The 45617-nt window shown below is 63.6% G+C and carries 43 protein-coding genes; 24 read left to right on the forward strand and 19 right to left on the reverse strand.

Features of this window, described 5'->3' with window-relative positions:
• Positions 1-392: hypothetical protein (locus tag GWP04_05555; GenBank protein ID NIA25017.1), on the reverse strand; the 392-nt coding region annotated here is incomplete at its 3' end.
• Between the two features lie 150 nt (positions 393-542).
• On the opposite strand from GWP04_05555, the gene GWP04_05560 reads away from it, so the two are divergent.
• The 3 genes from GWP04_05560 to GWP04_05570 all read left to right on the forward strand — a co-directional run bounded on the left by GWP04_05560 (position 543) and on the right by GWP04_05570 (position 3694).
• A complete protein-coding gene (locus GWP04_05560) occupies positions 543-2261 on the forward strand; it encodes an NAD+ synthase (protein ID NIA25018.1) in 1719 nt (572 codons plus the stop codon).
• Positions 2262-2344: 83 nt separating this feature from the next.
• On the forward strand, positions 2345-3172 hold the full coding sequence (locus tag GWP04_05565; GenBank protein NIA25019.1) for a hypothetical protein: 828 nt from the start codon (positions 2345-2347) through the stop codon (positions 3170-3172).
• Positions 3173-3214: 42 nt separating this feature from the next.
• A complete protein-coding gene (locus tag GWP04_05570; protein ID NIA25020.1) occupies positions 3215-3694 on the forward strand; it encodes a hypothetical protein in 480 nt (159 codons plus the stop codon).
• Between the two features lie 440 nt (positions 3695-4134).
• Here the strand turns inward: GWP04_05570 and GWP04_05575 are convergent, their stop codons facing one another.
• Positions 4135-5268: a PQQ-binding-like beta-propeller repeat protein gene (locus GWP04_05575; GenBank protein NIA25021.1), complete on the reverse strand. Its 1134-nt coding sequence runs from the start codon at positions 5266-5268 to the stop codon at positions 4135-4137.
• A gap of 492 nt (positions 5269-5760) precedes the next feature.
• Between GWP04_05575 and GWP04_05580 the strand changes: the two genes are divergently transcribed.
• Positions 5761-7341, forward strand: coding sequence for a diguanylate cyclase (locus GWP04_05580; protein ID NIA25022.1), 1581 nt, complete (start codon positions 5761-5763; stop codon positions 7339-7341).
• 256 nt (positions 7342-7597) lie between these two features.
• On the opposite strand, the gene mgtE is transcribed toward GWP04_05580, so the two are convergent.
• Positions 7598-8977, reverse strand: a complete 1380-nt coding sequence (gene mgtE / locus GWP04_05585; GenBank protein ID NIA25023.1) for a magnesium transporter — start codon at positions 8975-8977, stop codon at positions 7598-7600.
• A 41-nt stretch (positions 8978-9018) separates the two neighbouring features.
• A complete protein-coding gene (locus GWP04_05590; GenBank protein NIA25024.1) occupies positions 9019-9498 on the reverse strand; it encodes a transcription elongation factor GreA in 480 nt (159 codons plus the stop codon).
• 34 nt (positions 9499-9532) lie between these two features.
• On the opposite strand from GWP04_05590, the gene GWP04_05595 reads away from it, so the two are divergent.
• From GWP04_05595 to GWP04_05615, 5 genes are all read left to right on the forward strand, one after another.
• Positions 9533-10414 carry an EamA family transporter gene (locus GWP04_05595; protein NIA25025.1) on the forward strand — a complete coding sequence of 294 codons (882 nt, stop codon included), beginning with the start codon at positions 9533-9535 and terminating at the stop codon, positions 10412-10414.
• 240 nt (positions 10415-10654) lie between these two features.
• Positions 10655-11638 (forward strand): selenide, water dikinase SelD, encoded by a 984-nt coding sequence (selD, locus tag GWP04_05600; GenBank protein NIA25026.1) that lies wholly within the window; start codon positions 10655-10657, stop codon positions 11636-11638.
• Entirely contained in the window at positions 11635-12786 is a 1152-nt protein-coding gene (locus GWP04_05605) for an MFS transporter (protein NIA25027.1), read from the forward strand. Before selD ends, GWP04_05605 begins: the two co-directional genes overlap by 4 nt.
• A gap of 30 nt (positions 12787-12816) precedes the next feature.
• Entirely contained in the window at positions 12817-13230 is a 414-nt protein-coding gene (locus GWP04_05610; GenBank protein ID NIA25028.1) for a ferredoxin, read from the forward strand.
• Between the two features lies 1 nt (position 13231).
• Positions 13232-14143 carry an alpha/beta fold hydrolase gene (locus GWP04_05615; protein ID NIA25029.1) on the forward strand — a complete coding sequence of 304 codons (912 nt, stop codon included), beginning with the start codon at positions 13232-13234 and terminating at the stop codon, positions 14141-14143.
• A gap of 81 nt (positions 14144-14224) precedes the next feature.
• Here GWP04_05615 and GWP04_05620 read toward each other — a convergent pair whose 3' ends face one another.
• The 6 genes from GWP04_05620 to GWP04_05645 all read right to left on the reverse strand — a co-directional run bounded on the left by GWP04_05620 (position 14225) and on the right by GWP04_05645 (position 22243).
• Positions 14225-15373 carry an acyl-CoA dehydrogenase gene (locus tag GWP04_05620; GenBank protein NIA25030.1) on the reverse strand — a complete coding sequence of 383 codons (1149 nt, stop codon included), beginning with the start codon at positions 15371-15373 and terminating at the stop codon, positions 14225-14227.
• Positions 15374-15602: 229 nt separating this feature from the next.
• On the reverse strand, positions 15603-18110 hold the full coding sequence (locus tag GWP04_05625; protein ID NIA25031.1) for a penicillin acylase family protein: 2508 nt from the start codon (positions 18108-18110) through the stop codon (positions 15603-15605).
• Between the two features lie 422 nt (positions 18111-18532).
• The gene (locus GWP04_05630) at positions 18533-19252 is read right to left on the reverse strand and encodes an ABC transporter permease (GenBank protein ID NIA25032.1); all 720 of its coding nucleotides are present in this window, start codon (positions 19250-19252) and stop codon (positions 18533-18535) included.
• Positions 19253-19255: 3 nt separating this feature from the next.
• On the reverse strand, positions 19256-20134 hold the full coding sequence (locus GWP04_05635) for an ATP-binding cassette domain-containing protein (protein ID NIA25033.1): 879 nt from the start codon (positions 20132-20134) through the stop codon (positions 19256-19258).
• Positions 20135-20377: 243 nt separating this feature from the next.
• The gene (locus tag GWP04_05640) at positions 20378-21472 is read right to left on the reverse strand and encodes a DUF222 domain-containing protein (GenBank protein NIA25034.1); all 1095 of its coding nucleotides are present in this window, start codon (positions 21470-21472) and stop codon (positions 20378-20380) included.
• 69 nt (positions 21473-21541) lie between these two features.
• Positions 21542-22243 (reverse strand): methyltransferase domain-containing protein, encoded by a 702-nt coding sequence (locus GWP04_05645; protein ID NIA25035.1) that lies wholly within the window; start codon positions 22241-22243, stop codon positions 21542-21544.
• 158 nt (positions 22244-22401) lie between these two features.
• On the opposite strand from GWP04_05645, the gene GWP04_05650 reads away from it, so the two are divergent.
• The 6 genes from GWP04_05650 to GWP04_05675 all read left to right on the forward strand — a co-directional run bounded on the left by GWP04_05650 (position 22402) and on the right by GWP04_05675 (position 26552).
• Complete coding sequence (locus GWP04_05650) at positions 22402-22917, forward strand: GNAT family N-acetyltransferase (protein ID NIA25036.1); 516 nt, start codon at positions 22402-22404, stop codon at positions 22915-22917.
• 83 nt (positions 22918-23000) lie between these two features.
• A complete protein-coding gene (locus GWP04_05655) occupies positions 23001-23204 on the forward strand; it encodes a hypothetical protein (GenBank protein ID NIA25037.1) in 204 nt (67 codons plus the stop codon).
• A 71-nt stretch (positions 23205-23275) separates the two neighbouring features.
• Positions 23276-23980 carry a hypothetical protein gene (locus GWP04_05660; GenBank protein ID NIA25038.1) on the forward strand — a complete coding sequence of 235 codons (705 nt, stop codon included), beginning with the start codon at positions 23276-23278 and terminating at the stop codon, positions 23978-23980.
• Positions 23981-24061: 81 nt separating this feature from the next.
• The gene (locus GWP04_05665; GenBank protein ID NIA25039.1) at positions 24062-25006 is read left to right on the forward strand and encodes an ATP-binding cassette domain-containing protein; all 945 of its coding nucleotides are present in this window, start codon (positions 24062-24064) and stop codon (positions 25004-25006) included.
• On the forward strand, positions 25003-25770 hold the full coding sequence (locus GWP04_05670) for an ABC transporter permease (protein ID NIA25040.1): 768 nt from the start codon (positions 25003-25005) through the stop codon (positions 25768-25770). The genes GWP04_05665 and GWP04_05670 overlap by 4 nt, the downstream gene beginning before the upstream one ends.
• Complete coding sequence (locus tag GWP04_05675; GenBank protein NIA25041.1) at positions 25767-26552, forward strand: ABC transporter permease; 786 nt, start codon at positions 25767-25769, stop codon at positions 26550-26552. The genes GWP04_05670 and GWP04_05675 overlap by 4 nt, the downstream gene beginning before the upstream one ends.
• A 336-nt stretch (positions 26553-26888) precedes the next feature.
• Here the strand turns inward: GWP04_05675 and GWP04_05680 are convergent, their stop codons facing one another.
• Together GWP04_05680 and GWP04_05685 are read right to left on the reverse strand one after the other, a co-directional pair.
• On the reverse strand, positions 26889-27845 hold the full coding sequence (locus tag GWP04_05680; protein ID NIA25042.1) for a sodium:calcium antiporter: 957 nt from the start codon (positions 27843-27845) through the stop codon (positions 26889-26891).
• Positions 27827-28597: an LLM class F420-dependent oxidoreductase gene (locus tag GWP04_05685; GenBank protein ID NIA25043.1), complete on the reverse strand. Its 771-nt coding sequence runs from the start codon at positions 28595-28597 to the stop codon at positions 27827-27829. Before GWP04_05685 ends, GWP04_05680 begins: the two co-directional genes overlap by 19 nt.
• A gap of 346 nt (positions 28598-28943) precedes the next feature.
• Here GWP04_05685 and GWP04_05690 point away from each other — a divergent pair, with 346 nt between their 5' ends.
• Positions 28944-30533, forward strand: coding sequence for an acyl-CoA dehydrogenase (locus GWP04_05690; GenBank protein ID NIA25044.1), 1590 nt, complete (start codon positions 28944-28946; stop codon positions 30531-30533).
• A 23-nt stretch (positions 30534-30556) separates the two neighbouring features.
• On the opposite strand, the gene GWP04_05695 is transcribed toward GWP04_05690, so the two are convergent.
• From GWP04_05695 to GWP04_05710, 4 genes are read right to left on the reverse strand one after another with little or no spacing between them, the layout of a single operon-like run.
• Positions 30557-31207, reverse strand: coding sequence for a redoxin family protein (locus GWP04_05695; protein ID NIA25045.1), 651 nt, complete (start codon positions 31205-31207; stop codon positions 30557-30559).
• Positions 31200-31757 (reverse strand): disulfide bond formation protein B, encoded by a 558-nt coding sequence (locus GWP04_05700; GenBank protein ID NIA25046.1) that lies wholly within the window; start codon positions 31755-31757, stop codon positions 31200-31202. Before GWP04_05700 ends, GWP04_05695 begins: the two co-directional genes overlap by 8 nt.
• 30 nt (positions 31758-31787) lie before the next feature.
• Complete coding sequence (locus tag GWP04_05705) at positions 31788-32429, reverse strand: thioredoxin fold domain-containing protein (GenBank protein ID NIA25047.1); 642 nt, start codon at positions 32427-32429, stop codon at positions 31788-31790.
• A gap of 57 nt (positions 32430-32486) precedes the next feature.
• Entirely contained in the window at positions 32487-34988 is a 2502-nt protein-coding gene (locus GWP04_05710; protein ID NIA25048.1) for a M1 family peptidase, read from the reverse strand.
• Positions 34989-35073: 85 nt separating this feature from the next.
• On the opposite strand from GWP04_05710, the gene GWP04_05715 reads away from it, so the two are divergent.
• Entirely contained in the window at positions 35074-35967 is an 894-nt protein-coding gene (locus tag GWP04_05715) for a phosphatase PAP2 family protein (GenBank protein NIA25049.1), read from the forward strand.
• Here the strand turns inward: GWP04_05715 and GWP04_05720 are convergent.
• Positions 35946-37127 (reverse strand): peptidase U34, encoded by a 1182-nt coding sequence (locus GWP04_05720; GenBank protein NIA25050.1) that lies wholly within the window; start codon positions 37125-37127, stop codon positions 35946-35948. The genes GWP04_05715 and GWP04_05720 overlap by 22 nt on opposite strands.
• Before the next feature lie 144 nt (positions 37128-37271).
• On the opposite strand from GWP04_05720, the gene GWP04_05725 reads away from it, so the two are divergent.
• A complete protein-coding gene (locus GWP04_05725) occupies positions 37272-38006 on the forward strand; it encodes an ROK family protein (protein NIA25051.1) in 735 nt (244 codons plus the stop codon).
• Positions 38007-38084: 78 nt separating this feature from the next.
• Entirely contained in the window at positions 38085-38636 is a 552-nt protein-coding gene (locus GWP04_05730; GenBank protein NIA25052.1) for a hypothetical protein, read from the forward strand.
• A gap of 106 nt (positions 38637-38742) precedes the next feature.
• On the opposite strand, the gene hflX is transcribed toward GWP04_05730, so the two are convergent.
• Together hflX and GWP04_05740 are read right to left on the reverse strand one after the other, a co-directional pair.
• The gene (gene hflX, locus GWP04_05735; GenBank protein NIA25053.1) at positions 38743-40029 is read right to left on the reverse strand and encodes a GTPase HflX; all 1287 of its coding nucleotides are present in this window, start codon (positions 40027-40029) and stop codon (positions 38743-38745) included.
• Positions 40026-40337 carry a hypothetical protein gene (locus tag GWP04_05740; protein NIA25054.1) on the reverse strand — a complete coding sequence of 104 codons (312 nt, stop codon included), beginning with the start codon at positions 40335-40337 and terminating at the stop codon, positions 40026-40028. Before GWP04_05740 ends, hflX begins: the two co-directional genes overlap by 4 nt.
• Before the next feature lie 81 nt (positions 40338-40418).
• Here GWP04_05740 and GWP04_05745 point away from each other — a divergent pair, with 81 nt between their 5' ends.
• Genes GWP04_05745 through GWP04_05765 form a run of 5 tightly spaced genes read left to right on the forward strand, consistent with a single transcriptional unit; the run spans position 40419 to position 45408 of the window.
• The gene (locus GWP04_05745) at positions 40419-41726 is read left to right on the forward strand and encodes an insulinase family protein (GenBank protein NIA25055.1); all 1308 of its coding nucleotides are present in this window, start codon (positions 40419-40421) and stop codon (positions 41724-41726) included.
• The gene (locus tag GWP04_05750) at positions 41723-43036 is read left to right on the forward strand and encodes an insulinase family protein (GenBank protein ID NIA25056.1); all 1314 of its coding nucleotides are present in this window, start codon (positions 41723-41725) and stop codon (positions 43034-43036) included. Before GWP04_05745 ends, GWP04_05750 begins: the two co-directional genes overlap by 4 nt.
• Before the next feature lie 27 nt (positions 43037-43063).
• Positions 43064-43642: a hypothetical protein gene (locus tag GWP04_05755; GenBank protein ID NIA25057.1), complete on the forward strand. Its 579-nt coding sequence runs from the start codon at positions 43064-43066 to the stop codon at positions 43640-43642.
• Positions 43633-44118 (forward strand): CYTH domain-containing protein, encoded by a 486-nt coding sequence (locus GWP04_05760; GenBank protein ID NIA25058.1) that lies wholly within the window; start codon positions 43633-43635, stop codon positions 44116-44118. Before GWP04_05755 ends, GWP04_05760 begins: the two co-directional genes overlap by 10 nt.
• Before the next feature lie 12 nt (positions 44119-44130).
• Entirely contained in the window at positions 44131-45408 is a 1278-nt protein-coding gene (locus tag GWP04_05765; GenBank protein NIA25059.1) for an MFS transporter, read from the forward strand.
• Positions 45409-45617 lie beyond the last annotated feature (209 nt).

A 45617-nucleotide genomic window follows, 5' to 3' on the forward strand; every position in this document is an offset into this window, starting at 1 on the left:
AGCTCGCGACCGACCGTAGGCATGTCCGCCAGACCGAGCAGGTCCCGCACCGCAGTCCGCACCAACCGACCCTGCACAAACCGACGCAACGCACCTTTGTCGAGCGCTTCGGGCGATTCGGCTGGATCGTCACGAAAAGATATCAGCCAGTCGGGGTGAGCGCTCAGCATGGTTGGGATCGCCCTGCTCGCAGCGAAGACGCTGACGAAAGCGGTGCCGAGCTCGGGGTCACTGCCGGCGAGCTCGGCCAAGTCGGCGTTTGCCTCGAGGAAGTTCAGGAGACGTTCGAGTGCTGCATCCGGTTCGTAGGCGCGCCGCAACGGCAGGAGCGGCGTCTCGACATCCGTCCAGCCGACGCCGGCAAGACGCTCCAGTGCGCGTCTGGTGATCATGAACCCGACGATAGAGCGTCGGCTCGCTTCACGGGCCGTATCGGGTATTCGGCCCTTGGTCCCGCCGTCAGTGTTCTGTTCTCGTCTCTGGCAGCCTGACCAGGTACGGCCGGCATTGATGAGAGTGGGGAATCTCCTAGGCTTGCGACCATGACCGACACCCTCCGTGTTGCAGGGGCTCAACTCGACCTCGTCGTGGGGGATCTCGAAGGTAACAGCAGCCGGATCGTCGACGCCATGCGGTGGGCGGAAGGTCAGGATGCAGACATCCTGCTTCTCCCTGAACTGGCTGTTACGGGCTACCCGCCCGAGGATCTGCTGCTCCGACCCGACTTCGTCGATGAGAACCTGCGCACCGTCCGCTCTCTGGCGCATGAAGCAGGCCGGACGGTCACGATCGTCGGTTTCGCCGACCCCGTCGATCCGCCCTCCGACGTCCTCGACGATGCCGTTGTGCGCGTCGTGGCCAACGCGGCGGCAGTGCTGTGCGAAGGGAAGGTCAAGGGTGTCTATCACAAGGTGCTGCTGCCCAACTACGCGGTCTTCGACGAAGACCGCTACTTCCTGAGAGGGCTCGAACCCGACCTGGTTTGGGCGGTATCCGGCGTCGCCGTCGGGGTGTCGATCTGTGAGGACATCTGGGTGCCGGAAGGACCGCCCACGCATCAGGCGGAGGCGGGCGCGCAGATCCTGTTGAACATCAACGCATCGCCCTACCACAAGGACAAGGCGGAAGAACGTTCCTCGCTGCTGTCGGCGCAGGCGGTCCGTTCGGGCGTCCCGGTGGCGTATGTGAACATGGTCGGAGGCCAGGACGAGTTGGTGTTCGAAGGCGACAGCATGATCTTTACCGCCGACGGTGATCTGCTCTATCGCGCTGTGGAGTTCGAGGAAGAGAGGTTTGTCGTCGACGTGCCCCTGCCGGCGCCGAAGACCGTCAACGGTCGCGTCGTGGAGGTCCGCGGTGGGGCGCTGCCCACACGAACACCGCAGCGGCTGCCGGTGAGCCCTGCACGTATCGAACCCGAAGAGGCGGAGATCTACACGGCGCTCACGACGGGGCTGCGGGACTACGTACACAAGAACGGGTTTGAGGATGTCGTATTCGGGTTGTCAGGTGGCATCGACTCGGCACTCGTCGCGGCCATCGCTGCGGACGCGCTTGGTTCCGAACACGTGCGTGGGGTTGCGATGCCCACACGGTTCAGTTCCGAAGGGTCGGTCGCCGACGCAAGCGACCTGGCGGAGCGCCTCGGCATCCGCCTCGACCTGATCGCGATCGACGACATCTTCTCTGCATACCTCGACGCCCTCGGTCCCGTCTTCGAAGGAACCGAGTTCGGCGTTGCCGAGGAGAACCTGCAGGCTCGGATTCGCGGGGCCATCGTGATGGGGATCTCGAACAAGTTCGGGGAGATGGTCGTGGCGACCGGCAACAAATCCGAGATGGCCGTCGGCTACGCCACCCTCTACGGCGACATGGCGGGCGGGTTCGCCGTTCTCAAAGATGTCTTCAAGACGCTCGTGTACCGCCTCGCCGAATGGCGCAATCGAGATCGAGAAGTGATTCCGCGTTCGATCATCACGAAGGCACCATCGGCCGAGCTGCGGCCCGACCAGAAGGACACCGACTCGCTGCCGCCATATGAGATCCTCGATCCGATCTTGGAGCGCTACATCGAACAGGACCTGTCGATTGATGAGATAGCAGGCGACGGGTTCGATCGCGACGTCGTCGTTCGGATCGCCCGCATGGTCGACCGGAACGAGTACAAGCGCCGCCAGGCTGCGCCCGGTGTGCGGATTACGCGAAAGGCGTTCGGCAAGGATCGAAGGCTCCCGATCACGAACCGTTACCGACGCACCTGAGTCGATCTACGTTGCACCCGGTGTTTCTCACCTGGCACCAGGATCCGACCTGATCACAGGCCGCGGTACCTATCCTTGTGGACATGCGCGTACTCATCGACGGACGAGCGGTCGACGCAGCCGACGCTGCGATCTCGGTGTTCGATCATGGCCTGCTGCGGGGTGACGGATGCTTCGAGGCCCTGCGCTCCTACGAAGGATCGCCGTATGCCCTCGGTCCTCACCTGGACCGGCTGGCGGCTAGCGCGGCTCTGCTGAGCATGGATCTGCCGCCGCGCAAGGAATTGGAGAGATGGGTCCGGGCGGTCGCTCGCGACGGAGGGGATTGCACGGTTCGGGTCGTCGCGACGAGAGGAGGCTTCGATCCCGACGCAAACGCGGCCCCACGCGTTGTCGTCCTCTGGGAACCCATCCCGGAGCTTCCCGAGCATCTTTGCGTGCTGCCGCTCCCGGCACCGTGGCATTCCGACGGGGTGACGTCGGAGCTCACGGGAGCGAAGACGCTCTCCTACGCGCCCAACATGGCGGCGAACCGTGCCGCCAGGCTCGCAGGGTTCGACGACGCCCTGCTTCACGGACGTTCGGGTCGGATTCTGGAAGGCCCGACGTTTTCTGTTGCCTGGGTGGTCGACGGTGTGCTGGAGACGCCGTCCCTGGATCTCGGGATCCTCGCCTCGATCACCCGTGGCACGGCCCTTCAAGAGGCTGAGAGCGCCGGCATCGGAGTTCGACAGGGACACTTCGATCTGGATCGTCTCGACGATGCAGACGAGGTGATGGCGCTTTCGACCGTGAAAGAGGTGAAGGCGATCGTACGAGTGGGGGAACGGCGATTCGAGCCGGGTCCGGTCACCGAGCTTCTCGCACGACGCTACCGACACCGCGTGGAAACTGTGCTGACAAACGGCTGACATGCGGTACCGTGGGGTCGAACCGAAGGAAGGAGTGAGCCAGTGCGACGCCTCATCCCCCTTCTCGCGCTTGCGATGATCCTTGCGGCTTGCAGCAAGGGGACAGAACCGGAGCTGACGACGACGACGAGGGCGGCCTCCCCGACGACGGCCGCTACGACCGTCGGCTCCACCACGACCACGACGCAATCGTCCGACGCGACCAGCACCACGTCAGGCAGCCTGCCCGGCTACACGGTCGTGGCGGGAAGTGCAGGCGGCACCCTCGTGGTTCTCCTGGATCCCGGTAACTACAGCGACATCGACATCCGCAACGTCGTCGACGACGCGCTCGAGCGATTCTCCCCGGTCGAACTCCATGTGGTCGACTCTCGAGAGGCAGCCGATCTCGTTCTCGTCGAAGATCCGACGGCGGATCAGCAGAAGGTCCTCGATGCCCATCAGTTTGCCCGGGTCATCGGTGATCAGCTCGAGTTCCTCGGCCCCTACGCATCCTCGGGCTCAGTAACGATCGGATCCTGACTTTCCGGAGACCATCAGGTCGTTGGGGAAGACGCCGTTCCGCGATGTCCGTGTTGGGGATCGAATCGTGTCTGTGTATCTGCATCGGCCTCGGATTGGCATGTGCGCGAGCGAGTTGTCTGCGTGCGAAGAGAAACCCACCATCGAGGATGCCTGTGGGTGGATGCTTGGCCGGATCCTCCGCGTCCGTCATCTGTCCCGACCTTGCCTGCATCCCCCGCCGGTCCCGGCACCCGAGAAAGGTCCGGCGGCGCAGTCATCTTGTGTCTGGGCGATCTTGGGCATTCGGTCCGGGACGAGCAGGTGCCGTCCCTGCCGTGGTCACATCGCCGGAGCCGTCGGCTTGGATGGCGAGGGTGGAGCCTCTCGAGGTGGGGTGTCACGGAACGTGGCACGGTGCTTTCCACCTGAGCCCGTACAACCACCCGCCGAAGACGAATTCAGGCGCAGCCGCGCGGCGGGTCGGTCGAAAGGACAAGGAGTGTGTCGCCAAAACCGACCGGTGAAGTCCAGACGGGATCCCGGGTGACGATGGTCCAGAGCGTTTCTCCGGTCGATGGGTCGACGCGGCGGAGGACGCCCTGATCCGGATCTGCCTCGTTCCCGCCACCAGACCTGTTCTCACCGACGTACAAGGCGCCACCGAGGACCACGGGAATGTCCGCGACTGTCGAATAGCGATCGGCGACGGTGAGGGTCCTCTCCCAGAGGACTGTGCCGTCGGAAGCGAGCACGGCAGAGAGAGTGGTTGAGCGAGTGCCGTGAGTTGTGATGAAAACGTGTCCTTCACTGGATGTTGCTGCCAATCTCATGCCTTGATCGGGTTCGACTTCGAGGTCCCAGGCGACCTTCCCGGTGGCTATCGAGATGGATTCAACGACCCCGGTCTGCGGCCAATGCAGCAGTACCAGCGGGCCGCCAGTAGAGATGGTCTCGGCCGGCATGTGCGGAGCATCTTCACCAACCGCAGGATTCACCAGTTGTACGGCCCAGAGCTGCGCTCCGGTCTCTGCATTCAGACCGACCAGCCGATCTCCGTCCTGGGGCGCGGGGTGCTCCTTGCCTTCAAGGAGGATGTTCAAGCGATCGGCACGGACCGCCACCACGTCTTTCCACAGATCGATCCCGCGGACTGTTACCCCGGATCGGGCATCCCACTCCCAGAGGGCCTCTCCAGTCTCCGGGTCGAGTCGAGAGACGCGACCCTGGAACGCCGGATGGAAGAGTAATCCATCGAGTACGACCGGGTTACTGCCGAAGTCGCCGACCGTGACGTAGTTCCAGAGTTCTTCGCCCGTGTTCACATCGATGGCCCGGACGGTGCCACCGACGTTGACGAAGAGCCGCTCACCATCGAAGGCAGGATCGGCACTCAACTCCCCGTCTGCCTTGTACTTCCAGACTTCTTCTCCTGACGCCGGGTCGAACCGTATCAGCAGGCCGGAATCCCAATCTGCCACCACAACGGAGTTATCGGCCAGGATCCATCGGTCGTTCCCGTGTCGCAATGCCTGCCACAACGGGGCACCGGTGAGCGCGTCAAGCACAACGGCCCCTGTATCGGTCTCGATCATCGCGATTCCATCACTTGCCTGCAATCGACCTGACGACGAGTGCGGCACGTCCACCTGCCAAACGACCTTGCCGGTCTTGATAGACACGGCACTCAGCTGTGCTTGCAGGCGAACGAGCAGTTCCCACGGCCAGACGACCGATGGATCCTGAAACCCTCACCGTCCCCGAGCGTGAACGACCGATCAACGAGGACACACGACACCAACAACACGGCAATCGTAAGAGCGACAGAAGCCCTGGCAAACCTCATCGACTTCATTGTGCCACCTAATCGACCATCGACGCGCACGCGGTCGAATCCGGTCCACCCTCATCCCCACTGTCACCGGTTCTCAACGGCGCAACCGGCGCTCTTTCGAGACCGGCCACGCCGGAACATGGATGTATCTGCCTCAGATCTCCACGCGACCCCGAACGGTAACGGCAGCGGGGGTTTTGGAGGGGCCCCTCAACTTTCGCGCACAGAGTGACGATAAAGGCGTTAGGAGGTAGTGCTGGAACCGAGAGTCCTGCTCGTTGACAGCGACCTGGTGAGCAGAACTGCTTCATCTCGGATACTCGCCGAAGCGGGTATCGAGGTCGTTGGTCATGCCGGGAGTGCCGAAGAGGCACTCCAAGTGGCGCGCATGACCCAGCCCACCGTGGTGGTCGTGGATGCCGGCCTACCGGGTTCGCAGGAACTCGTCGGAAAGCTGCGATCGTCCCTGGAGACCCGGCTGGAAGTCATTGCCGCGAGCGACTTCGGGAATGTCGACGGAATCGGGAAGATGGTCCTTTCGGGTGCTTCCGCCTTCGTCGTCAAGGGGAAGACCTCCGATCTCGTCGCCGCCGTTCGATCCGTCTCTGCTGGATCCGGACTTCTCTCTGCCGAGGCCAGCGCCCCGGTGCTTCGAGAGGTTCGGAAACTGTACGAGAGCGAACGAACCCGCAACGAGCGCCTCGAGAAGGCAGTCCACAGGCTGCAGACACTCTCGGTCACCGATCCACTCACCGGGCTCAAGAACCATGGATTCTTCTTTGATCGTCTCGGAGAGGAACTCGAGCGGGCGCGACGCTACGAACGCCCACTCTCCGTGATCATCGCCGATATCGACGATTTCAAGGCGGTCAACGACATGTACGGGCATGCGGTCGGAGATCGGGTTCTTCGCCTGCTCGGCGAGACATTTGGCCGTCAGCTCCGTGAGGTCGACATTGCCTGTCGAATCGGAGGTGAGGAGTTCGGGTTCGCCTTGCCGGAGACCGACGAGCCGGGAGCAATGCAGGTTGCCGAACGACTGCTCACGTCCGTCGAGCATCTCGACGTTCCAGAGGCGGGCCTCGTCACGCTCAGCATCGGCATCTCCGTGTTTCCAGCCCATGCGGACAATCAGGAGGAGCTGGTCGAATCCGCGGACATGGCTCTCTATCAGGCGAAACACGAAGGCAAGAATTGTGTGCGCGTGGCAGGGCACAGCCTGCTCACGACGGAAGTGACACGCGCGCGCCCTGTGATGGCACCGGTCGTTGACGCACTGATCGGAGTCCTCCGTCTTCGCTCACCCAAGATCTTCGATCAGTCGATGAAGGTCGCCGAAGTCGTCACTTCAATCGGCGGCGAACTCGAACTGAGCGTCGCCCGGACTGGACGTGTGCACTTGGCGGCGATGCTTCACGACGTCGGGATGATCGGCGTCCCGGATTCCATCTTGCTGAAACCCGGTCCGCTCGAGCCTTCGGAGTGGGAGGTCATTCGGCGGCATCCGAACAGCAGCGTCGAATTGATCGCCGGTTCGGTGCACCCCGAGGTGACTCAGGCCGTGCTGACACACCACGAGCGGATGGACGGCTCGGGATACCCGAACGGCGTGGAAGGAGCTTCGATTCCGCTGCTCGGTCGTGTGCTGCACGCCGCCGACGCGTTCGTGGCGATGATCTCGTCTCGTCATCAGAAGGCCGCTGTCACTCCGAAAGAGGCCATCGCGATGATGCACGCCCAGACAGGTACCGATTTCGATCCCAACGTCGTCGATGCCCTCGAGCGGGCGCTCATCGGCTCCGACTACGCTCCGCTGCGCCTCGTGGTGGGATAGAACTCCCAGCGGCCGTGCCCGCCCTACGGTCTTGCACCGCCGCCGGCCGCGGTACGAAATACGAAGTACGAGATACGTGACCGAAGCGAGCCTCCGAGCCCGCTGGGCAATGCATGGCACGCATCTCGACGACTGTGCATCGCCGCTCGCGGCGTTCTCCGCCTTGACGCACCCCGGAGGGTGCGCCTTCGTTGTGCGGCCTTGCGAGCGACGCGCACAGCCGCCGATCCACGCACCGGCATCACTCAGCAGACTCCTACAGCAACAGGCTGGCGACCAAGAGAAAGCCTCCGAAGCCGGTCAGGTCGGTGATCGTCGTCACGAAGAGGTTCGATCCCAGGGCAGGGTCGAATCCGAGTCTGCGAAGGACGAGGGGGAGAGCCGACCCCGCAAGGCCTGCGACGATGAGGTTGGCCAGGACACTGATAAAGATGACGAGACCGATGTGCGGGTCCTGCAGGAGGGCTGCGGCAATCAGCCCCGAGAGCGTTGCAGTCAGGAACCCATTGGAGAACCCGAGGGCGAGTTCTCTGGTGATGACGCGGACGGTTCTGTTGGGGGAGATATCGCGCGTCGCGAGGCCGCGAATCACGACCGCGAGGCTCATCGCACCGCTGTCGCCGCCGATCCGGGCGACGAGCGGCATCAACGAGGCCAGCAGTGGAGCAGCGGCGATCTGAGTCTGGAAAGTGGCGACGACCAGCGACACCGTGCCCGAGAGGGCCAAATCGAAGAACAACCAGGGCATCCGCATGCGGATCGAACGCCGGACGGGCGTGAAGACAGTCTCTTCTCCACCGGCACCCATCGCAACCGCGAAGTCCTCGCCGGCTTCCTGCTCGACGGCGTCGATGACCTCGTCGACCGTGACTATCCCGAGGAGCCGGTCGTCGAAGTCGACGACCGGGACGCTGAAGAGGTTGTATCGCCGGGTGAGCTCGGCCACTTGCTCACGGTCTGTCAGTGGGGTCACTTTGACAGGGTTGTGGACCATCACCTCGTCGAGGCCGTCACCAGGCCGGGCGAACACGAGTTCGCGAAATGACAGGACACCGACGAGGCGACCGAGGTCGTCGACCACATATACATACGAGAGATCCTCGATTTCCTCATGCAGTTGGCGGATGCGTTCGATCGCTTCTCCTGCGGTGAGCCCGACGGGCAGCGTCGCAACGCGCAGTGTCATCAGACCGCCGGCAGAGTCGGGCGGATAGGAGAGGAGGTGACGGATCGCCTCGGAGGATTTCTCGGAGACGGCCGACAGGATGCGCTCCTTGTGTTCCGGCTCGAGTGCACCGATCAGGTCTGCCGCTTCAGCCGGTGGCATGGCCTCGATGAGCGAGGCTGCTCTGATCGCGGTGACCTCTTCGAGAACGTCGGCAGCCAGGTCATCCTGCATCTCTTCGAGAATGTCCGCAGCTTCGGGCGGAAGGAGATTGCGAATCAGATCGGCGGCTGCTTCGTCGCCGAGTTCCTCGAGGATGTCCGCTGCGTCGTGAGGGTCGGCTTGAGCGAGTTCGGCCCACTCGTCGGTGTGCGAGTCGAGATAGGCCTCAACTTCCTCAGGCTTCTTTCGGGCGCGCGTAGCGAGCCGTTGCGCGAGTTCGCGTGGGCGCGGCAATCGCTTCTTCTCCATGGGTCCTCCGGGCCGCCGCTCAGGCTACCTGGTGGTGCCGCTCAGTCGCCATCGAACGGACGGATTCCTGCGACGACGACCGTGAAGACGCCGCCGGGCGCCTCATAGGAGATATCATCACCGACGGCAGCGCCCAGGAGCGCTGTACCGAGAGGGCCACCGGGAGAGGCGAGGAATACTCCGGGAATCTTGTTCTCCGGCGTTGCGATGAAGTACTCGGTTTGGTCGCCGTCTTCGTCGACGACGGTGACCAGCGAGCCGATCTCCACCTTGTCGGTGGCTCCGACTTCATGAACCTCGGCGTGGTCGAGGATCTGGCGGATTTTTCGGATCCGGGCCTCCATCATCCCCTGCTCGTTCTTGGCGGCGTCATAGTCTGCGTTCTCTCTGATGTCCCCGTGAGAGCGCGCTTCCGCGATGCGTTCCGAAGCGTCGAGGCGGCCTTCACCTTCGAGGTGGTGCAGTTCGTCGAGGAGCTTGCGGTGAGCCGCCGGCGTGAGCCAGATTGTTTCGCCCGTCATGGCCGGGCAGCATAGCGAGATGCAAACGGTACCGATGAGGCGCTCTGCGCTTTGGTTTGCGCTCTCCGCCGCCCTGCTGTGGGGTGTGAGCGGCACCGTTGCGGCAGATGTGTTCGACAAGGTGCCGCCTCCTCGTGTCGCGGAGGTGCGGGCTCTTGTGGCGGCACTGTTCCTCGTTCCGTATGCGGGCTTACGAGGACGGCTCCGGACCGACGGCAACGGATGGTGGCTGATCCTGTTCGGGCTCACTCTCGCAGCGGTGCATGTCACGTACTACTGGGCCATCGACGGTCTGGGCGTCGGCCCGGGCGTGACCGTGCAGTTCTTGGCTCCGATCGTCGTGCTCATCTGGATGCGCTTCGCGAAGCGTCACCACGTTGCTTTCGGTGTCTGGGTCGCGGCCGTTGGAGCCGTCGGTGGCCTGGTGATGGTGACACGTGCCTGGGAGGCCATCTCGGTGAACGGGTGGGCGCTTGGAGCCGGACTTGCATCCGCGCTCACGTTCGCGACGTACCTGCTGATGGGGGAATGGCTTGGGCACCGCATCGGTGCGGTCACGACGCTCACCTACGGATTTGTCGTCGCGGCCGTGTTCTGGCTTGTGGTCCAGCCGCTGTGGACGTTCCCTCGGGGCCTGGAGGCAAAGGATATCTCCGAGCTCGTCTGGGTTGGCCTTGGAGGCACCATGGTCCCGTTTCTGCTGGAGATGGCGGCGCTCCGAAGAGCTGCCGCAGCCGTGGTGGGCCTGGTTGCGACGGTTGAGCCGGTCATCGCCGCCGTGACGGCGTGGATTCTCCTGAGTCAGGCCTTGACGTTGGTGCAGATCGTTGGTGGGGCCGCCGTGCTCGGCGCGGTCCTGCTGGTTCAGCGCCAGGGGGTTGCCGAGATCGAGGCTCCGATGCAGCCGGGACGATGAATGCCGGCGACGAGTTTTCAGTTGTCAGTCATCGGTCATCAGTCATCGGTAAGACACGCGACCACCCGTAGTTCGTAACTGTCGACCGGCTGTTGACTGACGACCGACTGTTGACTGACGACCGGCTGACGGCTGCCGGCTGTCTGCCAGACTGACGGCCTAGGGAGGTGACACGTGACGGAGAAACTGACTGCCTTCTCGCACGGCAGCGGCTGAGCATGCAAGCTCGGTCCTGACGAGCTGGCGCAGGTCCTGCGCCGATTGCACAACCACCCGGTGACCTTCCATCCGGACCTGGTCGTCGGGTTGCATCTGGCCGATGACGCCGGCGTGTTTCGCATGTCCGACGGCACGCTGTTGCTGCAGACCGTCGACTATTTCACGCCCGTCGTCGACGACGCCTTCGACTGGGGGCGCATCGCCGCGTCCAACGCGCTGTCCGACATCTACGCCATGGGCGGGACTCCGCTCACCGCCATGCAGATCATCGGCTGGCCTCGGAAGGGGCTGTCCTTCGACGTCCTCGACGAGGTGATCGCCGGCGGGGCCGAGATTCTGCAGCAGGCGGGGTGCGTCCTCATTGGGGGGCATTCGGTCGATGATCCCGAGCCCAAGTATGGGTTCGCGGTGAGTGGTACCGTCGAAGAGAAGAACCTCGTGATGAATCGAGGGGCGCAGCCCGGCGATGCGCTCCTGCTGACCAAGCCGTTGGGCACCGGTGTGATCGCTACCGCGCTCAAGGCTGGCCGTGCTCCGGAGGATGTCGTATCCCGGGCCGTTGCCACGATGGTGACGCTCAACGACGGCGCGGCGAAGGCGATGAACCGTGTTGGCGTCCATGCAGGCACCGATGTGACCGGCTTCGGACTACTGGGACACCTTTCCGAGATGCTCATGGCATCGAAGGTGGGGGCAAGGATCCGCGTCGCCGACGTTCCATTGATGGACGGACTTTGGCCGTTGGCCGAGGCGGGCTTGTTCTCCGCCGGGAGTGCCAGGAATCTGCGTGCCGTTCGTCCGACGGTGGTGGCCGAAGGGGTCGACGACACGAGTATCCGGATTCTCGCCGACGCCCAAACGAGCGGCGGGCTGCTCGTGGCAGTTCCGCCCGAGCATCTCGACGCGATGCTCGACGCTCTTGTCGAGGAGCGCACGCCGGTCGCGGCCGTGGTCGGGGAGATCATCGAGGACGACTGCGCATCGATCGTGGTGACCGGGTCTTGAACCGAGAATCGCTGCAGGGTCATCAGGAATGGGTGCTGGCGATTGCAGTAGGGCTGGTGATGACGGGTGCGAGTCTCGTCGCGCCGATCCTGCCCCTTTACGCCCTCGAGTTCGGTGTCAGCTACACGGCGGCCGGGGCCCTCATCACCGGATTCGCCGTGGCAAGGCTGTCGTTCGACATGATCGGTGGTGTGGCCGGCGATCGGTTCGGCGCCCGTCGCGTCACGATGAGTGGTGCGTTGCTCATCGCGGTCGCCGGTGTCACTGCAGCGCTGGCACCCACGTATTGGGTGCTGCTCCTGTCCCGATTCATCGAAGGCGTTGGATCGGCGCTGTTCGCCACATCGGCGTTCCAGTTCCTCGTGCAGATCACCGAGCGGTCCCGGCTCGGTCGCGCAACGGCGCTCTACCAGACCGGAATGCTGGTGGGCTTTGCCATCGGTCCGTTCGCCGGCGGCTACCTCGCCGAACTCGGCGACTTCAGGACGCCGTTCTGGGCGTACGCGGCGTTCGGAGTGCTGGTTGCCGCCATCTCCAGGATCTTCATCACCGATATCCCCTCTTCTGGGAGGACGATCGGGGAGGTGTTTCGTGCCGCAGGCAGTCTTCTGCGCAAGCGTGAGATTCGTGTCCTGGCGTTGGTTGCGTTCTCGCTGTTCATCATGCGGTCCGGAGCACGGATCACCCTGTTCCCTCTCTACGGCAACAAGGTCGTTGGCCTGGACCTCGATCGGCATGATTCTCAGTGTGTCGGCCATCACCAACCTGTTCGTCGTCAACTTCGCAGGGCGGATGGTCGACAGGATCGGGAGGAAGCCCGTTGCGATTCTGGGGTTGGTCCTGTCGGCGCTCGCGACGGCGGCCTACGGGCTGTTCGGCACGTTTGTCTCTTTGATGATCGTTTCGGCGTTTTTCGGGATCGCCTCGGGGATCGCTTCGATTCCGCCGCCGACGATGGTCGGCGACCTCGCTCCCGAAGGGCTCGAGGGATCCGCAGTCGGCTTGTACAGAATGGCGGGCGACCTGGGGTTTGTCGTCGGCCCCCTCTTGGTGGGGGCGATCGCCGACACCGGAGCGTTCTCCGTTGGTTTCGCGGTCAGTGGCGCGATACTGCTGGTGGCCGCCGGTGCGATGCTCACCATCGGTGAGACCGGTAGGAAGCTCGGAAAGGTTTCGTCGTGACGAGACTCGACAAGATCGCAGGGGCGCTCTCGATCGGAGGATTGCAGCGGCACATCTTTCTCTGTGCGCAGCAGGCCATGCCTCGCTGCTCGACCTTCAAAGAGAGCGCCGACGTATGGCGCTCTCTGAAGAAACGACTCAAGGAACTCGACCTTGCCGGCGCTCCCGCTTCGTGGCGTGGTGACCTCAGTGTCGAACCCGATACTCCTCGGGGCCCCGGCACGGTATTGCGCTCGAAGGTTGACTGCTTTCGCATCTGTGAGCAGGGGCCGATCGCCGTCGTCTACCCGGAGGGAACCTGGTATCGGTCCGTCACGGTCGAGGTGATGGAGCGCATCGTCACCGAGCATCTAATCGGCGGCGTTCCAGTGGAGGAGTTCGTATTCGCGACCGATCGACTGGAAGGGTGACGTGAAGCTGTTGAGAAACCTTGGTCTTGGATGGCTGGCCTGGCGTCTACTCGGTCCCGACACGCCCCCGCGCTACACCGGGACACAGCGACACCCGTTGCCCCTGCCGGGCCGGACGGTGTTCGTGGGTGATCGGGAGGTGTTCGTTCGGGAGACCGGACCGGGCGATGCTCCGGCGCTGGTGTTGTTGCACGGCCTCGGACTCGATTCGATGCTGGCGTGGTACCGGCTCATTCCGTTGCTCGCCGAGCGGTTTCGGATCGTGTCCATCGATCTGCACGGTGCCGGCAAGACCGACAGGGGACGTGACGCGTTCGAGATCGCCGATATGGCGGACCAGGTGGCAGGTGCTCTGGGCGCTCTCGGCATCGGCCAGGCAACGGTGGCCGGCTATTCGATGGGCGGCGCCGTCGCCCAGGAACTCGCCCACCGGCATCCGCACCTCGTCGAGCGGTTGGTACTCATCGCTACGCTCGCCCATCACCCGCCGGCGTGGCGCTGGGGACGCACGGTCATAGGGGTGATCGGCCGGGCACTCGAGCGGGTCAGCAGGGTCGAGGTGTCGTGGGTCTGGTACCGGTACCTGCTGTGGGTCGGTGCGGCCGACCAGAGCAGCGAGCGCTGGCTGTGGGAGACCCGCATGAACCGTGATCCGGAGGTGCAGTACCGATCGATGTTCGCGCTGTTGCGTTTCGACAGTCGGCGGTGGCTGGGACGGCTGAACGTTCCCGCGTTGGTAATTATCCCGCTGTCGGACCAGCTGGTACTGCCGGCATGGCAGCGAGAAATGGCGGCACTCTTGCGGGATTCGACGGTGGTGGAGGTGCCCGGCGCACGCCACGAGCTGCCGATGACCCATCCCGATCAGATCGCCGAAGCGGTCGGGAAGTTCGCCGCGGCTCGGCGATCGTAGGTCTTCTCGCCGGCCCCACAGAGATTCCCAGTCTCGTCTCTGCCGGCAGCACTATTTGTGGCCGGCAGAGACGAGACTGCGTCAACGACCGAGAAGCTTGGCCATTACGACCCGCTGGATCTGGTTGGTGCCTTCGTAGATCTGGGTGATCTTGGCGTCGCGCATCATGCGCTCGGCCGGGTAGTCCCTCACGTACCCGTAGCCACCAAGTATCTGCACCGCATCGGTGGTGACGTACATCGCGGTGTCCGATGCGAACGCCTTCGCGGCTGCGGCCACGTAGGTGAGTTGTGCATCCTTGCGGTCGATCATCGCATGCGCCTCATACACGAGATGCCGCGCCGCTCTCGTCTTCATGTCCATGTCGGCGAGCATGAATCCGATCGCCTGGTTGTCGATGATGCGACGGCCGAACTGCTTGCGCTCCTTGGCGTAGTCGCGGGCAAGCTCGAACGCGCCTTGGGCGATGCCGAGCGCCTGGGCGGCGATGCCCGGACGTGAACGGTCCAGCGTCATCATGGCGATCTTGAATCCCTCGCCCTCTTCGCCAACCAGGTTCTCTCCAGGGATACGTACATCGTCGAGGGTCAGTTCCCCGGTCGGGGAGCCGTGCAACCCCATCTTGTGCTCATACCTCGTGACTTCGAACCCGGGCGTGTCGGCGGGGACGATGAAACACGATATGCCGCGATGGCCGGCATCGGGGTTGGTCTTGGCGAAGATCGTATAGACGGTGGCGACCCCGGCGTTGGAGATGAAGCGCTTGCCGCCGTTGATCACCCACTCGTCGCCATCGCGGACGGCCTTCGTCCGCATCGCTGCGACATCCGAACCCGCCTCGGGTTCGGTGAGCCCGTATGCGGCCTGTTCTTCGCCGACGATGATCTTCGGGATCCATGCGAGCTTCTGGTCGGAGGTGCCTCTGAGCAGGACCGGGATCATGCCCAGCTTGTTGAGCAGCGGGATCATCACGGCGGATGCACTGACCCGGGACATCTCTTCGACGAGGATTGCCTGCGTGATCGAGTCGGCTCCGGCGCCGCCGGCATCCTCCGGAAACATCACGGACAGAAGGTCGGCCTTGACCATCTCCTCGTGGAGGTCGGCCGGGTACTCGTCCGTTGCGTCGATCTCCTCGGCGCGAGGAGCGATCTTGTCCTCGGAGAACTGCCGGACCATCGCCCGGAAGTCGTCGTGGACGTCAGACAGCTGATATGGGTCGTTCACGATGTCTCCTTGGTGCACGTCACGATTCCGGCCTGTTTGGCCAGCCAAACGCCGACGCCGATCAGAACGAGGAGGAACAGCAGCTTCTTCATGGAGAACGCCTTTCTCTCGGGGTGCATCATAGAGCTTGCATCCGCTTGCCCGACCGACGCACTCCGGCCCCTTTTGGCCAACGTACCCGAGCGCCGGGCCCAGGTGTCGGGTATCGGCGCTCGGGATTCGTGTCTCGTCGTCAGTCGGTCGCTCCCGGCACCAGCTTCAGGTGCCCTTCCGACGCCGCCACGATGCTGTCGCGGTCCCAGTAGAGCGGAGCCGTCTCACCCGTGGCCCACCGTTGGATCATGTCGTCGTAGTGGGGGTGATACGCGTGACCCGACTGACCGGTCGTGTGGAGTGCCGTCGATGCGTTGAGATCGGAGAAGTCGATCACCATGCGCATCGAGGGGATTGCGACGACTTCGTACCCCTCCTCGACGAGCCAGCTCGTTGCATTCACCATGTCGGTGCCGCCGGGTACCTTGAACGGTCCTCGGTTGAACAGCATTTCGATTGGCGCGATCCCGGACTTGCCGAACGTCTGGTTTACGAACGTCGCCGTGTGTAGGTCGCCCCAGCGCCACGAAGCGGGCTCTCCGAGCGTGTCGTTCAACTCGTTCCAGGAGGCCAGGAGTGCCCCTTCCAGGATGTCGTCCCGTGTCTCTACCGCCGAGGTGGTCTGGTCGTCCCACCAGACGTTCGTCGGATCGTCGAGGATCTGCCGGATCGCCTCGAGCGAGGAGTCCCTGCCCGACGGGCGGAAGCCTTCCGGCAGGTCGTCGTTGTAGATCAAGATCAGCAGGTTCTTCCATACGGCTCCGAAGAGTGCGGCTCCCTGACTGTCGACATCGAAGCGGTACTCCCCGTTCTCATCCGCCCAGGACTCGAGGATTGCCTGGGCTTGTCGAACCTCCGAGGAAGCGGAAGCGAGTCCGACCAGGCGGGGTATGAGCACGTCGGCGTGGATACTGGCGGCATCGAACTGCATGGCGCGCACGTCATCAGGGCTGATGGACGTTCCCGCGTCCTGGATCATGTCGACGATTCGCTGTGCCCGTGACCCATACGCCCATTCGCGGGCCAGGAAAGGGCCGACTCCAGGGCGGGTCACGGCGTTGTTCGCGGTGACGATGAAGCCTTCGGGCGGGTCGAAGCTCGAAGGAAGCTCGTCGAAGGGGATGAATCCCGTCCACTCGTACGTATCCGTCCATCCGGGGACGGGACTGCGTCCGTCACCGTTGGCTCGAATCGGGATCCTTCCGGGAGCGTGATATCCGATGTGGCCGTCGATGTCCGCGTAGACGAAGTTCTGCGACGGGACGTCCCACATGCTGATGCCGTCCTGAAACTCGTTCCAGTTGGCGGCGCGGTCGATTGCCACGATGGCTTCGAGTGTCCGAGACGGTTCGAGTGCCGTCCAGCGAAGAGCGATCGCGTATGGCTCGGGGAGCGGGATGTCAGTCTTCTCGTCGAAGTCTTCGAGGCGTCCGTAGACATCGGAGATGATCGGACCGTGGCGGGTCACTCGGACCTTCATCTGTACGGGTTCGCCGCCGGCGACGTTGATGGTCTCGATGTGGCTGTCCGCATCCACCCATTCGCCGTTGACCTCGTACTGATTCTGGTTGTCCGGGTTGATCTTTTCGATGTACAGGTCTTGCACGTCTGCGGCGAGATTGGTCACACCCCAAGCGATGTTGGCGTTGTGGCCGATGACGATTCCTGGGGCACCCAGGAGGGAGAAGCCGGCGACCTCATAGGGGCAGGCATCGGATACGGTCGTGCAGTGAAGGCCCGTCTCGTACCAGATGGCGGGCATCTGGATGCCGAGGTGCGGGTCGTTCGCCAGGATGGGCTCGCCGGTGGAGGTCAGGGATCCGGAGATCACCCAGTTGTTCGAGCCGATGTCCGAGCCGACCGGCCCCGTGAGCTGATTGATGAGTTCGATCGTGTCTGCGGTGCGGGCGAGGAGGCCGTCTGCCTCGTCGGGCAGTGCCGGAGCGGCGGCGCTCGTCGTTGCCGCTCCGAAGTCGGGGACGATAACAGGCCGATCCTCTGGGTACGGGGGGTACAGGTCGTCGACGCGATCACCGATCAACTTGGACACCTTTGCGCGAAAGATCTCCAGATCCATGTTGGAGCGCAGGTCCCATGCCATCACCTTGGCCCAGACGAGGCTGTCGATCGGGCTCCACGGAGAGGGGACGTAGGAGCGATTGTTCAGCTTCAGGACCGCGTACTCGAGGCTCAGGGATGCTCCCTGGTGATCGGCGAGGTACGCGTTGACGCCGTCCGCGAACGATGCAAGGGCGAGTGCGCCGTCCGGCGAGGCAGTCGCCCATTCCTGCTCGGCGATCCGTTCCCATCCGAGCGTACGGAGAAACTGGTCGGTTTCGACCTGGGATTCGCCGAAGATCTCTGCGAGACGTCCGCGACCGACGTGACGCTGGAAGTCCATCTGCCAGAAACGATCTTGCGCCTGGACGTATCCCTGTGCGAAAAACAGGTCGTGGCTGTTCGTCGCATAGATATGGGGTATGCCGTTCCCATCGCGGTAGATGTCGACGGGGTTCTGGAGACCGCTGAGAGCCAGTTCCCCATCCGTGGTGGGGAACGAGGCGCGCACGGTGACGAACCCGCCGGCGGCGATCAGGATTACGAGAGCGAGAACGAGAATGAGGAGGATCTTGAGGAATTTGCGCATGAGCCGAGGCTAGTGCCTCGACCGGCAACCTTTGTGGTGTTCTGCCGGCCAGGAACGCCGCTCGCTGCGTTCTCCGCCTCGACGCACCTGAAGGTGCGCCTTCGTTGTGCGGCCTTGTGAGCGATGCCCCTGCCTCGGCATCGACACCCCGAATGTCACCGGCCAAGGCACTGGCGTCTCGACCGGCAACGTTCCTGGCCGGCACGGCAAGAAGATTGTCTGTCGAGGGGCTACGTGTGGCCAGATCGTTTCGTGATCGAGCGCCGCTACGCCGCGTTTGCTCTCATCCGTGCGCCCAGATCTTCGTCGCCGCTTGGCTGCCGGGGGCGCCTGAACCGCCGACGGCGTTGTCCGTCTCCTCGATCGGCTCTCTCACTCTGGCGTCGGAGCTGTGGGGATCGATGCCATTCTGGGCTGACAGTTCACTTCTCTTCCCATGTGAAGAACCAGCCTGCCAGTGCCGGGCCGAGGATGGCCCAGAAGACCATCGCGGCGAGGTCTGTGGGGAGGAACTGGGCCTCGTTGAGTGCGGCACGGAACAGCGCGGTGAGCGGCGCCGCGGGCAGGATCTTGGCAATCACGATCATGGCCGGAGGGAGCACCCAGATCGGGAAGATGATGTCGCCGAGCACCAGCAGCGTCAGGTAGAGACCATTGGCGACGGCGAGCGTCGCTTCGGCCCGAAAGGTCCCTGCGATGAAGAGACCGATCCCCGACATCGCCACAGATCCGAGCACCATCGCCGTGATGAACAGGCCGATGTTCGGATCGGCGCTCCAGTGGAACACGGTGGTTGCCACTCCGAGGAGGATCGCCACCTGGATGATCTCGATGATGAACACCGAGGACGTCTTGGCGACGATCAGAGCGGTGCGTGGCATGGGGGTCGCACCGAGTCGTTTCAGCACGTGATACTTGCGTTCGAAGCCGGTCGTGATGGCCAAGCTCGTGAGCGACGCCGAGAGAATCGCCAGAGCGAGCAGACCGGGAATGAGCATCTCGACGGTGAGCCCGAACAGGCCCGTGTAGCCGAAGAAGAGCAGGATCGTCAGCGGGACGAGAACGAGCAGGAGGATCGCTTCGCCACGCCGGGCGGCGTTGGTGAGTTCGAATCTGGTCTGAGCTCTGATCGCACGCAGCATCGGCTAGTCCTCTGCCGTGAGTTCGAGGAACACATCTTCCAGGCCGGTGGCTCCGACACGGAGTTCGCGCAGCAAGACGCCCCGCTCGGCAAGCCATGTCGTCAGCGTTGCCAGGGCTTGCGGGGTGACGGGGTCCACATCAAGGACGTACTGTCCGGGTGCCTGTTCCCTTGTGGCAATCGGGAAGCTCTCGGTGTCGAGGCCGGGCTCGGCAAGCAGCGTCACGCCACCGCTTTTCTGAATGAGTTGCGAAGGGGATCCCTCGGCGATCAGACGCCCATTGCTGATGATCCCGATCCGATCCGACAGCCGTTCGGCTTCGTCCATGTAGTGCGTTGTCAGCAGGGTGGTCACACCTTCGTCGTGGAGCGTCTCGATGATCGCCCAGGTGGTTCTGCGCGCCATCGGATCCATACCGGACGTGGGCTCATCCAGGAAGAGCACCTGTGGGTTGCCAACGAGGGCCAACGCGAGAGACAAGCGCTGCTTCTCGCCGCCAGAAAGCTGGCGGTACGGGGTCTTGAGGCGACCCGTCAGCCCGGTCAGCTCGACGAGATCGTCCAGATCTCGGGGGTGATCGTGGAACGCTGCGAACAAGCGCAGTGCTTCGAGTGGCCGGGTGGCGGGAGAGATGCCGCCTTCCTGCAGCATGACGCCGACGCGTTTGTGGAGTTCTCGAGGATGCTTCGACGGATCGATGCCGAGCACGGCGACGTTTCCTGCACTCGGGTCGCGGAGGCCTTCGAGGATCTCGACGGTGGTCGTCTTGCCGGCTCCGTTCGGCCCCAACAGGGCGTAGGACTCGCCTTGCTCAACGGACAGGGTGAGGTGATCGACTGCGGTGTGCCGGCCATACCGCTTGGTGAGGTTGTCGATGACGATCGCTGGAGCCACAGGCGAGCATGGTAATCGGCGGTATGGGTGTGAAATTCGAGGGTGAGGGTTTGCCTACGCCGGGAACCTCGCCGATTGCCTGGCGTATCCATCCGGCTTTTCGGGCGTGCTGCATGCACAGGTGGCGACGGAAGGTTCGCGAAGGGCGCGCCCCACCGCCGATCTGCGCGTGGGCACTGGTCGGCAATCGCGTCTTGTCGTCTTGGTGGTGTGCCGTGGTTTGGACGGTTGTTATGGCGGGTCGTTGCCGCCGGGTTTGAGGAATCGTCGTCGTTGAGGTGGCGTGTCGGGGTCGATCTGATAGCCCATCCCGTGGATGACGACATGATGGTGATACCAACACAGCGTCGTGAGGTTCTCCGGATCGGTTGGTCCGCCTTGGGAGTATGGGGTGATGTGGTGTGCTTGGAGGCGGTAGCGGCTAGTGCAGGCGTCTGCGGTACACACACTGGCGTCTCTATGCAGGATTGCTCTACGTAACGCCGGGTTGATCGTCCTGGTGTGTCTCCCGACGGCCAACGGGGTTCCGTCTGTGGTGAGAATCGTTTCGATCTGGCTGTCACACAGGAGTCCGTCGAGAGCGTTGGGTCCGATCCGTACGCCCGAATCGAGGATGACGCCGGTCTTGTTTTGGGTCTGGGTTGCCGGGTCGGCGTCGACGAAGACGGTGACCAGGGGGGTACAGGTTCCTTCACCGGCCGTTGCGGTGAGGGAATCTTGGGCGATCGATGTGAGGGCGTCCGCCTGTCGCTGCCCCAAGGTCGGCCTCGTTCCATCCGGCAGGGCAGGGAACATGTCGGCACGTCGGATGAGGGCTTGTTCGACGATCTGGCCGTCGACGCCGGGCAGGAGCCCCCACAGGCGCCATGAGGTCTGGTCGAGGTTGGGTTGCATGGCGAGGTACCGGTCACAGACACTCTGGTGTTCCCGATCACGCGAGAAACGATGCCTTCTGGAGACTTCACGGCGCAGACCGCCGATATCGAACCGCCGTCCGGTCTGGACGGTGTTGTCGACACCGGTCGCGGCGTATCTGCACAACTCGACGGCACGGTCGAAGGTGACTCCTCCTGCGGTGAGCGCTTCGGCTACCTCGGGCGTGTCCAGGACCGCACGGGAGGTCCGTATGAGTGCCGATGCGGTCTCCGGCGCCACATCCAGACGACTTGCGGTCCATTCGACCATCGAGCGGCACCCATCGGCGGTAGATACCTGACGGCGATCCAGCTCGGCTAACACGGCGATCTGCACCGCCCGACCCCGAGCGATGACTGCTTCGGTCGCCAACAAGGTCTGTTCCAGGTCATCTGTGGTTCGACTGTCCATACCGGCAACATATCACCCGGGTGTGACAGAAAACGACCGACAACGATAGAAAACGAAAGAAAAGAACCTTCATGTTTGGCGACCGTCGCTGTTCAGGCAGGTCGGCTTCATGCCCCGGACCCGGATATAGCGGATCCCCCGCCCGAGACTCCAGGGGCCGGAACCCAGGAGGAGCGCTGCTGCAGCGGGCCCGGTGGCGAGGCGCCGTTCCCACACCGGTCGCACCAGGTCGGTCAGTTCGCGGACTTCGACGTCGACCATGCCGACCTCTTTCATCCACCCCGCGAAGTCATCCGGCGTGGCGACGCACAGGTAGTTGAGGCCGGCATCGGTGAACGCCGTACGAACGTCGGCGGGTGGATCCTCCGGAGCGATCACATCGGTGAGCGTCATCACACCGCTGGGACGGAGCACCCTGGCCATCTCGGACTGACCGATATCGGTCACCTCCGAGGTCGGATACACGATGAACTCACTCACCACACCATCGAACGTCGCATCGGGAGACGGAATCCGGTCGGGCAACGCCTTGTCGAACCTGACCGGGATGCCTTCAGTCTTGGCGCTCCGGGCCGCTCTCAGCAGCTCTTCGGAGAGTTGGAGCCCTAGCACCTCACCTGCGCCGACCCGATCGGCGATTCGGAACGCCACCTCGCCGGACGCCGAGCACAGTACGAGAATCTGTTTTCCCACCAACGGTTCCAGGTCGGCGAGAATTGTCTCGACCACCGGAGACAGCAACTCCCGTTCGGTCTTCGCCCACGGCGCCATCGGTCGACCTCCTGTATCGAACCTACTCCGTCGGGGGCAGGTCTCGTCCCGGGAATCCTGGGACGGGTTTCATGGCGGGCCGGTAGCCTGTGCTGCCCGTGAGGACCCAGCGGCGGTGGGTTGTGTCGAGTGAGACGGCGAAGAACGGAGAACGCGCGGTGGCTGATCTGATCACGCTGATCGGCACCACTGAGGAGCCGGGAGCTTCGGCGGCCGTTCTGGCGCGCGGGTACGAGGCCAGGCCGATGGCGATGTCGGATACGGACGCCGTCGGCTCCCTGTACTTCGCCGCGTACGATCCTGGTGAGGCGTGTTTCACGTTGGATGAGGCGGTCGCCGATGTCGCCGTGTCGTTGGACGGTGACTACGGTCCGTTCTGGGCCGAGGCGTCCCCGGTCATCGGCCGCGAGGGCCAGGTCGTTGCTGCCGTGATGACGGTTCGCCGGGCTCCGTGGGACGAGACGCCGGACTGTCCGTTCATTATCGAGGTGTTCACCGATCGTGCCCACCGTCGGCGCGGACTCGCCCGGTTCGGTATCGAATGGTGCCTGAGGATCGTGCGCGAGGCGGGCGAGACCGCCGTGGCGTTACGTGTGATGGATGACAACACTCCGGCCCTCGCCCTGTACGAGTCCCTCGGCTTCATACGGTGGCAGCTCGTGCAGCATGGGTGACTCGAGGTCCGAACATCTGGTTCTCGACGACCCTTGAGCGCAGCCACAGTCCATGATGGGAATGTGGCGTCATGGAGGTATCGGTGGAAGTCGGTAGCAGAGAGCTGCGGAATCACCCGAGTCGGTATCTTGCTCGGGTGCGGTCCGGCGAGGAGGTCGCGGTCACCGAGATCGCCTACTTCGACACGTCGGTGGTGCTTCCCCCTCCGACGGAGACTGGAGCTTCCTTCCGGACGTTGATGTGCGGATCCGGTGAGCGGGTCATCACCGTCCGGCCCAGCTGCTAAATCCGGCCACAGTTGCACCTCTGCCATGCGCAACCGGTGCCAGACAAGTACTGTCCGTTTGGGGAGGGTAGATGGCCAAGCGACGCAGGAATCTTCTCGTTGCCGCCCTTGTGCCGGCTCTGGCAATCGTGACTGTTGTCGCGGTGAGCAACGCTGAACCTGACTCACACGCCGTGCCGAACGAGAACCGTCTCACTGCTGCATTGACGAGCATCGCTGCCTATCAGAACGGGCTATTGGTCTCCGGTTTCCACTCCGGAGGGCGCGCTCAGCTTGTGGTTGCGCTGAGAGACGGCGATGTGCCGTTTGTGTTGGGTGATGGAGTCCAAGCGAGACTGACGCAGGCCGAACAGCAACTCCCAAAGCTGCGATCGCTGCTCGCCGAGCTCGGCGAGCAGTACTCACACTTCAAGACGGAGATCACCGTCGAGGCGACGAACCGACTCGACAACGGCAATCTCGAGGTGCGTTATGTCGAGACGACGTATATCTACTACCAGTGGCCCCATGAGCATGATGATGGGGCGCCGGAGTACTCGGCCTATTCAGCAGACTACGTTGCGAGATTCTCCAGAAGCGTAGAGAACTCCTGGTCAGTGGATTCGATCGAACTGGTTGACGGTACGGTAGGGTCCGCCCCGTTCATTCGCCCGATTACCGAGCCGGTGCCGGGAAGAGAGATCGCAACCGGCGTTGCCGAACTCGCCAAGAGACTTGACGCCGCGTACGACGAGGCGATTGTCGCCGGGAGTCCCGCCGCCAAAACCACCAGGTGAGTGGCCTGGTGGCCGAGCGGCGACGATGAGCCTACGTCGACACGTCGGCGGCCGGACCCTCGAGGGAAGTAGAGTCGCCGCATGCCGGCGGTAGAAGTCCAGGGGCTCCGAAGGATCTTCGAGGTGCATGGTCGCGCCTCCGAGCCGGTCGTGGCGCTCGATGGCATCGACCTCACCGTCGAGGAAGGTGCGATCCATGGGCTGCTCGGTCCGAACGGCGCCGGCAAGACGACGCTGGTGAAGATCCTCGCCACGGTGCTGATCCCGACGGAAGGAACGGCGTCGGTGCTCGGCTTCGACGTCGTCGCCGAGACAGCCAGGGTGCGGCCGCTGATCGGCCTCGTGTTCGGTGGCGACCGAGGGCTGTACACCCGGCTGACGGCACGTCAGAACCTCATCTACTGGGCTGCACTGTATGGCGTGTCGGCGTCGGAGACGTCCGCCGTCGTCGGTCGGCTGCTCGACCGGGTGGGTCTCGCAGACCGGGCCGGCGAACGGGTGGAGACCTTCTCCCGAGGCATGAAGCAGCGCCTCCATCTTGCCCGCGGGTTGGTGTCGGATCCACCGGTGTTGTTCCTGGACGAGCCGACCATCGGGCTGGATCCGATGGCGTCGCTCGAGTTTCGGCGCCTCGTCGCCGAGCTGCGCGATGCCGGCAAGACCGTGTTTCTGACGACCCACAACTTGGCCGAGGCCGAGGCGCTGTGCGACCGGGTGTCGCTCATCGACCGTGGTCGGATCCTCGCCACCGAATCCCCGGCGACGTTGGGCCTGTGGATGTCCCGTTATGAATGGGTCGAAGCCCAGCACGTTCTCGATGAGGTCGTTGCCGAGATCGAGTTGTTCGTCGCCGGCGTCGAGCGGCGCCCCGACGGTTGGGTGCGGTTCCAGCCGGACGCCGACGGGGTCGGTCGGCGTGTCCTGCGCCGTCTTGTCGACGCCGGCGTGTCGTCGGTGCGCACCGGATCGCCGTCCCTCGAGGACGTGTATATGAAGCTCATCGGTGACCGGGGCATGGAGTTGTGAACGCCGCAGCGGCCGCGTTCAGGATGCAGCTGCGTCTTGCGTTGCGCACTCCGAACTATTGGATGGTGCAGATCTCGACGATCCCGACGGTCATCATCTTCCTCTCGGTGATCGAGGCGTTCGACCGTCCCGATCTGCTCATCAATGCGCTCCTTGCACCGATCCTGATGGCGATGTGGAGCACGGCGCTGTGGACGGGGGGAAGTGTGGTGCGTGACGACCGGTGGATGGGTCGTCTCGAGCTGCATGCCGCCGCCCCCACCGGCTACGGGCTGGTGGTGACCGCCCGTGTGGCGGCGGTCGTGATGCTGTCGCTCCTCGTCGTTCCACTCACGCTCGTTACCGCCTGGGCGACCTACGGGATCGACATCCGCATCGCCCACCCGGTCGTGCTGGTCGTCGCGCTGCTGCTCACCGCTGCGGCGATCACCGGCACCGGCATGATCTTCTCCAGCCTGACGATTCTGACCCGTGCCGCGGCCACCTTTCAATCGTCGGCGTCCTACCCGTTTCTGCTGCTCGGTGGCGTGTTCGTGCCCCTGTCGCTGCTGCCGGTCTGGGTCCAGCCGCTCGGGCGTCTGGTGTTCCTGTCCTGGGGCTCCGACCTGATTCGCGACAGTGTCACCCGACCGGTGGTCACCGGCCTGCCATGGCGTGTCGCCGCGATTGCGAGCCTCGGGAGCGTCGGGTTCATCGCAGCCCAGAGGCTTGTTCGGGTGGTGCTTCACCGAGTGAAAGTGACAGGGGAGATAGCGGCCCCATGACCGCCACTCTGCGCATCGCCCGCAACGCCGCCCTTGTCGGCTACCTGGACATGCGCGCCCAGTACACATGGAAGTCGTGGCTGTTTGGTTGGATTGTCCGTACTACCGCACAGGTGCTGTTCTTTACCGCGATGGGTCTGCTCGTCGGTGGACGCGACCTCGTCCTGTTCGCGTTCGTCGGCAACGTGGCCGCCATGGCTGCGCTCATGCCGCTCGGCACGGGTCCCGACACGGCGTGGGAACGGGGTCTCGGGACGCTGCCGCTGCTCGTTGCGGCGCCCCGGTCGATGCTGCCGGTGTTCGGAGGACGGTCGGCCTTCCACATCGTGCAGGGCCTCGTGGAGGCGAGCCTGATCTTCGTGATCCTCGCACCGTTCATCGGGTTCTCCGGCAACTGGTGGTGGCTTCCCGTCGGATTGCTGACCATCAGCCTCGGGGCGTACGGGCTCGGCCTGTTCCTCGCCGCGATCGCCATCCGGCGCCTGCGGATCGGCAACATCCTGTTCAACCTGGTTTTCTACACGCTGATCACCATCGGTGGGGTGAACGTGGCGACGAGCATATTTCCGACCTGGGTGCAACGAACCGCCGATCTGCTGCCTCTGCACCACGGGCTCCTCGGGTTGCGAGAGCTCCTCGCCACCGGACCGTCGAGAGGCGCGTTCGGCCAGCTCGGCCTGGAGCTTCTCGTCGGTGCGGCGTGGTTCCTTATCGCCCTCGTCGGGTTTCGCCTCTTCGCCGAGGGTGGCCGTCGCGACGGCGCGATCGATCTCGAGGAGTAGCGGGCCTGTGTGAGGATTGTCGGACGTTCCGGTCGCCGGCAGGAGTGCGGATCTCAGCGGCGGTCCCATCTTCGATGGTGACCATTGGGCGATCGAACACCCCTACCTGTCCGCTCTGGGAGGGTGGTCGATCCTGGTGCCGAAACGCGGTGCGGCCGGTGCCCACGAGATGAGTGCCGGGGAGTTCGCCGAACTTGCCCGACCGTTGAGAGCGCCGGATTCCCGGTTGCAGGAGCGGGGGCCACCGTGCTGTGCCCGCCGAGGTCGTAGGCGATGAGTCGGTCGGCGAGCTTCGAGACGGAAACTGCTTGTCCGTCGCCGGGCCCGTGTTGCCCGTCAGAGCGCCAGCGCGAGGAACCCCACATAGGCGACAACGAGCGCCGCACCCTCCCAGCGCACGAGACGATTCCCTGTCGCGGTCAAGACGCCGGCCAGTGTCGAGATGACGAGCATGAAGATGATCGGGACCCGGAAATCGGCGGTGAACGTACCACTGCCGGAGAGGGCGGCGGCTCCGGCAACACCGAGGGAGTTGAACAGGTTCGAGCCGAGGACGTTGCCGATCACCAGTGCGTTTTCGCGTCGTCTTGCCGCAGCGATCCCTGTGGCGAGTTCCGGCAGGCTCGTGCCGACGGCGACGAGCGAGAGTCCGATGAACCCCTGGCTGAGTCCCAGCTCAATGGCCACGATGCGGGCGCCCCTGACCAGCAGGTCGGCGCCCACGAGCGTGGCCGCCAACGCGATGAGGCCGACGGTGAGTTCGACTGCAGCTCCCTTGCCGGGGGGAGCGAACGTGTCGGCGTCGAGTTTCACGATGCCCTCTGCGACATCCCGTCGTGACCACGAGACGAGCAGGAACGCAGAGATGACGATTCCGACGATGAGTCCCGCGCCTTCGACGGTGCTGATCGTTCCTTCCCACGCCAGGGCGCTGAACGCGATGACGCCGGCGAGCATGAGAATGCCCTCCCTCTTGATCGTGTGCAGATGTCCGGCGACGGGCAGGATCATGACCGAGACACCGAGCACCAGGCTGAGATTCGCCACGTTCGATCCGACGATGTTCCCGATTGCCATGTCCATCTCGCCGCGGGCAGCAGCGAGCACGCTGACCAGCAGCTCTGGAGCCGACGTGCCCATCCCGATCACGAGCGCACCGATGAGTATTGCGGACATCCCCCAGATTCGGGCAAGACGGGCTGCGGAGAGCACCAGTCGATCGGCTGCAACGGTCAGCAGCACGAGTCCGATGACGACGAGGACGGCAGCGCCGATCACTGCGCGTCCCTCCACGCAAGCCAATCTTGGACAGGTCCGGTGTCGTAAGAGGGTCCTTCGAGGCTGAGCACCACCTGTTGCGCTCCGGCGGCGACGAGATCATCCGCCAGATCGATGCGCCGTTCGCTCACGCCGACAGACCGTTCGATCGAGGAAGGATCCCTGCCGATGCGGGCGCACCAGCGATCCAAGACGCGGTTCTTGTGCGCGTAGAGATCAGGCTTGGTGGTGCTGAAGAAGCCATGCCAGATGTCGGCGTGCTGCGCAGTGATCCTCAAGGTCACCTTTTCTCCACCTCCTCCGACCAGGATCGGAATGGATCGTATCGGAGGTGGGTTGAGGTCGGCCAGACGGGCCTTGATGATCGGGAGATCACGATCCAGGTTGCGGAGCCGACCTGGCGCCGTTCCGAATTCGTACCCGTACTCGTCGTAGTCCCGTTGGAACCATCCCGATCCAATCCCGAGGATCAGCCGCCCCTCGGAGACGTGGTCGACGGTGCGGGCCATGTCCGCGAGCAGATTCGGATTCCGATACGAGTTGCAGGTCACCAGGCATCCGATCTCGACCTGCTCGGTGATCTCCGCCCACGAGGCCAGCATCGTCCATGCCTCGAAGTGCTTGCCGTCACGGTCGCCGGACAACGGGAAGAAGTGGTCCCAGTTGTAGATGATGTCGACGCCAAGGGCCTCGCACTCGAATACTGCCCTGCGGATGTCGGAGTATCCGGCGTGCTGGGGCTGAAGTTGTACTGCGATTCGGAGCATCCGCGCACAGTAGCGGTCGCCTGGGAGTCTGCTGAGTAATGGCGGTGCGTGGACGGAGCTTCGCGTTTCGCACTTTGTATTTCGTATTTCGTACTTGGCATCGCGACCTCGAATCAACTCAAGACCGCGGGGCGGGTGTGGCGGCTCCTGCTGTCTGCCTCGAGGGATCGGAGAGTGCTGCAGGCGAGACGCCTATTGGCCCCTCCGCCATGCGAAGCCGACCGGGGCCGGCGTCAGCCGCAGAGGGGAAGCACCGTAGCGGGAGAGCCGCCGGGTAGGGGGAACATGTGCGATGCGCTGCTCAGCGGGCTCCTAAGCTGAAAACCGATCGAGCACGAGGGGTGACATGGAGTTCCAGTCCTATGCCTATGGGCAGAACCATTTCGCGATCGACGGAGACCTCCACGCGGTACTGAACCGATACTGGCGGGACTTCGACGCTCATCGTGAGGAGATGGCGCGGTGGGGCCGGCTGATGGGATCCGAGGCCTACGAGGTCGGCTACCACATCGACCAGGGGGCGGTACCGGAACTGATGATGCATGATCTGGATGGCAACCGGGTCGATCGGGCGCGGATCTCACCGGCGCAGAAGTCGTTGCTGGCGAAGCTCGCGCCGATGATGCGTCCCATCTATGACGGCGGGAGCTGGCATCACCACTATGCGATCGGGTACCTCCTCGGTGACCCCGGCCTGTACTGCATTCTGACCATCACCCAGCAGACGGCGTATGCGATTCACAAGTACGCCCCCGAGCTGAGAGAGTGGGAGGACCGGCTCCTGTCGGGAGATGCATGGGGTGCGACGTGGATGACCGAGATCCAGGGTGGGAGCGACCTTGGTGCGAACAAGACCGCCGCTCATCACGACGAGGATGGCTGGCATCTTTCCGCGGGTGACAAGTACTTCGCGAGCGGGGCAGGTCTGACCGACGTTGCGATTACCACCGCCCGTCCCGAGGGCGCACCGGCAGGCCCGAAAGGCCTGGCGTTGTTCCTCGTGCCGCGTCTTCGCCGAGACGGCGCACTCAACTTCACGGTGCGCAGATTCAAGAACAAGTCTGCGACGCGCGCCGTTCCCTCCGGAGAAGTCGAACTCGATGGAGCGGAGGCATACCTCATCGGACGGCCCGAAGAGGGGATCTACTACACGTTGGAGAACCTCACCATCTCACGGCTTGCGAACGCGGTCGCCGCGATGGGAATTGCCAAGAAGGCGCATCTCGAGACGCTGACCCGAGTTCAACGGCGCACCGCCTTCGGGCGCCCGCTCGGAGAGCTTCCGCTGATTCGCCGGGACATGGTGGATCTCGCGGTCCGTCAGGCCGGTGGCTTGGCGATCGCATTCCGGGCCATCGAAGCGTTCGATCATGCCTGGCATGACCGGCCTCCCTACACCGCCGTCTATCACTACGCCCGTTTCCTGTCGCACCTCGCCAAGAACCGCACTGCCAATCACGCGGCAGAGATCACACGCCTGGGTATGGAGATCTTTGGAGGGCTGGGGTTCCTGGAGGAGTATGCGGTCGCACGCTGGCACCGGGAGGCCCTCATCACACCGATCTGGGAAGGCCCCAGCAACGTGCAGGCGATCGACATGCTCGAAGCGATGCAGAAGAAGGGCGCGCACGAACATTTCGTCGAAGAGTTCACAACGCTATTGGACAGCGTGGGGACGCCCGCTGCGGAGATGGCTCTCAAGACGATCCAGGGGACCCTCTCCGATCTGGCTCGCATGGGTACCGACGAGGCCCAGTGGCATTCGAAGCGTGCCCTGGAGAGATTCGCCGACGCAGCACAAGTCGGCCTTCTCTATGACCTGGCCGATGCAAGTGGTGACCGGTACGCGAAGTTGGCCGAGCTCTACGCGGCGCACTTCCTCGAAGCCGAGGAGTACCCGGCGTGGGCCATGAAGGATGCCTCCGTCTTCAGTTGAAAAACGAGCGACCCGCGGGGCTCTCAGTTACCCGCCAGAACATGGGCTGCGTCGACGAGCGCCTCGGGAGGGACTTCTCCCGGGAAGCGGAAGTCGATGGTGCCTTGGGCGGTCACGAAGACGAAGAAGGGGAATGCGTTGAGCCCAAACGCCTGCGCTGCGGCACCTTGTGCATCGTCCGCGATGGTTGGGATCGGCCAGTCCGCCAACCACTTCGACGGCGGGTAGTTGGGCGCCGCAGGATCTGATCCCGTTGAGACTGCGTAGAAGTCGACATCGTCAGGAAGGCCGTTCGCCTTGATGTACGGGGTCAGTTCTTTCACATCGTTCTGACAGTGTGGGCACCAGTGAGCGAGGAAGATGATGATCTTGGGTCGGCCGTCGTTCGTGATGGAGACCGGAGTGCCATCGAACGAGAGGCCGGACAATTCCGGAGCTTGCTGTCCGATGGCCGTGTCGGCACCCTGCTCGGGATAGCGTGGCAGGGCCGTACCGGAGACCGTGACCGGCTGGGTCTCACTGATGGTACCGGTACCTGCCGCCGAGTCGCCTGCACCGATGGTGGAAATGGCGGCAATCCCCGCGATGGCGAGAATCGCCACGATTGCGACGATGATGACCGTGCTTCGCGATCCGGATGCATCGGCGGGTTTCTGTTGACCGTTCTTACTCATGCTCCTGCCTTGTCGACGTGCGAGCCCACAGCAGGAGCATTCCAACGAGTGTCAGCCCTGCAAGGGACATCATGGGAATCGAGATGAATCCCAACTCCCAGACCCAACGAAGCGTACATGGGGTCGCGGTGCTACATGCGCCTGCGTCGAGCGACGGGAAGTTCTGAATCGTGTACTGATAGGCGGCGATGCCCCACCCGATCGCAACGACCGGCAGCATGGAGGTGCTGATGCGCGTGTCCTTGCGCAGTGCGGCGATGGGCAGCGCGATGACCATCGGGTACCAGACGATGCGCTGGTACCAGCAGAGATCGCACGGATTGAAGCCGATCACTTCCGAGTAGAAGAGGCTTCCCACGACTGCGCCGAGCGCAATGGCAGAAGCCAACCAGAGTGTCGAGTCTCCGAGCAGATCGTCGAGCCAGTCGGAGGCGGATTGCAGGAGCGACGAACGTCGTCTCCCCAGGAGCAGCACGACGAATCCGATATCGACCACGATGATGAGCAACGTGATGAGTCCGAAGAATCGGTTCGCCAGTGCAGGGTCCATGGGTGCGGAGATTAGTGCCGTGGGGCCGGCCTACTGACCGGCCATCTGTTCGAGAAACTGATAGAGCATCTCGGGCGCCACGCCGCCTTCGACCCTGCCTACGACCGTGCCGTCTGCGTCGACGAAGATGATGAAGGGGAACCCGGTGAGACCGAATGCTCGTGCCGAAGAGCTGTTCGAGTCGTCCGCGATCGTAGGAACCGGCCAGTCGGCCAGCCACTTCGACGGCGGATAGTTCGGCTGAGAGACGTTCGCGCTCGTCGAAATAGAGACGATCGCGCCGCCCTCCGGAACGCCGTGTTCCGCTATCCACGGAGTGAGCTCTTCTACCTCGGTCTGGCAGTGCGGGCACCAGTGGGCGAGCATGATGATGGCTTTCGGGGTGCCGTCGTTCGTTATCGACAGGGGCGTCCCGTCGAACGTTGCGCCGTTGATCTCGGGAGCCGTCATTCCGATGGCGGGATCGGCCGTGTCATGCTCATACGGCGGCAGGGCTTGGCCGGTGATCGTGACCGGTCTGGTCTGCTTGATGTTCTCACCCTCGGTCTCAGACCCGGTGGTGAGGAATGCGACGAGTGCTATGGCGGCAACGACGGCGCCGCCGATCAGGATGGGTGCTCTGCGTGATTGACGTTTCCGTGGGGGCGCCTTCTTGACGGCCTTCTTGCTCATGAGTACCTCACAGGGAAGCGTGATAAGCAGAAAGGCTAGCTCCGTGTGGGTATACCTCTATTCGGCCAGGTAGGCGGCCAGCTGCTCGCCCGCCCGCTCGCGAAACGCAGCCATCACGTCGAGCCGTTCGAGCTCCTGAGCGAGGGCCTTCTCGGCATGGTGAACCGTTCTCCCATCGAAGAACGCATGGACTTCATCTGCGGCGTTACTCAATGTCCAGAGAGTTCCCAGGGTGCGTTTGAGCAGCATGGGTGGGAAGACGCGTACCTGTTCGTCCCATCGATGGGTGTACAGGTTCCATGCGGTCCGGCCGGCCGTGCGGCTCGCCAACAGCTGTTCTACGACGAAGGGAGCATCCTGAGTCTTGATCCGACCATCGAGTGCCATCGCGAAGGTACGTTCGGCTAGGGCCCTATCCGGGAACAACGGTAATGCGTGCAGGTAGCGATTCTTGTCCTGAGGTGTTTGCGCATGTTCGTATTCAGAGAGGAACGTGTCGTAGTCGGCGAGTCCGGCATTCGCCGTGACGGTGATGACCGCCCGGGCTACTTCAGGATCGAGAGTGTGACCGAGAACGGCCGGCAGCAGTTCGACGGCGCGGGTCCGTACCTGGCTGTCCTGTCCGTAGCGACCGAGGGCGGAGATGAGCAGGCCGCGCAGGCGGCGGGTCGGACTGTCCTCTTCTGGCCGAGGGTCCCAGCCGAGGCGTTCGACTGCCGGCGTGAGCAAGTCGCGGACGTACCGCTCGAAGGCGGTGCTGCGATCGAACGTGTGATGGATCTGGTTGATGCTTTCGACGATCGCGGTCCACACTGCGTACTCGGTTTCGTTGCCGAAGTGGGTGAGGAGATCCAGATACGTGGCGATGTCGGTCTGACCGGCGATGACGCAGGCCCATGCGTCGTCGATGAGGCCGTGTCGCTCGAGCGCGGAGAGGCGGTCGAGGCGATCCAGGAGGCGATCCAGGAGATCTCGCGAGTAGTGGCTCCGGTAGTAGCCGTGTCCACCGACGTTCGCGAGGACCCATTTCACCGGGCCTTCGACATCGACACGAATCTCGGGTGTGGTGAACACCACGTCGGTCCTGCGCGCCGCGTCACCGGCTCCGTAGGCAAGCGTGAGGGGGATCTGCCACAGGTCGCCATCACCGGTCGGCCGATATTGGAAGCGGCGCTGGCGGGCGACGATGCTGTTGCCATTCAGGCTGACCTCTACTTGTGGGTAGCCGCCGGAGAAGATCCAAGACTCCATGACCGATCCGACCGGCTGGCCCGAGGCCAGCTCGAGGGCCGCCCACAGGTCGCTCGTCTCACTGTTCGCGAACGCGTGGGCTTCCAGGTACGCCTTGACGCCCTTTCTGAACACCTCCTCGCCGAGGAACTGCTGGAGCATGCGAACGAGCGAAGAGCCCTTCAGGTAGGTGAGTACGTCGAACATCTCGTCGGCCTCATACGGAGCGACGACGGGAAACTCGACTGGTCTGGTCGCCTGGAGAGCATCGGTGACCATGGACTGAGAGCGGGCCGGCGCGAACGAAAGCCAGGTCTTCCACTCCGGTTTCCACGCATCCTGGGCGATCATCTCCATGAACGTTGCGAACGCTTCGTTCAGCCAGATGCCGTTCCACCACTTCATGGTCACGTAGTCGCCGAACCACATGTGGGCGAGTTCGTGGGCGATGACCTCCGAGACACGCCGGATCTCGGCGTGGGATGCGGTCTCGAGGTCGACGAGGAGGGCATTTTCCCGGAACGTGACGGCACCGAGGTTTTCCATCGCTCCGAACGCGAAATCAGGAATCGCGATGAGGTCCATCTTGTCTCCCTGGTACGGGATCCCGTAGTAGTCGGCGAGCCACTGCAGATAGTGGGCGCCGGCTTCGAGCGCGAACTCGGCGAGTTGCTCCTGTCCGGCCTGGTGGATCACTCGTAGGGGAACACCGTCGGCGTCGACCGGTTCGGTTGCGACGAACGGCCCGACGACGAAGGCCACCAGGTAGGTCGACATTCTCGGGGTGTCGGAGAAGGTGATCCTGATCGTGCCGTCGTCGAGTCTGGTTCGACTGCTCTCGGCTCCGTTGGATACGGCCAGTAGACCCTCGGGCACATCGAGCGTGATGCCGAATACGGCCTTGTATCCAGGTTCGTCCCAGCAGGGGAATGCACGCCTCGCGTCGGTCGCTTCGAACTGAGTCGTGGCGATGACGCGGTCGCGGCCGTCTGCGTCCGTGAAGGTACTGCGATAGAAGCCGTGGAGCTTGTCGTTGAGGATTCCGGAAAAGCGGAGAGAGAGCGTGTGTTCTCCCGCCGGGATCTGCGCACCGTCGGAGAGGCGGACCCGTTCCGTTTCGGGCTCGTAGGAAGCGGAGAGACTGCGGTTGCCGAGTGTGGCTTCTTCGATTTCGATCTCGATGGCGTTGAGAACGATCTCGTCGGTCGGCTCGCCGACGGTGACGCGAATCGTCTCGGTTCCTGAGAAGGTCGCTGCGTCGAGGTCTGGACGCAGCGTGATGTCGTAGCGGCTTGGGAACGCGATCTCGGGAAGGCGGTAGGGATCCACTTGAGGCTCCTGGCTCGTGCCCGGCGATGGTAGCGACGACTCACGGCTGGCCGGCCGGTATGGTTCGATTGGTGAGAGGAGACTGATGGACGCGATCTTGCGTTTGGGTGTGGACGTCGTGCTGTGGCTCCAGCAGGCGAGCCCATCGTTGGACGGATTCTTCAAGACGCTGACGTTTCTCGGGAACGAAGAGTTCTTCCTACTGCTGCTCCCATTGGTCTATTGGAGTGTGGACCGGGTGATCGGGATGCGGCTGATCGTGCTCCTCCTATTCTCGAATCTGATCAACACGGCGGTGAAGCTGTTCGCAGCCCAGCCGAGGCCGTATGCCTACGACGCCCGGGTGAAGGCGATCACCCACGAGGTGTCATACGGGTTCCCCTCAGGGCACACGCAGAACACGGTCGCGGTGTGGGGGTACCTCGGATCGAAAGTCCGGGCAAAGTGGTTCTGGCTTCTGGCAGGTCTGCTGATGGTGGGAGTACCGCTCTCCCGCATCTACCTCGGAGTGCATTTTCCCACCGATGTACTCGGAGGCTATGTCATTGGGGCTGTCGTATTGTGGCTGTTCTTGCGCTTCTGGAAACCGGTCGAGCGCTGGTTCTGCCGGCTCGCGCTCGTGTGGCAACTCGTGATCACCACGTTTGCCCCGCTGACACTGCTCGCGCTGCATGCTTCTGAATCGGTCACGACCGGCGTCGGCACGATGGTCGGCATGGGGGTCGGATTCGTGTTGGAGCGACACTGGGTCCGGTTTGAGACTGCCGGTCCGATCAGGCATCGCGTTCTGAGGTTCCTTATCGGGTTGGTCGTCCTCATCGGACTCTGGGCGGGGCTTCGGGTCCTTTTCGCCGGGATTGAACCGGCCATGGCGCTGCGTCTCGTTCGGTACACCCTCGTCGGACTGTGGGGGGCGCTCGGGGCTCCGTGGCTGTTCGTCCGGTTCAGGATTGCGCGTCAGAGCACGATGCCTGCCTGACGGTTTCTCACACTCCAGTAGTGGCGCACGTAGAGAGGACGTCGATCCGGCGCGTCCGGAATCCTCTCGGTCCACGCGGCGAGCAGATCGCGGGCTTGGGCGAACGCATCTTCGGGACGTGGGGGTTCTTGGAGCCATCGGCGCTCGATGTCGTCTCGCTCGGAGGCGAACAGGGGAAGGAGCCGACTCGGGTTCCGCAGCACGCTCCGATGGAGGCGTTCGTGCGCCCACCAGAGGGTTCGGGCGTCATAGGTGGCGGTGGGCTCGGGCCCGAGGTCGAGCGGCTCCAGGACGCTCACGGGCTTGAAGAGGCCGGTGCAGGGCGCAGAGGTCGCGGTCACCCAGTGGCGGGATCGGGTGGGCGAGAGTTCCGCGACCCAGGAGGCGACGGACTCGGATCCGGCAGCGATCCCCCCTCCGTGCATGCACGGCGCGGCCATTGCACCGGTGAGGAGGCTGTACCGGGGTTCGACCCCGCCGTGATCGCGAAGCAGGGCCATCAGATCCTCCGGTCCGGTCGCTGCGGCTGCCCTGGCCTGGGTGAGGGGCTGTCGAACCCTGCAGGCGGAGACCTTCGTCTTGAGCCAATCGGAGTGCTGCTCGGCGAAGTCGGGAATCGTCAGACCGTTCGAGATGGTTCTGGCGCCGTCGGTGACGTGTTCGACCTCCCACAGCTTGCCGGCCGTCTCGAGCACGAAGGCTTCTCGTGGGTCGGCGACGATGAAGCTGTTGTGGTAGGTGAAGCGTGGGTGCTCGAATCCGCAACCTCCGCCCTGACCGTGGCGTTCGAGAAGACCGGTGATCGTGTCGACAGCGGCCTTCGCGGAGTCGGCCCGTTCGAGGGTGAGGCGGATCATGTCCATACCGGTGAGGCCGGTTTTCGCGTAGGGCTGGTCGGTGAAGACCGCCTCGTTGCCGATCACCACGCCGTGTTCGTTCGCTCCGATCTCCGCTCCCCACATCCAGAAGGGGCGAGAAAGCAGCACGGCGTTGGTTTCACGCACCTGCGGAATCTCGATGTGTGTGCAGCGGACGGTTGTGCCGGGACGGTAGGTCCGCCGTGGTTGCCATTCGAGGAGCTGGGCCTCGTTGGGGTCCCGGTCCGAGTTTTTGGCGAAGAGCACCCGGTCCGGTTGGACGATGACGATCGTGTCGCACATGGTCCCGAGCCTATCTATTTCTGGTCAATGCTGGCGTCGCTATTCGACGCTGCCGTTGACAGGAATCGGGCTGCAGTTTTCTGGTCAATGCGGGCGTCGCTATCCGACGCCGGCATTGACAGGAAATCCGATATTCTTGTGCTCATGGACATCCTGGGCATCGATATCGGCGGGTCGGGCATCAAGGGCGCTCCGGTCGATGTCGAGCGGGGGGCGTTGACTCGTGAGCGACACAAGATCTTGACACCCCAGCCTGCCACCCCCGAGGCGGTCGCAGGGGTCGTCGCGGAACTCGTGGCCCACTTCCAGTGGCGAGGCCCGATCGGCTGCACCTTTCCTGCTGTTGTGCGTCGCGGTGTCATCTGCACGGCCGCGAACGTAGACCAGTCGTGGGTGGGTATGGACGGGGAGTCGCTGTTCCGGCAGGCAACGGGGCTGTCGGTGAGGCTTCTCAACGATGCCGACGCCGCGGGCGTCGCCGAGATGCGGTTCGGTGCCGGCAGAGGACGCGGCGGCGTCGTCATGCTGCTGACGTTTGGGACCGGTATCGGAAGTGCCATGTTTGTCGATGGACGGCTCATGCCGAACACGGAACTCGGCCACCTGGAGTTCCGGGGTGGTGATGCCGAACACTACGCGGCAGCTCGGGTCCGCAAGGAGGAGAAGCTGAGCTGGCACGAGTGGGGGAAGAGAGTCGATCGATTCCTCGACTATCTCGACTTGCTGTTCTCACCCGACCTCTTCATTGTCGGTGGCGGGGTGAGTCGCAGGTTCGAGCGTTTTTCCGAAGCGCTTTCAGTGAGAACCGAGGTGGTTCCGGCCGTTCTCCAGAACGAAGCCGGGATCATCGGGGCTGCGTTGTTGGCCTCCGAGACCTGAGGTTATTTTTCCCTGTATTGCCGACACGGCAGAGTCGACGTGTGGGATGATGCGCTGAGTCTCGGAGGAGGGATTTGCATGACCAGCGATGGTGCTGAAGGAACTGCGAACGGAACGATGATGAATCGGGTCATTCGCGCTGTCAAGCTCGATCCGACCTTGTACAAAGAGGTGTCCGGAGACGGAACCAAGACTACCGAAGCGATGATCGTGGTTGCCCTCGCCGCCCTCATCGGGGGCCTCGGGCCGATCATCGGTCCCGGCCACTTCAGATTCGGTGGCTGGATCCTGATGGCGATTCTGGCCCCGACGCTCTTTCTTGGAATCGGAACCGGTGTGTTGTGGCTCATCGGAAAGCTGTTCAGCGGCAAGGCGGAGTTCATTCAGATGTTCCGCCCGCTCGGTTACGCGTATGCACCATACGCCCTCGGGATCATCCCGTTCATCGGCGGCATCATCGGAGGCCTCTGGGGACTTGCCTGCGCTGTCATCGCCGTGCGCGAGTCGGAGGAAGTCTCGACGGGATCTGCCGTCGCCATTGTGCTGATCCCGGCAGTGATTATCTTCATCCTGATGCTGATCGTCGGTGCCGTCATCGGTATGGCAATGCTTGGACTGGCGAGGAGCTGAAGGCTCACATCGGAAGTTGAAGGTTCGGGGCAGCATGCCCCGAACCTTCCGTATCCCAGATCACAGACCTGCGCCGGCAGGCCGGACGACGAGGCCGGGCGAGAACTCAGGCGATTTCCGCCTCAAATCTCTGGGCTCGGTCAAGAGCGATCCGCACGGTGACTGTGATCGCGGTCTCCCCGTGCTGTTCATCCACCACTTCTCCCTCCCGGTGTAGGGCGGCGAGGACCTCCCCACGCGTGTACGGGATCGTCAAGGTCCTGAGGACCATCGCAGGGCTGAGGGCGTCGGCGATCCGTCCCAGCATCTCGTCGATCCCTTCTCCGGTGGCAGCCGAGAACGCGAGAGCCTCCGGGTGCAAGGCGAGCAGACGGTGGAGGCGGATGGGATCCGCGGAGTCCTGTTTGTTGAGAGCCAGCAATTCCGGAATCGCTGCAGCGCCGAGATCGGCGAGCACGTCCCTGACCGTGGCTATATGGGATTCGGCGTCCTGATCCGAGGCGTCGACCACATGGATCATCAGGGTGGCGTCGGCGACCTCGTCGAGTGTCGATCGGAACGCCTCGATGAGTCCGTGGGGAATGCGTCGTACGAAACCGACGGTGTCGGAGAAGACGACCTGCGGGCCGTCCGGAATCTGGAGTTTCCTGATGGTGGCGTCGAGTGTCGAGAAGAGGCGATCTTCCACGAGCACGTCGGTTCCGGTGAGGCGATTCAGCAGTGTCGACTTTCCTGCGTTCGTGTACCCGACAAGGGCAACCAAGGGGACGTTGTTTCTTCGGCGGGCCTTGCGTTGCGTCATTCGAGTGCCGTGGAGCTTTGCGAGGTCTTGTTCGAGGCGAGTGATCCGTCGTTCGATGCGACGTCGGTCGGTCTCCAGTTTCGTCTCGCCCGGCCCGCGTGTCCCGATGCCTCCCGCCTGCCTGCTCAGAGCCGTGCCGTGTCCGCGGAGCCGCGGAAGGTGGTAGCGAAGCAGTGCCAGTTCGACCTGAAGCATGCCGGCCCTGCTCGTGGCGTGCTGGGCGAAGATGTCGAGGATCAGCCCGGATCGGTCGACGACGTCGCAGCCGAAGATCTTCTGGAGGTTCCGCTGCTGCGTCGGTGTGAGGTCGTCGTCGAAGATGACGACGTCGACGTCGAGACGCCGGGTCTCCTCTGCGAGCCGCGATGCCTGGCCTGGGCCGATGAACGTTGCGGGATCGGGTTTCCGGTGTCGCAGCGATGCTTGACCGACAGGGTCGGACCCTGCGGTATCGGTCAGGCGGGCCAACTCGTCGAGGGAAGCGGCGGTGTCGAACAGCGAACCGACGAGGAAGGCGCGCTGGCGAGTGATCTCGAGGTCGGTGACGGTGGCTGTCAGCCTGCGTCCGGTGCGACCTTCCGATGGCGTCACAGGTAGCGGCCTCCGGGAGGCTGATCTTCGTGCTTTTCCTCGGCGATGATCTGCGCTTCCCGTACGGCGATCACGACCTGGCCGGTGATCGGCCAGATGAACCGCCATGCCTCCGTGGGAACCGCCCAGAATCGGTTGCCGTTCTCGACATCGATGAGTGCGAGGGCCTCGGTCGACTTCTCCGCCACGGTCGCAGCCGGCACCAGCAGCCCGGAGCGGGTGGTGGACTCTTGGACGAGATGGCCGACGCGCCATCCGGGGAGCACCCGGAATCCGTCGGTGTTGTCAGAGATCGGACCGTTGGTCATGGCTCCATGGTGCCACACGCCGGCGCCTGACTCCAGTCCGTGATGTTCGCTGAGCGGCCCGCTGTTGTAGCCTGCTTTGCGATGACGTCGTTCCTTCGCCTCAGCTTTCCTGTGGAACGATTGAAGCTCGACAACGGACTCAGAATCGTCTTGATTCCAGACCGATCGAGTCCCGTCGTTGCCGTCTCCGTACTCTATGACGTGGGGTTTCGTTCAGAGCCTGAGGGACGGAGCGGTTTTGCCCATCTCTTCGAGCATATGATGTTTCAGGGGTCCGAGCAGGTTCCGAAGGGAGAGTTCGACCGGCTGCTCATGGGTAACGGGGGTGTGCTCAACGGTACGACGACGCCTGACTTCACCGCGTACTACGAGGTCCTTCCCTCCGCAGCCCTGGAGATGGCGCTCTTCCTCGAAGCCGATCGGATGCGTTCTCTACAACTCAACCAGGAGAACCTCGACAATCAGACGGCGGTCGTGCAAGAAGAGATTCGACTCAACGTTCTGAACCGTGCCTACGGGAAATTCCCCTGGATTCTGCTTCCTGCCTTGATGTTCGACACCTATCCGAACGTCCATGACGGCTACGGGAGTTTCGAGGAGCTGGAGGCTGCGCGTCTCGACGACGTACGTGACTTCTTCGCCCGCTTCTACACGCCTGCCAACGCCGTTCTGGCCATCTGTGGCGACCTGCATCCGGATGCTGCCGTGCAGCTGGTCGAGCGTCACTTCGGCGGCATACGGGGGCGACGACGCCCTCGCCTGCAGTCGTTCGGAGAGCCGATCCGGGACGGAGTCCGGCGGTCTCGATACCGGGATGTGTTTGCCCCCGCTCCTGCGCTGGCACTCGGGTACCGGATCCCCGATCCGGTCGCTCACCTCGACCAGGTCCTCGCGCTCGACGTCGTGGCACGAGTGCTGGCCGACGGGCCGGCTTCCCGTCTCGAGCAGCGACTCGTTCACAAAGAAGGGTTGGTCACCTCCGTTGACGCCTGGATCGGGGAAAGCCCGGGATGGGTCGGCCCGTTCGAGATGCGCGATCCGACTCGGTTCCAGATCAGCACCTTCTATCCGCGTGTCTCGGACAAGGATCGGATCATCGAAGCGATCGATGAGGAGATCGAAACCGTCGCCGGGGGTCTGGAATCCGACGAGGTGGATCGGGTGGTCAGCCGTGTGACCGCCGGGTATGCGCGCAAGATGGATCATGTGCTCAACCGGTCCCTTGGAGCGGCTCAGTTGGAGCTCTTTCACGACGATCCAGGTTTGCTGGATGCAATCCCGGCGCTGTACGCGAGCGTGACTGCTCGGGCAGCTTCGGAGGCTGCCCAAGTGTGGCTTCGTGCCGATCGCCGGGCGGAACTCGAGATCGTTCCGGGGAGTGGGCAATGATCCCCGAGGTTGGCCGCCTGAAGCCGATACGACTCCCGCACGTGTCCGACGAAGTGCTCCCGAACGGGTTGCGGATGGTGATCGTGCGACGATCCGGGACTCCTCTGGTCGAAATGCGGCTGCGGATCCCGATGCCGGCAACAACGGCCGGGGAGGAGGCGAGGCGCGATCTCCTGGCGCAAACGTTGAAGAGCGGGACGAGCCGATGCTCCGAGGTCGATATCGCAGTGAGACTTCAGGAGATCGGCGGGTCGCTCGGCGTCGGCACAGACGAAGATGGGCTCCACCTGTCGGGATCGGCGCTCTCGAGGCGAATGGGCGATCTCCTCCATCTGGTTGTGGAGATCCTCACCGACGCCGCATTCCCCGATTCGTCCGTGTGGACCGAGCGGGCGCGACTGGCGCAGGAGGTCGTTCTTGCTCGCGCGCAGCCAGAAGTCGTTGCGGGCGAGGAACTTCGCAAGCGCTTCTTCGGGAGACACCCATACGGACTCGGGCTACCTTCACCGTCGGGGCTGCGACGGGTCACCCCCGGCAGACTACGGGCACTGCACGACGAACTCGTTCGGCCCGGTGGTGCCGTGCTGGTGCTTGCCGGAGATCTTCAGCCTGCCGCGGCGGCCGAGCGCGCCGCCAACGTAATGCGGCAGTGGAAACGAAGGCGGCGTCCCGCTCCTGTTCCGAAACCGTCGGCACCGCGTCCTCGTCCTATGCTGATTGTGCATCGGCCCGGTTCCCGGCAGACGAACATCCGTCTTGGGGGCCTGGCGCCGGCGTCTGGAACCAAGGTGTTCCCTGCGTTCGAACTGGCGAACCTGATTTTCGGCGGGTACTTCTCATCCCGGTTGATTGCCAACCTCCGTGAGGACAAAGGGTTTACCTACAACGCCGCCTCTCACATCCACCATGCCGTTGCCGCGTCGACGGTTACGATTTCGGCCGATGTGCGTTCCGAGGTGACGGGGGCGGCGCTCGTGGAGATCATGTACGAACTGGGCCGCATCGTGTCGTCACCTCCCGAAGCAACGGAGCTGGAGGAGGCCCGTCGCTACCGGATCGGCACACTCGCCATCGGGACCCACACCCAGGCCGGGTTTGCAGACACCCTCAGTGCGCTGCTTTCCAGGGGCCTCGACGTCGCGTATCTTCGCAGTCATCAGGACCACCTCGAGAAGGTTTCCGTCGACGACGTTCTGGTGGCTGCCAGGGAGTTCTTGGCACCCTCTCGTCTTGTCCCCGTGTTGGTCGGGGATGCCGACGTGATCGTTCCGCAGATCGCACCATTCGGGAGATTCCACGTACGCGCCTGAGGCCTCCACGGTGCTACGTTCGCGTTGATGAAAATCATCCCGCGCTACGAATTCCGTGTCTGGGGCGACGACCTCGACTCGGCACAGGCGCAACTTCTCGAACTGGGGACCAGGCTGAGGCGCAAGCAGACGAGTGAGACCTACATCGTCTCACACGTCGAGCAGACCAACGTCAAGATCAGGGCCGGGGTCCTCGACATCAAGCAGCTCCTGGACCGATGGAACCGCCTGGAGCGGTGGAAACCCGTGTTCAAGCTCACGTTCCCTGTCGAGAGCCGGGTGCTGGCGACGTCCGTGTTTCCGCAGCTCGGCGTCGAGGCACCGTTGCTGCCGGCCGGTCCGTTGGGTGAGGAGACGTTCGTGGCCGTGGCGGATTGTCTCGAAGGTGTGATGGCCGTTCCGGTGCAGAAGGTACGCTCACTGGTGTCGATCGGGGCTTGTCGAGTGGAGGCCGGTGTCGTGACGGTCGACGGCAGCAGACATCTGACGGTTGCGGTGGAGTCCGCGGATCCTTCGGTGGTGGAAGAAACCGTTGCCTTGTTGGATATCGGCGGTCGTCGAAACGAAAGCTATCCGGCGATGCTTCGGAGGTTGCGATGGGCGTAGAGATCGAACGCAAGTTCTTGGTGATTGGCGACGAGTGGCGTGATCTCGCCGACGGCATCGACTATCGACAGGGGTACCTGTGTACGGTCAAGGAGCGGACTGTGCGAGTTCGCACCGTCGGCGAGCGGGGCTACCTGACGGTGAAGGGCATTTCGGTTGGCGCAGTGCGCGCCGAGTTCGAGTACGAGATTCCTCGCGAGGATGCAGACCAGATGCTCGACGATCTCTGCGAACGCCCACTGATCTTCAAAACTCGCTACACGATCCCCTTCCGCGGGCATGTGTGGGAGGTAGATGACTTCCACTTGGAGAATGAAGGTCTCGTCGTCGCAGAAGTCGAACTGTCCGATCCTGATGAGCGGTTCGACATTCCCCCGTGGATCGGAGAGGAAGTGACCGGTGATCCCCGATTCTTCAATGCGAACCTGATTGCACATCCGTACTCGGTTTGGGGCGACGAGCAGTCCGCCGGGTAGCCTGACGGCCCGATGGCCGAGACCCCTGACATCGAGTCAGCCGACTACCGACGCAATTTCGCTGCCGGGCTCGTCCACGGGATCTTCTTTCAGGCATCGTCGGCGCTTGCGAACGTACAGACGGTGCTCCCGTCGTTTGTCGCCTTGCTGACACCGTCGGCGCTCGCTGTCGGATCGATGGCGGCGGTGCAGGGTGCTGGGCAGGTGATTCCGCAGCTCTTCACAGCGTATCTGATCGAAGATCGGCCGCGCCGCAAGCCGATCCTGTTGTGGGTGATCACCCTGCGCTGGGTGTCGTTCGGGTTGCTTGCCTTCTTGACCTGGCAACTGGGAGCGACCAGGCCCGGCGTCGTTCTCGGGGTGTTCCTTGTCCTGTTCGGGATGTTCTCGTTGGCGGGAGGTGTGGGGACGGTCGTCTACGCCGATGTATTCGCCAAGGCCATTCCGGCTCGGCGGCGGGGAAGGTTCATCGGATGGCGCCAGCTGCTCGGATACGGTCTCGCCATCGCGGCGGGGTATCTGGTCAAGGCGGTGCTGGGGAACGAGCGGATCGCGTTCCCGTCGAATTACGCCCTGATCTTCGCGTTCTCCGCGCTGGCGCTCCTGGTGGCCTTCACCGGGTTCGCGATGATCCGTGAGCCCGTGTATCCGGTCGAGCGTCGGTCGAGTTCGCTGGGGGATCTTCTTCGACGGGCCTGGCGTCTTGCAGGAGACAACGCCAACTTCCGCTGGTTTCTCACGACGCAGGCGCTCACGATGGCCGTGCTGTCGCTGGGGCCGTTCTACGTGGTCTTTGCTCTCGGCGACGGTGGAGTGTCCAGGGGGCAGGTCGGTGTGTTTCTTGCCATCCAGATGGCCGGGGCGGCTGTTTCGAATCTTCTCTGGGGTTGGATGGGGGACCGGTTTGGGAACCGGGCCGTGATCGTCGGGGTGGTTCTCATCGGGGGGCTCACCCCGCTGTCAGCCCTCGCTGCAGGTTCGACACCCGGATTGTTCGTCGTCGTGTTCGCTTTGATGGGAAGCACGATCAGTGGTGTGCGGCTTGGGTTCAACAACATGATTCTCGAGATGGCGTCGGTGTCGTTGCGACCGACCTGTGTGGCGCTCCAGAACACGCTGCTGACGCCTGTGATGCTGTTGCCGCTGGTGGTGGGAGCGGTCGCCGATGCATGGACGTACGGCGCACTCTTCTGGTCGGGGGCGGCGCTGATGCTGCTCGGCGTGTTCGCAGCGCTGCGGATTCGCGATCCTCGGTTCGACGCCGAGGCGGTCTGCGTCGAGAAGAGGTAGCAGACTCGCTCGCGGCATGTAACTCTCGGTGGCCGGCGATCGGTGTCGCGTCGGTGACGGTCTCGCCGCGAAGTACGAAGTACCAGGTACGAAGTACGTCTTTCGCCGGGTTGTGGGGTGGTCGGGGAGCCCGGGTGGGCGTTGGCGGAGGCGGACGGGAATCGAACCCGCCGGGGGCCTTTCGACCCCCCACCGGTTTTGCTGTGTGT

The organism is Gammaproteobacteria bacterium, from assembly GCA_011682695.1.
Lineage (GTDB): Bacteria > Actinomycetota > Acidimicrobiia > Spongiisociales > UBA4744 > BMS3Bbin01.

Bases quoted from the DNA above. Each gene is read 5' to 3' on its own strand.
- GWP04_05695 (NIA25045.1), bottom strand. From the start codon at position 31,207: ATGAGTAAGAACGGTCAACAGAAACCCGCCGATGCATCCGGATCGCGA.
- GWP04_05560 (NIA25018.1), top strand. From the start codon at position 543: ATGACCGACACCCTCCGTGTTGCAGGGGCTCAACTCGACCTCGTCGTG.
- GWP04_05630 (NIA25032.1), bottom strand. From the start codon at position 19,252: ATGCTGCGTGCGATCAGAGCTCAGACCAGATTCGAACTCACCAACGCC.
- GWP04_05745 (NIA25055.1), top strand. From the start codon at position 40,419: ATGACGTCGTTCCTTCGCCTCAGCTTTCCTGTGGAACGATTGAAGCTC.
- GWP04_05625 (NIA25031.1), bottom strand. From the start codon at position 18,110: ATGCGCAAATTCCTCAAGATCCTCCTCATTCTCGTTCTCGCTCTCGTA.
- GWP04_05575 (NIA25021.1), bottom strand. From the start codon at position 5,268: ATGATCGAGACCGATACAGGGGCCGTTGTGCTTGACGCGCTCACCGGT.
- GWP04_05700 (NIA25046.1), bottom strand. From the start codon at position 31,757: ATGGACCCTGCACTGGCGAACCGATTCTTCGGACTCATCACGTTGCTC.
- GWP04_05595 (NIA25025.1), top strand. From the start codon at position 9,533: ATGAGGCGCTCTGCGCTTTGGTTTGCGCTCTCCGCCGCCCTGCTGTGG.
- GWP04_05715 (NIA25049.1), top strand. From the start codon at position 35,074: ATGGACGCGATCTTGCGTTTGGGTGTGGACGTCGTGCTGTGGCTCCAG.
- GWP04_05755 (NIA25057.1), top strand. From the start codon at position 43,064: ATGAAAATCATCCCGCGCTACGAATTCCGTGTCTGGGGCGACGACCTC.
- GWP04_05640 (NIA25034.1), bottom strand. From the start codon at position 21,472: ATGGACAGTCGAACCACAGATGACCTGGAACAGACCTTGTTGGCGACC.
- GWP04_05690 (NIA25044.1), top strand. From the start codon at position 28,944: ATGGAGTTCCAGTCCTATGCCTATGGGCAGAACCATTTCGCGATCGAC.
- GWP04_05705 (NIA25047.1), bottom strand. From the start codon at position 32,429: ATGAGCAAGAAGGCCGTCAAGAAGGCGCCCCCACGGAAACGTCAATCA.
- GWP04_05720 (NIA25050.1), bottom strand. From the start codon at position 37,127: ATGTGCGACACGATCGTCATCGTCCAACCGGACCGGGTGCTCTTCGCC.
- GWP04_05685 (NIA25043.1), bottom strand. From the start codon at position 28,597: ATGCTCCGAATCGCAGTACAACTTCAGCCCCAGCACGCCGGATACTCC.
- GWP04_05740 (NIA25054.1), bottom strand. From the start codon at position 40,337: ATGACCAACGGTCCGATCTCTGACAACACCGACGGATTCCGGGTGCTC.
- GWP04_05675 (NIA25041.1), top strand. From the start codon at position 25,767: ATGACCGCCACTCTGCGCATCGCCCGCAACGCCGCCCTTGTCGGCTAC.
- GWP04_05565 (NIA25019.1), top strand. From the start codon at position 2,345: ATGCGCGTACTCATCGACGGACGAGCGGTCGACGCAGCCGACGCTGCG.
- GWP04_05660 (NIA25038.1), top strand. From the start codon at position 23,276: ATGGCCAAGCGACGCAGGAATCTTCTCGTTGCCGCCCTTGTGCCGGCT.
- GWP04_05590 (NIA25024.1), bottom strand. From the start codon at position 9,498: ATGACGGGCGAAACAATCTGGCTCACGCCGGCGGCTCACCGCAAGCTC.
- GWP04_05750 (NIA25056.1), top strand. From the start codon at position 41,723: ATGATCCCCGAGGTTGGCCGCCTGAAGCCGATACGACTCCCGCACGTG.
- GWP04_05665 (NIA25039.1), top strand. From the start codon at position 24,062: ATGCCGGCGGTAGAAGTCCAGGGGCTCCGAAGGATCTTCGAGGTGCAT.
- GWP04_05730 (NIA25052.1), top strand. From the start codon at position 38,085: ATGACCAGCGATGGTGCTGAAGGAACTGCGAACGGAACGATGATGAAT.
- GWP04_05725 (NIA25051.1), top strand. From the start codon at position 37,272: ATGGACATCCTGGGCATCGATATCGGCGGGTCGGGCATCAAGGGCGCT.
- GWP04_05765 (NIA25059.1), top strand. From the start codon at position 44,131: ATGGCCGAGACCCCTGACATCGAGTCAGCCGACTACCGACGCAATTTC.
- mgtE (NIA25023.1), bottom strand. From the start codon at position 8,977: ATGGAGAAGAAGCGATTGCCGCGCCCACGCGAACTCGCGCAACGGCTC.
- GWP04_05760 (NIA25058.1), top strand. From the start codon at position 43,633: ATGGGCGTAGAGATCGAACGCAAGTTCTTGGTGATTGGCGACGAGTGG.
- GWP04_05645 (NIA25035.1), bottom strand. From the start codon at position 22,243: ATGGCGCCGTGGGCGAAGACCGAACGGGAGTTGCTGTCTCCGGTGGTC.